The 48,241-nt window shown below is 46.5% G+C and carries 54 protein-coding genes; 12 read left to right on the top strand and 42 right to left on the bottom strand.

Annotated elements, in window-relative coordinates:
* Positions 1 to 379: 379 nt before the first annotated feature.
* From perR to bcp, 3 genes are all read right to left on the bottom strand, one after another.
* Positions 380 to 817, bottom strand: a complete 438-nt coding sequence (perR, locus tag Q0757_RS15815; protein WP_298789138.1) for a peroxide-responsive transcriptional repressor PerR — start codon at positions 815 to 817, stop codon at positions 380 to 382.
* A 95-nt stretch (positions 818 to 912) separates the two neighbouring features.
* Entirely contained in the window at positions 913 to 1,224 is a 312-nt protein-coding gene (locus Q0757_RS15820; RefSeq protein ID WP_298789082.1) for a cyclic-di-AMP receptor, read from the bottom strand.
* Positions 1,225 to 1,239: 15 nt separating this feature from the next.
* Positions 1,240 to 1,776 carry a thioredoxin-dependent thiol peroxidase gene (bcp, locus tag Q0757_RS15825; RefSeq protein WP_298789085.1) on the bottom strand — a complete coding sequence of 179 codons (537 nt, stop codon included), beginning with the start codon at positions 1,774 to 1,776 and terminating at the stop codon, positions 1,240 to 1,242.
* 82 nt (positions 1,777 to 1,858) lie between these two features.
* On the opposite strand from bcp, the gene Q0757_RS15830 reads away from it, so the two are divergent.
* Together Q0757_RS15830 and Q0757_RS15835 are read left to right on the top strand one after the other, a co-directional pair.
* Positions 1,859 to 3,160 (top strand): glutamate-1-semialdehyde 2,1-aminomutase, encoded by a 1,302-nt coding sequence (locus Q0757_RS15830; protein WP_298789086.1) that lies wholly within the window; start codon positions 1,859 to 1,861, stop codon positions 3,158 to 3,160.
* 29 nt (positions 3,161 to 3,189) lie between these two features.
* Positions 3,190 to 4,266 carry an aromatic acid exporter family protein gene (locus Q0757_RS15835; RefSeq protein WP_298789088.1) on the top strand — a complete coding sequence of 359 codons (1,077 nt, stop codon included), beginning with the start codon at positions 3,190 to 3,192 and terminating at the stop codon, positions 4,264 to 4,266.
* 38 nt (positions 4,267 to 4,304) lie between these two features.
* Here the strand turns inward: Q0757_RS15835 and Q0757_RS15840 are convergent, their stop codons facing one another.
* From Q0757_RS15840 to Q0757_RS15850, 3 genes are read right to left on the bottom strand one after another with little or no spacing between them, the layout of a single operon-like run.
* On the bottom strand, positions 4,305 to 5,675 hold the full coding sequence (locus tag Q0757_RS15840; protein WP_298789092.1) for a dipeptidase: 1,371 nt from the start codon (positions 5,673 to 5,675) through the stop codon (positions 4,305 to 4,307).
* A gap of 21 nt (positions 5,676 to 5,696) precedes the next feature.
* On the bottom strand, positions 5,697 to 7,439 hold the full coding sequence (locus Q0757_RS15845) for an ABC transporter ATP-binding protein (RefSeq protein WP_298789094.1): 1,743 nt from the start codon (positions 7,437 to 7,439) through the stop codon (positions 5,697 to 5,699).
* A gap of 12 nt (positions 7,440 to 7,451) precedes the next feature.
* Positions 7,452 to 8,063 carry a DUF402 domain-containing protein gene (locus Q0757_RS15850; RefSeq protein WP_298789096.1) on the bottom strand — a complete coding sequence of 204 codons (612 nt, stop codon included), beginning with the start codon at positions 8,061 to 8,063 and terminating at the stop codon, positions 7,452 to 7,454.
* Positions 8,064 to 8,152: 89 nt separating this feature from the next.
* Between Q0757_RS15850 and Q0757_RS15855 the strand changes: the two genes are divergently transcribed.
* Positions 8,153 to 9,121, top strand: a complete 969-nt coding sequence (locus tag Q0757_RS15855; RefSeq protein WP_298789097.1) for an NADPH:quinone reductase — start codon at positions 8,153 to 8,155, stop codon at positions 9,119 to 9,121.
* Between the two features lie 30 nt (positions 9,122 to 9,151).
* Here the strand turns inward: Q0757_RS15855 and Q0757_RS15860 are convergent, their stop codons facing one another.
* Genes Q0757_RS15860 through Q0757_RS15870 form a run of 3 tightly spaced genes read right to left on the bottom strand, consistent with a single transcriptional unit; the run spans position 9,152 to position 11,340 of the window.
* A complete protein-coding gene (locus Q0757_RS15860; protein WP_298789098.1) occupies positions 9,152 to 9,907 on the bottom strand; it encodes an SDR family NAD(P)-dependent oxidoreductase in 756 nt (251 codons plus the stop codon).
* Positions 9,904 to 10,992, bottom strand: coding sequence for an A/G-specific adenine glycosylase (mutY, locus tag Q0757_RS15865; protein WP_298789099.1), 1,089 nt, complete (start codon positions 10,990 to 10,992; stop codon positions 9,904 to 9,906). Before mutY ends, Q0757_RS15860 begins: the two co-directional genes overlap by 4 nt.
* 24 nt (positions 10,993 to 11,016) lie before the next feature.
* Entirely contained in the window at positions 11,017 to 11,340 is a 324-nt protein-coding gene (locus tag Q0757_RS15870) for an MFS transporter (RefSeq protein WP_298789100.1), read from the bottom strand.
* A gap of 122 nt (positions 11,341 to 11,462) precedes the next feature.
* On the opposite strand from Q0757_RS15870, the gene Q0757_RS15875 reads away from it, so the two are divergent.
* On the top strand, positions 11,463 to 12,461 hold the full coding sequence (locus tag Q0757_RS15875; RefSeq protein ID WP_298789101.1) for a metal-dependent hydrolase: 999 nt from the start codon (positions 11,463 to 11,465) through the stop codon (positions 12,459 to 12,461).
* A 40-nt stretch (positions 12,462 to 12,501) separates the two neighbouring features.
* On the opposite strand, the gene Q0757_RS15880 is transcribed toward Q0757_RS15875, so the two are convergent.
* From Q0757_RS15880 to recX, 3 genes are read right to left on the bottom strand one after another with little or no spacing between them, the layout of a single operon-like run.
* Positions 12,502 to 12,747, bottom strand: coding sequence for a YfhJ family protein (locus Q0757_RS15880; RefSeq protein WP_298789102.1), 246 nt, complete (start codon positions 12,745 to 12,747; stop codon positions 12,502 to 12,504).
* 20 nt (positions 12,748 to 12,767) lie between these two features.
* The gene (locus tag Q0757_RS15885) at positions 12,768 to 13,076 is read right to left on the bottom strand and encodes a YfhH family protein (protein ID WP_027847476.1); all 309 of its coding nucleotides are present in this window, start codon (positions 13,074 to 13,076) and stop codon (positions 12,768 to 12,770) included.
* Positions 13,042 to 13,896, bottom strand: coding sequence for a recombination regulator RecX (gene recX / locus Q0757_RS15890; protein WP_298789103.1), 855 nt, complete (start codon positions 13,894 to 13,896; stop codon positions 13,042 to 13,044). The genes Q0757_RS15885 and recX overlap by 35 nt, the downstream gene beginning before the upstream one ends.
* Before the next feature lie 120 nt (positions 13,897 to 14,016).
* On the opposite strand from recX, the gene Q0757_RS15895 reads away from it, so the two are divergent.
* From Q0757_RS15895 to Q0757_RS15910, 4 genes are all read left to right on the top strand, one after another.
* Positions 14,017 to 14,913, top strand: a complete 897-nt coding sequence (locus Q0757_RS15895; protein ID WP_298789104.1) for a TIGR01777 family oxidoreductase — start codon at positions 14,017 to 14,019, stop codon at positions 14,911 to 14,913.
* A 299-nt stretch (positions 14,914 to 15,212) separates the two neighbouring features.
* The gene (ectA, locus tag Q0757_RS15900; protein ID WP_022795048.1) at positions 15,213 to 15,731 is read left to right on the top strand and encodes a diaminobutyrate acetyltransferase; all 519 of its coding nucleotides are present in this window, start codon (positions 15,213 to 15,215) and stop codon (positions 15,729 to 15,731) included.
* Positions 15,732 to 15,819: 88 nt separating this feature from the next.
* The gene (gene ectB / locus Q0757_RS15905; protein WP_298789105.1) at positions 15,820 to 17,103 is read left to right on the top strand and encodes a diaminobutyrate--2-oxoglutarate transaminase; all 1,284 of its coding nucleotides are present in this window, start codon (positions 15,820 to 15,822) and stop codon (positions 17,101 to 17,103) included.
* Positions 17,104 to 17,209: 106 nt separating this feature from the next.
* A complete protein-coding gene (locus Q0757_RS15910; RefSeq protein ID WP_022795050.1) occupies positions 17,210 to 17,599 on the top strand; it encodes an ectoine synthase in 390 nt (129 codons plus the stop codon).
* Between the two features lie 45 nt (positions 17,600 to 17,644).
* On the opposite strand, the gene Q0757_RS15915 is transcribed toward Q0757_RS15910, so the two are convergent.
* The 6 genes from Q0757_RS15915 to Q0757_RS15940 form a co-directional block, all read right to left on the bottom strand.
* Entirely contained in the window at positions 17,645 to 17,884 is a 240-nt protein-coding gene (locus tag Q0757_RS15915) for a hypothetical protein (RefSeq protein ID WP_298789106.1), read from the bottom strand.
* Positions 17,885 to 17,908: 24 nt separating this feature from the next.
* Positions 17,909 to 18,862, bottom strand: a complete 954-nt coding sequence (corA, locus tag Q0757_RS15920) for a magnesium/cobalt transporter CorA (RefSeq protein ID WP_298789107.1) — start codon at positions 18,860 to 18,862, stop codon at positions 17,909 to 17,911.
* 94 nt (positions 18,863 to 18,956) lie between these two features.
* On the bottom strand, positions 18,957 to 20,078 hold the full coding sequence (ald, locus tag Q0757_RS15925) for an alanine dehydrogenase (protein ID WP_298789108.1): 1,122 nt from the start codon (positions 20,076 to 20,078) through the stop codon (positions 18,957 to 18,959).
* A 103-nt stretch (positions 20,079 to 20,181) separates the two neighbouring features.
* Entirely contained in the window at positions 20,182 to 21,423 is a 1,242-nt protein-coding gene (locus Q0757_RS15930; protein WP_298789109.1) for a CdaR family transcriptional regulator, read from the bottom strand.
* 130 nt (positions 21,424 to 21,553) lie between these two features.
* Positions 21,554 to 22,963 carry a 23S rRNA (uracil(1939)-C(5))-methyltransferase RlmD gene (rlmD, locus tag Q0757_RS15935; protein WP_298789110.1) on the bottom strand — a complete coding sequence of 470 codons (1,410 nt, stop codon included), beginning with the start codon at positions 22,961 to 22,963 and terminating at the stop codon, positions 21,554 to 21,556.
* The gene (locus Q0757_RS15940) at positions 22,950 to 23,849 is read right to left on the bottom strand and encodes a DNA-3-methyladenine glycosylase (protein ID WP_298789111.1); all 900 of its coding nucleotides are present in this window, start codon (positions 23,847 to 23,849) and stop codon (positions 22,950 to 22,952) included. Before Q0757_RS15940 ends, rlmD begins: the two co-directional genes overlap by 14 nt.
* Before the next feature lie 263 nt (positions 23,850 to 24,112).
* Here Q0757_RS15940 and Q0757_RS15945 point away from each other — a divergent pair, with 263 nt between their 5' ends.
* Positions 24,113 to 25,645 carry an AbgT family transporter gene (locus tag Q0757_RS15945; RefSeq protein WP_298789112.1) on the top strand — a complete coding sequence of 511 codons (1,533 nt, stop codon included), beginning with the start codon at positions 24,113 to 24,115 and terminating at the stop codon, positions 25,643 to 25,645.
* 41 nt (positions 25,646 to 25,686) lie between these two features.
* On the opposite strand, the gene Q0757_RS15950 is transcribed toward Q0757_RS15945, so the two are convergent.
* The 6 genes from Q0757_RS15950 to Q0757_RS15975 all read right to left on the bottom strand — a co-directional run bounded on the left by Q0757_RS15950 (position 25,687) and on the right by Q0757_RS15975 (position 29,838).
* Positions 25,687 to 26,292, bottom strand: coding sequence for a histidine phosphatase family protein (locus Q0757_RS15950; RefSeq protein ID WP_298789113.1), 606 nt, complete (start codon positions 26,290 to 26,292; stop codon positions 25,687 to 25,689).
* A complete protein-coding gene (locus Q0757_RS15955; RefSeq protein ID WP_298789114.1) occupies positions 26,292 to 26,483 on the bottom strand; it encodes an SE1561 family protein in 192 nt (63 codons plus the stop codon). Before Q0757_RS15955 ends, Q0757_RS15950 begins: the two co-directional genes overlap by 1 nt.
* Positions 26,483 to 27,853, bottom strand: coding sequence for an MATE family efflux transporter (locus tag Q0757_RS15960; protein ID WP_298789115.1), 1,371 nt, complete (start codon positions 27,851 to 27,853; stop codon positions 26,483 to 26,485). Before Q0757_RS15960 ends, Q0757_RS15955 begins: the two co-directional genes overlap by 1 nt.
* A gap of 39 nt (positions 27,854 to 27,892) precedes the next feature.
* Positions 27,893 to 28,267 (bottom strand): OsmC family protein, encoded by a 375-nt coding sequence (locus Q0757_RS15965; protein ID WP_366139547.1) that lies wholly within the window; start codon positions 28,265 to 28,267, stop codon positions 27,893 to 27,895.
* A 191-nt stretch (positions 28,268 to 28,458) separates the two neighbouring features.
* Entirely contained in the window at positions 28,459 to 29,259 is an 801-nt protein-coding gene (locus tag Q0757_RS15970; RefSeq protein ID WP_298789117.1) for a VLRF1 family aeRF1-type release factor, read from the bottom strand.
* Between the two features lie 150 nt (positions 29,260 to 29,409).
* Complete coding sequence (locus Q0757_RS15975; RefSeq protein ID WP_298789118.1) at positions 29,410 to 29,838, bottom strand: hypothetical protein; 429 nt, start codon at positions 29,836 to 29,838, stop codon at positions 29,410 to 29,412.
* 216 nt (positions 29,839 to 30,054) lie between these two features.
* Between Q0757_RS15975 and Q0757_RS15980 the strand changes: the two genes are divergently transcribed.
* On the top strand, positions 30,055 to 30,216 hold the full coding sequence (locus tag Q0757_RS15980) for an FbpB family small basic protein (protein WP_298789119.1): 162 nt from the start codon (positions 30,055 to 30,057) through the stop codon (positions 30,214 to 30,216).
* A gap of 149 nt (positions 30,217 to 30,365) precedes the next feature.
* On the opposite strand, the gene Q0757_RS15985 is transcribed toward Q0757_RS15980, so the two are convergent.
* From Q0757_RS15985 to Q0757_RS16050, 15 genes are all read right to left on the bottom strand, one after another.
* Positions 30,366 to 30,815: a ferritin-like domain-containing protein gene (locus Q0757_RS15985; RefSeq protein WP_298789120.1), complete on the bottom strand. Its 450-nt coding sequence runs from the start codon at positions 30,813 to 30,815 to the stop codon at positions 30,366 to 30,368.
* 104 nt (positions 30,816 to 30,919) lie between these two features.
* On the bottom strand, positions 30,920 to 31,363 hold the full coding sequence (gene msrB / locus Q0757_RS17035; RefSeq protein WP_027847418.1) for a peptide-methionine (R)-S-oxide reductase MsrB: 444 nt from the start codon (positions 31,361 to 31,363) through the stop codon (positions 30,920 to 30,922).
* Complete coding sequence (msrA, locus tag Q0757_RS17040) at positions 31,350 to 31,901, bottom strand: peptide-methionine (S)-S-oxide reductase MsrA (protein WP_319632173.1); 552 nt, start codon at positions 31,899 to 31,901, stop codon at positions 31,350 to 31,352. The genes msrB and msrA overlap by 14 nt, the downstream gene beginning before the upstream one ends.
* 142 nt (positions 31,902 to 32,043) lie before the next feature.
* Complete coding sequence (locus Q0757_RS15995; RefSeq protein WP_298789121.1) at positions 32,044 to 32,556, bottom strand: type 1 glutamine amidotransferase domain-containing protein; 513 nt, start codon at positions 32,554 to 32,556, stop codon at positions 32,044 to 32,046.
* 64 nt (positions 32,557 to 32,620) lie between these two features.
* Entirely contained in the window at positions 32,621 to 33,637 is a 1,017-nt protein-coding gene (locus Q0757_RS16000; RefSeq protein WP_298789122.1) for an LLM class flavin-dependent oxidoreductase, read from the bottom strand.
* Between the two features lie 16 nt (positions 33,638 to 33,653).
* Positions 33,654 to 34,244 carry a ribonuclease H family protein gene (locus Q0757_RS16005; RefSeq protein ID WP_298789123.1) on the bottom strand — a complete coding sequence of 197 codons (591 nt, stop codon included), beginning with the start codon at positions 34,242 to 34,244 and terminating at the stop codon, positions 33,654 to 33,656.
* 58 nt (positions 34,245 to 34,302) lie between these two features.
* A complete protein-coding gene (locus tag Q0757_RS16010) occupies positions 34,303 to 35,613 on the bottom strand; it encodes a lysine N(6)-hydroxylase/L-ornithine N(5)-oxygenase family protein (protein WP_298789124.1) in 1,311 nt (436 codons plus the stop codon).
* Between the two features lie 174 nt (positions 35,614 to 35,787).
* Complete coding sequence (locus Q0757_RS16015; protein WP_298789125.1) at positions 35,788 to 36,537, bottom strand: TspO/MBR family protein; 750 nt, start codon at positions 36,535 to 36,537, stop codon at positions 35,788 to 35,790.
* 116 nt (positions 36,538 to 36,653) lie between these two features.
* Entirely contained in the window at positions 36,654 to 37,472 is an 819-nt protein-coding gene (locus tag Q0757_RS16020) for an aldo/keto reductase (RefSeq protein WP_298789126.1), read from the bottom strand.
* A gap of 76 nt (positions 37,473 to 37,548) precedes the next feature.
* Positions 37,549 to 38,004, bottom strand: coding sequence for a bifunctional precorrin-2 dehydrogenase/sirohydrochlorin ferrochelatase (locus Q0757_RS16025; protein WP_298789127.1), 456 nt, complete (start codon positions 38,002 to 38,004; stop codon positions 37,549 to 37,551).
* Positions 37,997 to 38,749, bottom strand: a complete 753-nt coding sequence (locus Q0757_RS16030; protein ID WP_298789128.1) for a sirohydrochlorin chelatase — start codon at positions 38,747 to 38,749, stop codon at positions 37,997 to 37,999. Before Q0757_RS16030 ends, Q0757_RS16025 begins: the two co-directional genes overlap by 8 nt.
* Positions 38,750 to 38,761: 12 nt before the next feature.
* Positions 38,762 to 40,219, bottom strand: a complete 1,458-nt coding sequence (cobA, locus tag Q0757_RS16035) for a uroporphyrinogen-III C-methyltransferase (RefSeq protein ID WP_298789129.1) — start codon at positions 40,217 to 40,219, stop codon at positions 38,762 to 38,764.
* A gap of 76 nt (positions 40,220 to 40,295) precedes the next feature.
* A complete protein-coding gene (gene cysC, locus Q0757_RS16040) occupies positions 40,296 to 40,907 on the bottom strand; it encodes an adenylyl-sulfate kinase (RefSeq protein ID WP_298789130.1) in 612 nt (203 codons plus the stop codon).
* A gap of 17 nt (positions 40,908 to 40,924) precedes the next feature.
* Positions 40,925 to 42,073 carry a sulfate adenylyltransferase gene (gene sat / locus Q0757_RS16045; RefSeq protein WP_298789131.1) on the bottom strand — a complete coding sequence of 383 codons (1,149 nt, stop codon included), beginning with the start codon at positions 42,071 to 42,073 and terminating at the stop codon, positions 40,925 to 40,927.
* Between the two features lie 29 nt (positions 42,074 to 42,102).
* Positions 42,103 to 42,810, bottom strand: a complete 708-nt coding sequence (locus tag Q0757_RS16050) for a phosphoadenylyl-sulfate reductase (RefSeq protein ID WP_298789132.1) — start codon at positions 42,808 to 42,810, stop codon at positions 42,103 to 42,105.
* Between the two features lie 305 nt (positions 42,811 to 43,115).
* On the opposite strand from Q0757_RS16050, the gene Q0757_RS16055 reads away from it, so the two are divergent.
* Complete coding sequence (locus Q0757_RS16055) at positions 43,116 to 44,111, top strand: lipoate--protein ligase (protein WP_298789133.1); 996 nt, start codon at positions 43,116 to 43,118, stop codon at positions 44,109 to 44,111.
* Between the two features lie 131 nt (positions 44,112 to 44,242).
* Positions 44,243 to 45,247 carry a rod-share determining protein MreBH gene (gene mreBH / locus Q0757_RS16060; RefSeq protein WP_298789134.1) on the top strand — a complete coding sequence of 335 codons (1,005 nt, stop codon included), beginning with the start codon at positions 44,243 to 44,245 and terminating at the stop codon, positions 45,245 to 45,247.
* Positions 45,248 to 45,542: 295 nt separating this feature from the next.
* Here the strand turns inward: mreBH and Q0757_RS16065 are convergent, their stop codons facing one another.
* The 3 genes from Q0757_RS16065 to Q0757_RS16075 form a co-directional block, all read right to left on the bottom strand.
* On the bottom strand, positions 45,543 to 46,391 hold the full coding sequence (locus Q0757_RS16065) for an NAD(P)-dependent oxidoreductase (RefSeq protein ID WP_298789135.1): 849 nt from the start codon (positions 46,389 to 46,391) through the stop codon (positions 45,543 to 45,545).
* Between the two features lie 168 nt (positions 46,392 to 46,559).
* Positions 46,560 to 46,943 carry a hypothetical protein gene (locus Q0757_RS16070; RefSeq protein ID WP_298789136.1) on the bottom strand — a complete coding sequence of 128 codons (384 nt, stop codon included), beginning with the start codon at positions 46,941 to 46,943 and terminating at the stop codon, positions 46,560 to 46,562.
* 213 nt (positions 46,944 to 47,156) lie between these two features.
* Positions 47,157 to 48,083 carry a S9 family peptidase gene (locus Q0757_RS16075; protein ID WP_298789137.1) on the bottom strand — a complete coding sequence of 309 codons (927 nt, stop codon included), beginning with the start codon at positions 48,081 to 48,083 and terminating at the stop codon, positions 47,157 to 47,159.
* Positions 48,084 to 48,241: the final 158 nt, after the last annotated feature.

A 48,241-nucleotide genomic window follows, 5' to 3' on the forward strand; every position in this document is an offset into this window, starting at 1 on the left:
CCAGCGTTCGTCCTGAGCCAGGATCAAACTCTCCGTAAAAAGTTTGATGCTGTGGCATCAGTGATGCCCTAAATTTGGTTCTTTTCTTTGGGGCTCTGGCTTGTCTTTCCTTTTCAAAGAACGATCTGCCGCTAAACAGCGACTTTTATAATTTATCATTTTTGAATAATGAATGTCAACAACTTTTTGAAGAAGTTTTAATTCGTTATTCTCTTTTTTGTCAGCCGTTTTGGCGACAATTAGTAATATAACATCGGCCTATAGGACCGTCAACCACTTTTGCAAAATAATTTTAAATTAGTTTTTAAGAGAACTCTCTGCGTTTAAAAAGCATACAAAAGCCTCCATCCATTAAAAAGATGAAGGCTTTTAAAACAGCTTACTGTTTGCTCATCTTTGTACATTCCGGACATGTTCCGTAAATCTCCAGCCGGTGATCTTCAATATCAAAGCCTGTCACATGTTCAGCTAACGTTTCTACTTCATCCAGGCCTGGATAGTGAAAGTCTACAATTTTCCCGCAATCATTACATATTACATGATAATGATCTGAAGTAACGCAGTCGAATCTGCTTGAGGAGTCTCCGTAGGTTAATTCTTTCACTATGCCAGCGTCTTTAAAAACCCGAAGATTATTGTAGACTGTGGCTACACTCATGTTCGGAAAACGTTCTTCAAGAGATTTATAGATATCGTCAGCAGTCGGATGGCTCATTGAAGAGTGCAGAAACTCTAAAATAGCATGACGCTGCGGTGTCATCCGAACGTTCGTGCTTTTTAAGACACTTACTGCTTCCTGTAGGCTAGCGCTCGCCATCGTCATGCACCTCTCTTCCTGTAAAACGATTCTTTATTTGTAATTCTTATAATCTATTTTATCGGAATCCCCTGATCCTTGTCAATGAAAGGGGGTCAGTGATTCTCATCTGTTTCGGCTGATTGAAAAAAAGGAAGCATCGATACATCTAAAAGAAAAGAAGTAAACCTATTTGAATGCTCTGGCCGTTTTCCTCTGTGTTTTTCGTAAGCCAGACATATATCCTTTAAATCTGTTTTTAACTTCGATACTTCTTCCTCATTCACACCGAACATAAACGTCGTGTTTCCTTTTTTTAAAAAACCACCGCTGCCCGCAATCTCTGTCATGCGATAGCCTTTGTCTTTCATTTCCATCTCTACCTGATCGGTATAAAAATTATCGATAATACAAAGAAGCAGTTTCATGTTTTCACCCGCCTGCTATTTTTTAGAAGATGACAGGAATTCATCAACATACCGGGATACTTCCCCAATATGATCCTTTACCTTTACTTCGTCCCATACTTTCTGCACGACTCCTTCTGTATCAATAAAAAAGGTGGACCGTACAATGCCAAGGTACTCTTTACCGAAGTTTTTCTTCCATTTCCAAACTCCGTAGGCGTTAGCTGCTTCCTGTTCTTCGTCAGACAGGAGCGGGAAGGAAAGCTCGTGTTTAGCAGTAAAGTTTTCGTGTTTTTTCATTGAATCAGGGCTAACCCCGAGCACTTTGACATTTTTATCATTCAACTCTGGCAGAGCGTCCCTGAAATCGCAGGCTTCAGTTGTACATCCGGGAGTGTTATCTTTCGGATAAAAATACAAAATCACGTTCTGTCCCTGATAATCACTTAAACGAATGTTTTCGCCGGTAGTAGCGGGAAGTTCAAAATCAGGGGCTTGTTTACCTTCCAGATCTCCTGGGTTTACATTGCTTTCTTCTGTACTCACATTGATCACCTCAACACTTGTTTTCATCTTATGATATCATGGTTTTTGCTTTACTTCTCCATGATACAATAGATAAGAAATAGTTGATAGTAAGGAGAGTCAGGAAAATATGTCCTATGAAAAATCTGTCGAGCTTTATAATGAAGCCTGCGAATTGATCGTCGGAGGCGTTAACAGTCCCTCCCGTTCCTTTAAAGGAGTTGGAGGCGGCACACCGGTTTTTATGAAAGAAGGGCGCGGTGCACATTTGTTTGATGAGGATAACAATCGCTACATTGATTACCTCGGGGCCTACGGTCCTATTATTACCGGGCACGGCCATCCGCATATCGCTGAAGCAATCAATGAGGCTGCCCGTACAGGCACTCTGCTTGGCACCCCTACTAAATGGGAAAACGTGTTTGCACGTAAATTAAAAGATGCGGTACCTTCACTTGAGAAAGTCAGGTTTGTCAATTCCGGCACTGAAGCTGTAATGACCACCATCCGCGTAGCCAGAGCCTATACCGGCAAACATAAAATTATCAAATTCGAAGGGTGCTACCATGGCCACTCCGACCTGGTGCTGGTCGCAGCGGGTTCCGGCCCGTCGACACTGGGGTCCCCGGACTCTGCGGGTGTGACTCCCAACATTGCCGCAGAAGTCATTACTGTGCCGTTTAACGACATTGACAGCTTCCGCGAAGCCATTGAACGCTGGGGAGACGAAACGGCTGCAGTCCTTATCGAACCTATTGTAGGTAATTTCGGCCTTGTGGAACCGGAGCCCGGCTACCTTGAAGAGATTAAAAAACTCACACACGAATCGGACTCTCTTCTTATCTTTGATGAAGTCATTACTGCTTTTCGTTTCACCTACGGTGCTGCCCAAAACATGCTCCAGGTGGAACCGGATATGACCGCTATGGGGAAAATTATCGGAGGCGGTCTGCCGATCGGCGCTTACGGCGGCCGGGTGGATGTCATGGAGCAGGTCGCTCCTCTGGGCCCGGCCTACCAGGCAGGAACAATGTCCGGAAACCCGGCTTCCATGCGAGCAGGCATCGCCTGCCTTGAAGTATTGGAAAAAGACGGGGTATACGATACATTAGACCAACTGGGTGAACGCCTTGAAACAGGTCTTCTCGAGCAGGCTGAAAAGTACAGCATACCTGTTACAATCAATCGGTTAAAAGGAATGTTTACCGTTTATTTCACAGACGAAACCGTAAAAGATTACAAAGGGGCCGAGCGTTCAAACTCTAAAAGATTCAGCATCTTTTTTAAAGAAATGCTCGACCGCGGCGTTCACCTTGCTCCTTCAAAATATGAAGCCTGGTTTCTCACCACTGAGCACAGCATTGAGGACATAGAGGAAACGCTGGAAGCTTCGGAACAGGCCTTTGCAGCGTTAAGCAGCTACATTCACTAAGTTCAATACAGAAAGGAATACAATCCGTTATGAAGCTGGGAGCCAGAATTTTCAAGACCGGTCTTGCGATCGTTCTCGCTATATACGCAGCATCGTGGATTGGATTGAACCCTCCTTTTTTCGCAGCTATCGCCGCTACTTTCGCTATTCAACCGTCCATTTCCCGGACTTTCCAGACAATGCTGGATCAGCTCCAGGCTAATATCATCGGGGCTGGCACAGCTATTGTTATGGTACTTGCGTTCGGCCACGATCCGGTAATCATTGGAGTTACGGTGATGATTATTATTGCAGGCATTCTAGGATTAAAACTGGATGCCTCCACCATTCCAATCGCTGTTGTGACGGTCATTATTATCATGGGCAGGCCCGGAGACGGCAATTTTATTTTATTTGCCTCCGAACGGTTTGCTTTAATTATGCTCGGGATTCTTGCTTCCTTTTTAGTCAACATGCTGTTTCTGCCGCCAAAGCATGAAACCAAGCTGTATCAGCAGATTCGGGATGTGACCCAGGATACTATTCAGTGGATCCGGCTGCTTGGAAGGCATGAAACTAACCGTCAGACGCTGCGAAAGGACCTTTCCTCCCTTAAAGATCAAACGGTCTCCATCGAAAACCTGTACCTTCTGTTTAAAGAAGAACGCGTGTACACTAAAAAGGCAAGGCTTACCCGGGACCGGCGTGTTGTTCTTTTTAAACAAATGATCGCTTCGATGAATAAAATCGTGACCATTCTGCGCACGCTTGATAAGTTTGAAAACGATATGCAGCATACGCCTTCAGAAATGCAGGAAGCCATACGCAATCAGCTTGATCATCTTATGGATTACCACGACAGAATTCTTCAACGTTATGTAGGCAAGGTGACCACCCATCTCACAGAGGAAATGGCCGAAGAGGTCGATGAAGGCAGAGTGTCTTTAACCGATCAGCTTATGGAAATGTATGATCACCAGAATATCGACCGCTCGGAATGGCTCCATCTTCTTCCCATTGTCGCACACATCGTCGAGTACAATGAGCAGCTTGAACATCTCGACCGGCTTGTTGAGACCTATTTCCGCTATCACAGCAGCGAAGACTTCTTTGCTATTGAAAACTAAAAGGAGGGCGCCCGCTAATGGGTGCCCTCCTTTTTCGTTTATAAATTTTCACTGATTTCTATCAAATATTCTGCTAAAGCCTCGAGGCCTTTGTCGTAGTTTTCCAGATGGAAATGTTCATTTGGCGCATGAAAGTTTTCGGTTGGAAGACCAAATCCCATTAAAGCTACCGGCACATTTAAAATCTCGGAGAACGTTTCAATAACAGGAACAGACCCTCCCATTCGGGTATATGCTGCCGTCGTGCCGTACGCTGTTTCAAGCGCTCTCCCGGCTGCCTGAATGGCCGGGTGGTCAAATGGAGTCACAAACGGCCTGCCTTTATCAAACGGAATCACGTCCACCTCCACCCCTTTAGGAGTTTTATGCTGGACGTGCGCCGTCAGCTTTTCCACAATCTCATCGGGATCCTGGTCAGGCACGAGCCGGCACGTTATCTTGGCTGAAGCCGCAGAAGGAAGCACCGTTTTGATCCCCTCTCCCTGGAAGCCTCCATGCATCCCGTTAATTTCCAGCGTCGGGCGGGCCCACGTTCTTTCCAAAAACGAAAATCCTTCCTCGCCAAACAGCTCCGGTACGTTTAGTTCTTTTCTTGTATTTTCTTCATCATATGAAAGTTCTGCATATGCCTGGCGTTCCTGGCCGGTCAGCGAAACGACCCGGTCGTAAAAGCCATCAACGGTAATACGGCCGCTGTCATCATGCATGGAAGCAAGTATATCAGCCAAGGCATGAAGCGGATTTGCAACCCCGCCGCCGTACAGGCCGGAGTGCAGGTCTCCTTTAGCTCCATTTACATCAATCTGAATTCCCGCAAGTCCCCGCAGTCCATAGCAGACTGTCGGCCGGCCCTTTTCGAGCATCGGTGTATCGGAAACCAGCAGTACATCCCCCTGCAGCAGATCCCGGTGCTTTTCCACAAACTCATCCAGATTAGGGCTGCCAATCTCTTCTTCTCCTTCAATGCAAAACTTTACATTCACCGGAAGCTCCTGTTTCGTCTGCATAAAGGCTTCAATCGTTTTAAGGTGCATAAACACCTGGCCTTTATCGTCAGTCGCACCGCGGGCATAAATTTTTTCATCCCGTATGTCCGGCTGAAACGGCGGCGTTTCCCACAGTTCAACCGGATCGGCCGGCTGCACGTCATAATGCCCGTAAAACAGGACCGTAGGCTTTCCCGGGGCATGCATCCAATCCCCGTACACGACCGGATGTCCACCGGTTTCCATAACAGCCGTGTTTTCCAGACCTGCTGACTGCATGCTCTCCTCCACCCAGGAGGCAGCTGTTTCCATATCCGGTTTATGCTCCGGGTCTGCACTGATGCTTGGTATTGATAAAAATTCTTTTAGCTGGTTTAAGTGGCTGCTGCGATGATGCTTGAAATAATTTTTGACTTCTTCCATGGTCGCCTCCCAGTTTTTTATTTACACGTGCTGAACGTCAAACAGCCGCTGGTAGGAGCCTTCTGCCATCATTAGCTGCTCGTGGCTGCCTGACTCCACTACACGGCCGTCTTCGATGACAACAATCCGGTCTGCGTGGGTAATCGTTGAAAGCCTGTGCGCTACGATAAAAGTAGTTCTGTCCCGGGCAAGCCGCTCCATCGCTTCCTGGATATAGTGCTCACTTTCCAGGTCCAGTGCCGAGGTGGCTTCATCAAACACAAGTATCGATGGATTTTTCAAAAACACGCGCGCAATGGCAATCCGCTGCTTCTGACCACCGGAAAGCTTCACGCCCCGTTCTCCGACTGGAGTATCGTAGGCGAGCGGCAGTTCGTTGATAAACACCTCGGCGTTCGCCATACGCGCTGCCTGTATGACTTCCTCATCCGTGGCATCCGGTTTTCCCATCCGGATATTTTCTTTCACTGATTCGCTGAATAAAATGTTGTCCTGCAGCACCATGCCGATATGGTCCCGGAGCGTGCGCACTTCGTAATCCCGCACATCTTTTCCATCAAGAAGCAGAGAACCGCCGGTGACATCGTAAAACCGCGGAAGGAGACTGACGATCGTACTCTTACCGCCGCCGCTCATGCCGACAAGCGCGATGGTTTCTCCCGGGCGCACATGCAGATCGACATCCTTTAATACATCGTTAGTGTCCTCTTCATATTTAAACCATACGTGGTCAAACCTGATGTCGCCTTTGACGTGCTGCACCGGCACGGCTGTTTCTTTGTCGGTAATATCGTATTTTTCATCAATAAATTCAAACACCCGGTCCATTGAAGCGATCGACTGCACAAGGGTGGTGGATGAATTCACCAGACGACGCAGCGGGCTGTATAGTCTCTCCATGTAGGAGGTGAATGCCACCATTTCCCCGACGGACAAATTCCCGTACAAAACAGCCATACCGGCTGCCAGGATGACTACCAGTGGTGCCACGTCCGTCACGGTGTTAACGGCTGCGAATGTTTTAGCGTTCCAGCGCGTATGATCCACCGCCCGGTCCAGGAACTGTTTGTTTCTTGTATCAAACTGTCCCTGCTCATGATTTTCAAGAGCGAAGCTCCGGATCACGCTCATTCCCTGCACCCGTTCATGGAGATGTCCCTGCACGTTTGCAAGCGCCTGCGATCTTGCTTTTGTTAAATCCCGCAGCCTCGAATAAAAATATTTGATGAAAAAGGCGTAAATGGGTAAAAACAACATCGCCACCAGCGTCAATTCCACGTCCATTGTAAACATAATAATAAGTGCAATAATAATGGTCGCAAGATCAAGCCATATATTCATCAGACCGGTAATGACAAAGTCTTTTGTCAGTTCAACATCGTTGATTACCCGCGAAATGATTTCGCCGGCTTTGCGGTTGGAATAAAAACGAAGGCTCAATTTTTGAATATGGCTGAACAATTGGTCACGGATATCGTATAAAACCTTATTGCCCGTCCACTGGGCAAAGTACTGCCGGTAATATTCAATTGGCGGACGAACGATAATAAAAAGCACAACCGCTCCGCCTGCCAGCCAGGCGAGCACTCGTGCTTTTTCAGCTGTTGCCATGCCATCGGCCAACAGCACGTGGTCGATAATATAAGCAAGAATGAGCGGCGTTAAAAGCGGCAGACCGAATTTGAAAATACCAATGGTCACTGTTACCGCAATTATTTTATTGTACGGCCGCACAAACTGCATGTAGCGTTTAATACTGCCCATCTTTTTCACCTCTTATCGAAAAAACAAAAAACGCTCATACCACTGTTCGATAAAATGAGAGTTAAATGGGCCTTTTCTCTGGCAGATCCAATTCTGCAGTTCCCGAATACTCGTGTCCATCTTTTCATCTATCTGCGCAGGGTAATTCATTTCTTTTTTATGCTGGGCATACTCGTCCTCATCCAGTAAATTGTAGGTCATGTCCGGAAAAACTTTAATATCCAAATCATAATCGATATATTTAAGAGCTTCACTGTCGTAGACAAACGGCGTGCCCAGGTTACAATAATAGTGCACTCCATCAGACCGGATCATACCAATAACGTTGAACCATTTCTCAGCATGAAAATAACAAATAGCAGGCTCTCTCGTTCTCCAGACCCTTCCGTCCGATTCGTGAACCAGAATACGGTCGTTGCCGCCAATGACTTCTCTGCTTGTACCTTTCAGTATTAATGTTTCTTCCCATACACGGTGGAGCGATCCGTTATGCTTATAACTCTGCACCTGGATAGGCTTACCTGTTTCCGGGAAGCTTGCGGCGATTTCGTTACGCTCGGCCAATGTGTCCCGCCTCCCTTCTTCTGCAATTTTTGCTGCCTTCTTTTTTCTATCACCTTCCATTATACATTTCTTCTGTCGATCTGAAAAACTGTTACGATGAAAGAGAAGGCAAAAAACTATCATATGCAGAATGAAAGGAGACGATTTTCGTGAAAGCAATCATTTATTATGAGCAGGGAACACCGGAAGTTCTGACTACAGAAGAGGTGGAAAAACCTGATATTCAGCTGGATGAAGTCCTTATCCGGGTAAAGGCAGTCGGCCTTAATCCCGTTGACACGTATTTCCGCTCCGGGAAACGTCCCGTATCCATCTTCCCGGCTATTCCACATTTCGATGCTGCCGGAATAGTTGAAGAAGTTGGCAGCAGTGCTGGAAGCTTTCAGCCGGGTGACCGGGTATGGGGCACCAACATTCCAAACGCCGCTGCAGAATGGGCAGCCGCCCCGGCTTCAAACATTTTTCCGCTTCCTGAAGCTATGAGCTTTGCTGAAGGAGCATCTCTTGGTATTCCTGCTCTCACTGCCCATCTCGCTTTGTTTTTCCGGGCCGCACTTCAGCCTGAAGAGACCGTGCTTATTTACGGCGGCGCCGGGGCGGTCGGCCATGCCGCCATACAGCTGGCCAAGCATCATAACGCCTTTGTTATCACTACAGCGAGCAGCACTGAAAAGCACGAAATCGCCCGCCGGGCAGGTGCAGACATGGTTTTGAATCTAAATGATGAAAGCTGGAAGGAGGATTTTGCTGCAGCTTCAGGGCAGCCGGGCGCTGATGTTATCCTTGATATGTCTTTCAGTGAAAATGCCGACACGGACCTGCAGATCCTTTCACCAGGAGGACGAATCGTCGCTGTCGGCTCGCCGGTGAATAATATGCCGAGCTTCCCATGGCAGCTTTTAAACAAAAAATATGCTTCCATTCTCGGCATTCTTCTTTTCACAGCACCTGCCCCGGCCCTGCAGGAAGCAGCTTCCGGGGTGCAACGGGCTTATGACCACGGCGTCTTTTCCCCGCATGTAGCCCGTACCTATCCTATAGATGAAGCTGCCCAGGCCCACACAGATTTGGAAAATAAGCGCTACTCCGGAAACCTCGTGCTCACTATTTCCGACTAAGCATAAAACCGAAGGCCGAGGCCTTCGGTTTTATATATTCATCCGGGACTGCCCGCCGTCAGCGGTGAGCGTTGTGCCAACAAGCCAACGTGCCTCCTGCGAAGCGAGAAACAATGCTGCGTCTGCCACTTCCTCCACATTGCCGAATCTTCCGGCAGGAATATTCTGTTCCACAAACCGTTCCATCGCTTCAGGATTTTCCTCTATCCGTTTCTGCCAGTTGCCAGTAGGGTGCAGAATGGACCCCGGAGCAATCGAATTGACCCGCACACCGTCTCTTATCCATTCATTACCTGCTGCTTTTGTGAAGCTGATCAGCGCCGCTTTGGCGTTATTGTACGTAGCTTTTCCGCCAGCTTCCTTCCCAAAGATCGACGTAATATTAATAACTGCTCCACCGCGTTCCTTCATCTGTTCATACGCCATTTTACTGAAGTGTACAGCCTGAAAGTAATTTGTTTCCATCGCCTGCGTAAATTCTTCCATGGAGGTATCCGCAATTTTTCCCCCGCTGCTTCCGCCGGCATTATTCACCAGTATGTCAATTCCGCCAAACGTTTCGATAAACCGTTGAAAGGTATTTTGCCTTTCACCATCTACAGTAACATCGCAGACATATGTCTCAATGTCCCCAATCTCTTCTTTGGCAGCTTTTAGCCCTTCTTCGGAACGCGCTAAAATACCAACGCGGGCTCCTTCGTTATAAAACGCCTGGGCAATGCCTTTTCCTATTCCTTTGGAACCGCCTGTAACCAGTACTTTCTTTTCCTCGAAAGCCTTGCTCATTTTAACTCCATCCCTTCAACCAGTGTTTTATAGATTTTTTGGTGCGCCACAGGTAACGCGTAGTTCGCTATGTCCTTCAGCGGAACCCATTTCCAGCCCTCAGGCAGAAAGATTTTTTCCGCCTTCCCTTCATATACGTGCACATTCCAGATCAAATGCGAAAATGTTTGTTCCACACGCTGCACGGGACGATCAATTTTGGGGTTTATGAATGCGTTCCCCTCAAGGTAAGCACCCATTTCTTCGGCGCGCTCCGCTTCATTTTCCACTGCCGTGTTGGGAAATTCCCACAGCCTGGCAAGAAGCCCTTTATCCGGCCGTTGATGAATTAATACTTCCCCGTCCTCGTTCCAAATAATCGCCGCTGCCATTTCCTGTTTTCTCGGGGCCTTTTTCTTTTCTTTTACCGGAAGCTCCTCCTGCACCCCCGCTGCTCTTGCTTTACAGTGCTCCTGCACCGGGCACAGCAGACAGCCCGGCGAGGTTGGCGTACAGATAAGAGCACCAAGCTCCATCACTGCCTGATTAAAGTCCGACGGTGAGGTGAGCGGCAGAATCTCGCCAAGCACTGCTTCGAACGTACTTTTTGTGGACTGTTTGCCGATATCTTCATACAAGCATAACAGTCTTGAAAACACGCGCATTACGTTCCCATCCACAGCCGGCTCCGGTTTATCAAAAGCAATACTGAGTACTGCTCCGGCTGTATAGGGACCTACTCCCTTAAGCGACCGAAACTCTTTTTTTCCACTCGGAACTTCTCCCCCATATTCTTCAGCTACTTCTTTGACCGCCTGGTGCAGGTTTCTGGCCCGGGAATAATACCCAAGGCCTTCCCATTGCTTCATCACCTGGTCCTCTTCTGCTTCTGCCAGGGCTTCGATAGTGGGAAAAGCTTCTAAAAACCGGTAGTAATATGGAATGACTGTATCAACCTTTGTCTGTTGAAGCATAATCTCCGAAATCCATATGTGATAAGGATCTGCGCTCCTTCGCCAGGGCAGATCTCTTTTTTGTTGCCGGTACCAGTCGACTAAGTCCTGCTGAAACTGTTCCGGCGAAAAATTCTCCAATAGTGGGTTCATAGCAGTTCACTCTTTCTCTTTATTTTAGTTCCCATACGGTCCCTGTTTTTCAAAACACCAGCAGTGCACTTTTTTCATCCCTCCGGGAACGAATTCATCAAGGCGGGCGTATACGCTGTGCTCTGCCTCTGTTCGTTTAGCTTTAAGGGATTTGTACTGCTCAGGCGTATTAACGGCAAACATCTCTACAAATAATGCGCCCTGATCCACAGACTCAAACCATTCATAATTATTCACCTGCTCATTGAGCATAGCAGAAGAAATTTCTTCCATGGCGCTTAAAAATTCAGTTCTTTTCTCTTCTGATATCCGGTATTCCATAAAAACGACGTATTTCTGCGGATTCATACAATTCTCCTTTTTGAAACAAACTGTTTAGGGTATGATGGAACTACACTGGTACAGTCTGTGCTTGTTTGATGCCACAGGCTTTTTTTGTTTCAGCATGCCATAAATTAAAGGTGGTGCCAATGGATACAGCAACTCACACTGTAATGGGGATAGGTCTCGGCGGCCTTGCCACCATTGATCCTGCTATTTCAACCGAAGGCGGAGCAATGGGTACAATCCTGATCGCGACAATTATAGGCTCTCAGGCCCCTGATTTTGATACCGTATTAAAACTGAAAAATAATGCCGTCTATATCCGCTACCACCGCGGCCCGACACACTCCATACCCGCCGTATTAATCTGGCCGGTGCTGCTGGCCGCTCTTATATATATGTTTTCTCCGGACGTTGCTTTTTCGCATTTATGGCTCTGGTCCTTTATCGCTGTCGCTCTTCACGTTTTTGTTGATATTTTTAATGCCTACGGCACACAGGCATTGTCTCCGTTTACGAGGCGTTGGATAGCGCTTGGCGTGATTAATATTTTTGATTCAGTACTCTTTTTTTCCCACCTGTTTGTATTTATTCTCTGGTGGTTTGATGTACCTAGAGCACCCTCTATGATTGTTCTATACGTTTTTTTGCTTTTTTACTATTTGTGGCGGTTCCAGGCCCGAAACATTGTTTTGCAAAGAGCCCGGCGCCTGCATCCGGATGCCACACACCTGTTTATTTCACCGACGTACAACTGGTACCGGTGGCATTTGGTTATTCGTACGCCGCACAGGTTATTTGTCACCAATTACCGAAACGGCCGGCTTCGCTACTTTGAAACGTATCCGTTTGAACCAATTCCTGATGATCCGGTTATTAATGCAGCCAGATACGATCGGAACCTTGCTTCTTTTCTGTCCTTCTCCCCTACGTACCGTTGGATCGTCCGAAACACAGAAGAGGGATACGAAGTGAAATTCATTGACCTGCGTTACCGCAGCAAGGGCTACTATCCGTTTGTAGCGGTCGTTCAACTGAACGAGGAATTAGAGATTATGACTTCCTACACCGGCTGGATTTTCAGCGATGATACGCTTCACAAAAAACTCGACAAAGGCCGGGCCTTTTCCTATTATACTCAATAATAAAGAGTACGGAGCCGATCTCCGTACTCTTTACTTATATCTAATTAATGCCAAAAAACTTTTCATTCGTTGCTTCGTAGCGGTGCAGGTGCGGACCGTACTGACGGACCCATTTTTCCACGATCTGCCCGGTTACTTCTTCCCCCTTGTACGTGCGGCCTGCTCTCGCCTGCGTGGATTCAAAATCCTCCCATAAAAAATCTACCCATTCCCGGGCTTTTTCGTCTGTTAACTCACTATTGACGGAAAGAAGAGTTTCCAATAAATAATTTTTCTGGTTTTCCATTCCAATCGTGCCTCCATTCTTTATTTTTCAACCAGCAGAGAAAACGGCAGTGCTTCGATCTGGCTTGAATTGTTCCGGTATCCCCAGGCAAACACGCCGTTAATAAATTCTACTTCGAAGGTGGACCCTTCCTGGGCGATGCGGTACGTTTTCCCCGGCTGATAGTCCGCTGGATCAAGCATGTACGTTTTCGCCATTGCGATTTTACGCTCATAAACTGCAAATTCATTTCCTCTTCCCATTTGCTCGGCTTTTTTAGACTTTTCGTTTAAGCTTGCGATTTCCTGTTCAAGCTCATACCTGCTCATCTGGCTGTATCTTTTTTCCATTCCCATGCTCGGTCTCCTCTCTTTTTTCATCTAAAAACCGTTGGATATGCTCCATCGGAAATTGCTTCCGGTATAGGTATTCTTTGATTTTCTGTTCAAGCTGACGGCCTTCAAGTTTGCCTTCCCATTTCCGGTAAGCTTTTTCTCCCTGCACGAGCACCGAGTTCCACTCATCTTCCTCTGAAGGAGAAAAGTCCGCCTCTTTTACAGCGGCTGAAGCTGTTTCATGATCATATCCTTTCCGGAGCAGCATTTGCAACAAACGCTGTTTCACCGCACCGGCCGATTCACCTTTTTTCTGACTCCCCTTCTTTTCTGCAGCGGTCACGGCCCGGTCGAGAGCCAGTTCATCAGTCAGTGTTTTCATCGCCTCGGAAATATAACTCTCCGCAACGCCTTTTTTCCCCAGGTCCATTCTGATGACTTTCGGCCCTTTATCAGTCGTGTTAATTTTTGTTCGCACAAACGCTTTGGCAAATTCGCGGTCATTTAAGAATTTATATTTTTTCGCTTTTTCGACCGCCTTCGATGCAGAGGCCTCTGTAAACTCTTTTTCTATTAGATGGTCATATACTTCTTTTTCTGTCCGCATCACACTCGATAAGTAATGCAGCGCCCGGTTCCATGCCTTACGTTCATGATCGTCTTCAATCAGAAGTTCAAGCTCTTTTTCCGTCAGTTCCTTTCCCTTTTTAAGATCCCACTGGACCAAAACAGCTTCATCCACACCGGTTGTGAATGCTTCCCGGCCGGTCTGATCGGTGAAAATATTGTATCGCTCGGGATTATTTTTCTGCACTTCAATTTTTGTAATTTTCACAAAGGCCCTCTCCTTTTGCATAGTGGAAAATGATTATGACAACCCGCTTTTGGGTAAAGTTGAATAGTTTCAAAAGTGACGTATTTACATCACCTTAAGGACTGAAAGGAGAAATATACATTGAATATTGCTATTGCCGGAGGAAGCGGGTATGTAGGCTCCGCCCTCACAGGCTACCTCGAGCAGATGGGCCACCATATTTATATTTTAACAAGAAACAGTAAAAATAAAAAAAATAGTGAAAATATCACCTTTATTGAATGGATGAACCCCGGCAGCAAACCCGAGTATGAATTGCCGCCGGTGGATGCTTTCATAAATCTGGCCGGCTCATCGATTGCACAACGATGGACGGAACAAAATAAAGCAGATATTTTAAACAGCCGTATCGATTCCACCAGAGAAATCATTCGTATTTTTAAAGCAAGCAGCCATAAACCGGAAGTACTTGTCAGTGCCTCAGCCGTGGCTTATTACGGAATTTCCGATGAAGAGGAATTTACCGAGGAATCCCCTAAAGGAGAGTCAAACTTTTTACAGGACGTTTCCGTACGCTGGGAAAATGAAGCCGAAAAAGCGGAAGAACTCGGAATCCGGGTAGTAAAAGCACGGATGGGTCTCGTTTTGCAGGCATTCATTCCTCCACTTGTCTCTGCCTACAAAATGTTTGGCGGCGGTACTATCGGAAGCGGAAAACAGTGGTTTTCCTGGATTCATTTAAGAGACGCTGTCGAAATGCTTCTTTTCGCAGCTACAAATAAGGAAATTAAAGGTGCTTTGAACATTACTGCGCCCCAGCCGGCGCAGATGGAAACACTCGGACGCGAGATAGCTAAAGTGACCGGACGCCCTCACTGGGTCTCTGTTCCATCATTTGTTATCGAAAAGATGCTCGGTGAAATGAGTGTAATGATCCTTGGAGGCCAGAAGGTCATCCCCCAAAAATCCATGGATCACGGTTTCTCTTTTCATTTCCCGACTCTCCAGCCTGCGCTGATCAATATTTTAAAGGAGTAATCTTCAGCCGTCTGGGCCTTCCAGACGGCTTTTCTTATCAAAGGTGGAGGAATTGTCCATCTGCGCAAGTATTACTTATCGTTTTCGCTGTTCAGGTTACATAACACTCTATAAGTAGTAATAATACTCATAAATGCCCGATAGGCGAGTTTGAACATTTCCACAATTAGCGTTAAGATTTGAAATGTGAGTGTGGCAGATCTTATTACATTTTAAAACAAAGCAATTTTGCGTTTGTTTTTTTTATAAAGAGGTATAGTACATGTAGCCCTCTATTAATTTTAAAAGGTGGTAAGAAAATGGAAACGAAAATGACTGGAACGAACGGTTCCGTCGATTCAATCGTTTTTGACAAACCAACCGTTGAAGACGGGGCAGACATGTGGGAACTTGTCAAAAACTCCACATTGGATTTGAATTCCTCATATAAATATATTATGATGTGTGAATTTTTTGCCGAAACATGTGTTGTCGCTAAAGAAAACGATGAATTAGTGGGCTTCGTAACGGCCTTTATTCCACCTGAAAAACAGGATACCGTGTTTGTCTGGCAGGTGGGCGTGGATACTTCCCAGCGGGGAAAAGGCCTTGCTTCACGTTTGCTGGATGCGCTTCTTGAACGGGATGTATGTGAAGAAGTGCTCTATTTAGAAGCTACCATCACTCCTTCCAATGAAGCCTCTCAGGCTTTGTTTAAAAAGCTTGCCAAGAAACGCGATACTGAAGTGACAGTTTCTGAATGCTTTACGGAGGATCTGTTCCCGGATGATGAACATGAAGAAGAGTTGACATTTCGAGTCGGACCCTTTACAAAATAAGTAGCGAACATGACATGCAAAGCGCATGTCATGTATTATGTAAAAACTGAATTTTTCGATAACATCCCCAAGGAGGATACTTACATTTATGATGAAAAATGACCTTAGCGTTTTTAACGAATACGAATCGGAAGTGCGCAGCTATGTCAGAGGCTTTCCTACGGTGTTCCACCAGGCAAAAGGGTACAAGCTCTGGGATCTGGACGGAAAAGAATATGTTGACTTCTTTTCCGGCGCAGGAGCACTGAACTATGGACATAACGATGACAACATGAAAGAAAAACTGCTCGCCTACATTCAGGAGGACGGGGTTACCCACTCCCTTGATATGGCTACTAAAGCAAAGGGCGAATTTATCGATGCGTTCCAAAATATTATTCTGAAGCCGCGCAACATGGATTATAAAATCATGTTCCCCGGGCCGACCGGTGCGAACAGTGTGGAAAGCGCACTGAAGCTCGCACGTAAGGTAACTGGCCGCACAAATGTTGTCAGCTTTACTAACGGCTTTCACGGCATGACTATCGGTGCTTTGAGCGTTACAGGCAACAAATTCAAGCGTAACGGGGCCGGCATGCCTTTATCAAACACCTCTGTCCTTCCGTATGACAAGTTCTTAAAGGAAAGCGATAATTCCGTTGAATATATTGAGAACTTCCTTGATAACGGAGGCAGCGGCCTTGATAAGCCTGCAGCGTTTATTGTAGAGACCGTTCAGGGTGAAGGCGGCTTAAATGCTGCAAGCAGCGAATGGCTTCGTTCAATTGAAAAAATATGCCGCGAGCGCGACATCAAGCTCATTCTTGACGATGTTCAGGCAGGCGTCGGCCGTACCGGTACTTTCTTCAGCTTTGAACCGGCCGGTATTAAGCCTGACTTTATATGCCTCTCCAAATCCATTGGCGGCAACGGCTCACCGCTTGCCATCACTTTAGTGGCGCCGGAGTATGATAAATTCGCTCCCGGGGAGCATAACGGTACCTTCCGCGGCAATAACTTTGCTTTTGTAACGGGTACTGAGGCCCTGAATTACTGGAAGGATGACCGTTTGGAAAAGAACGTCCAGGAAAAGTCAGAGCGTATTGCTTCGTTTCTGGATGACATGATTAAAAAGCACCCTGAAATGAAAGGGGTCCGTAAAGGACGCGGCTTTATGCAGGGCATAATGAGCCCTATCGAGGATCTGTCCGATAACATCGCCGGCAGATGCTTCGAACACGGGCTGATTATGGAAACAGCCGGCGCAGACGATGAAGTATTTAAACTGTTCCCGCCAATTACTATTGACGATGAAGGACTTGAACGCGGGCTGTCGATTCTTCAGCAGGCAATTGAAGAGGTTACCGCTGAAAGCAACCTCGTTGCCAACTAATTTAACCAATTGACTATCTGGATAAAAAGAAGCCGATCGATCGGCACCCCGACGGTCGGCCTTTTTATGATATAAACCCTTAACTGATAAGATGGAGGAATAGACAATGAAAGTAATTAAGCTTGAAGACTTGCTCGGTACTGAACGTGAAGTGGATGACGGTAACTGGGTCAGCCGCCGTTTCATTATGAAAGACGATAACATGGGCTACTCGGTGAATGATACAATTATCCGCGCCGGCACGGAAACTCACATCTGGTACCAGAACCATCTCGAAACCGTCTACTGCATTGAAGGAGACGGAGAAATTGAAACATTGAGCGATAATAAAGTATATCAGCTTGAGCCAGGTGTGCTGTACGCGCTCGATAAAAACGACGAACATATGCTTCGCGGAGGCAGCAAAGACATGCGCATGGTTTGTGTATTCAACCCACCGCTGAGCGGCCGCGAAGTTCACGACGAAAACGGTGTATATCCGGCAGATCTTGATTAATATTAAAAAATCCCCTGATGCTTTTGGCATCAGGGGATTTGCTTATTAATGCAGGAGATAATGGCGAAACGTCAGCGTCTGGGCGTCAACACCCAGTTTTTCGATGAACAGCTTCACATCGTGCAGAGAATCGGCAGGGTATTGGAACTTACATATCTCCGGGGATTGTTCTTCAATATCTTTTGTCGCAAAACAAAAGGTTGATTCATCCTTATCGTAGTATACGATCAAATCTTCTTCGTGCATTGGATGCTTAAAATGTGCTTTATATAATCGGTAGGACAATCCGAACGCCCCCTTTCTACTCTTCTATCTAAAAATCTTAAACCATCCATTTCGTTTAAACAAGCCCAGCAGCACTACCGCTACCAGAAACATTACCCCAAGTGCTATGAAATACCCGTATCTATACTCGAGCTCCGGCATATAAACAAAGTTCATACCATAAAGCCCTGCAATAAAGGTCAGCGGAATGAAGATGGTTGATACGATCGTGAGCGTCATCATAATCGCATTCATTCTGTTTGATGCCATTGTCTGAAAGTTGTCTCTCATGTCTGAAGTCATTGCCCGGTTGGATTCAATCATTTCTGTAACCTTTAGGAGGTGATCATAAATATCCCGGTAATATTCCCGCTGCTCGGTAATCAGGTGCAGGCGCTCCACAAACAACACCCTGTATACCAGGTCTCTCATAGGAACGATGGTCCGCCGGAGCCTCAGCAAATCAGACCGCAAATCAAATACTTCTTCTATCAGCTTACCATAGGTCAACTCCGCATTGCTTTCCTCGATCTCATTCAGGCGGTCTTCGATTTGATCCAGGACCGGAAAGTATTCGTCCGTCATTTTGTCTATAATGTGATAGCTGATATCATCCGGATTAAGCGCGGCACCTTCAGTCCGCAGCTTTTTCCAGGAATGGTTAACAGCCGAAGACGGGGCTTCATGATATGTAACGACAAAATTGGGGCCAAGAAACATACAGATCTCTTCAGCTCCAAGCGTTTCCTTATCAAGGGCATGGAGAACGAAAAAGCTGTAGCCGTCATAGGAATCGTGCTTTGGACGCTGACGCTCCATGTAGCAGTCCTCAATGGCCAGTGGATGAAAATGAAACACCGAGTCCAGCGTGTTTGTTTCCTCCACGGTGGGAGAGGAATAATCAATCCAGTACCATTTCCATTCGTATTTTTTAAATTCATTCAATGTAATATTGTTTATTGTGTTTCCTTCTGCATCAATACCGGCACAGGAAATCATCAGCAGCCCTCCCTTCCATCAAACAGCAGTTGTCCGCTGCAGTTATTTTCTCACAAGAAAACGGGGCATCCGCGCCGGCGCCCCGTTCCACATTTTACAACATGGGAAGTATTTCGTCTAACGATGCGTAAGGATAACCTAAATCCTCTGCCACTGCCTGATACGTTACTTTCCCCTGCGCTGTATTCAAACCTTTGCCAAGCGTCGGGTTATGGGTCAGAGCTTTTGCCGCGCCCTGATTTGCGATCTGAAGCGCATAGGGGATGGTTACATTGGTTAAAGCAATTGTAGACGTTCTTGGGACCGCCCCCGGCATATTTGCTACAGCGTAGTGCACCACACCGTGTTTTTCATATGTCGGCTGGTCGTGCGTCGTTACCTGGTCAGCCGTTTCAATAATGCCCCCCTGGTCAATCGCCACATCGATCAGAACAGAGCCACGGTCCATACTTTTCACCATTTCTTCTGTCACCAGCTTCGGCGCTTTGGCTCCAGGAATCAGAACAGCCCCGATCACCAGATCCGACCGCTTCACTTCTTCTGCCAGATTCAGAGGGTTGCTGCTCAGTGTCTGAATCTGGCCACCAAAGTCTTCATCAATCTGACGGAGTCTCGCCGGGTTTAAATCAATAATTGTTACGTTGGCCCCGAGCCCGTGGGCGATCCGTGCAGCGTTCGTTCCGACAACCCCTCCGCCGATCACCGTTACGTTGGCCTTTTTCACTCCGGGTACTCCCGAAAGCAGGACGCCTTTGCCCCCATGCACGCTTTCCAGAAACTGCGCTCCAACCTGGGCTGCCATCCTTCCTGCTACTTCACTCATCGGTGTTAAAAGAGGCAATGTATGGTTTTCCTCAACTGTCTCGTAAGCCACTGCAGTGACGCCGCTTTCGGTCAATGCTTTCACCAGTTCAGGCTCAGCAGCAAGATGCAGATAGGTAAACAGAATCAGGTTTTCCCGGAAAAACTGATATTCCGAAGCCAGAGGTTCTTTGACCTTCAGGATCATCTCTGCCTGCTTCCATACGTCTGCAGCCTCCGGAATAATTTTTGCCCCGGCTGATTCATATTCTTCATTCGAAAATCCACTGCCTTCCCCGGCATGATTTTCGACATGTATTTGATGACCCGCTTGTGTTAAATGCACAACTCCGGCTGGCGTAATCGCTACTCGATTTTCATTGTTTTTTATCTCTTTGGGAATCCCTATAATCACGACACATCGCCTCCTCTAATACCTTTTCTATTAGTATAGCGTGTTTCCGGACTATAAGCATTGGCGGATTAAAATAATATTTCCATTATCCATTTGTGATTTTTCACAATGGGTTTGTGTGTTTTTCTTTCAGCAGTTCCAATTCCAGCAGCAGCGTCCATTTTTCATGGGCACTGGAGAGACTCACACCTGCAATGGCCTGCATTCTTTTTAAACGATAGGTCAGCGTATTCGGATGCACATGAAGCAACCTGGCAGCCGCATTGACATTGCAGTCTTCGCTGAGATAAATGTAAAGCGTGCTTAAAAGCTCCGTCTCATTTTCTGCATCGTAATCGGATAAGCTTTTAAGAGAAGGATGTGTAAATGTTTCTTCCTCCCATTTCTGTATAAGCACAGGAAAAAAACGGTAATAGCCTGCTTCATGCAGAAAGTAATAATGGGAGGGAAGCTGACGAACCTGTTTTTTTAAATCAAGCATGGCCAGTGCCTGCCTGTATCCACCCGCCACTTCCATATACTGATGACAGATTTCAGAGGCAGCAATAGCCGTTAGAGTATCATCGTACCGTTCGTGCCATAGCTCATGCATCTGACGCAAAAATGCTGAGATTGTTGCTTCTATATTTCTGCTTTCAAGTCCATACAGCATGAGAATAGCCCGGTGCTGGTCATATGTTTTAAGCATCACCTTTACCCGCTGCGAAATCGTCAGCAGATAAGTGAGCCGCTCCCAGGTATTGTGTTCAAGCTGTGTCGAAAACTCCATGATTACGATGGAATACTGCTGCGGCCTTCCCGGGAAAAAACGAAGCATCTGACGCTCTACTGCCTGCTCATCGGTCTCATCCCCGGTTAACAGACGCCAGAAATATTCCTGATGATCCTGCTGGGCCGGATTTCTCGGATGAAACTTCCGTCGGAAACGCTCACCACAGACCACAGCTGCTGAATGAAGATCCTGCTTTGCCTCTTCTGAAAAAGGCGTTTCACCCTCTACCACCCAAATATAGCCTATTACCGTCTGCTGTTCCTTAACAGCTACCGCCATTCTGGTTCCGAGTCCTATTTCATCAATAGCGGAAATGGAGACCGGCTCGCTCTGCTGGTGAAGGCTTGGAATCACTCCTTCATTCCATAGACGGTGAATCACCTCTTCCGGCACCCGCCGCCCCATAATTGTCGCTGTACGTGCTCCGTCAGTGACCTGGGGATGCCCGCTGTAGGCGAGCAGACGGTGCGTTGAATCCTCAATAGTCACAGGGCCTCCGAGTGCTTCACTGATAAAGTCGGCAAATTCGTTTAATGACTCGGCAGCATGCTGCCAAAGCTGCTTTTCAAACATAGGTGTGTGCTCTCCTTTCCTGGTTTATAAAAAAAGGTAGAGCAGCAGGTTTGCCAGAATGGTAAGAATAATGGAGACAATCAGACTGATACCGAGCCAGTACAAACACATTGCTGTTCACCACGCATATTTATTTTTTTCCTTTTTTCTCCGGTTTATATACAAACGGTACTACAGATTCCACCTGGGATGTCTGCGGGAACATATCCACCGGCTGGGCGTATTCTGGATGGTAGCCTGCTTTTTTCAGGTACGCAGCATCCTTGGCCAGGGTGGACGGATTACAGGAGACATAAACAAAGCGTTTAGGCTTCACTTTCCCAATCGTGTTCAACAGTGCCTCCCCGCAGCCTGTGCGCGGTGGATCCGCCACTACTACATCCGGGCTCCAGTTTTCCTTCTGCCACTGCAGCATCATTTCTTCGGCTTTGCCGTGATAGAACCTGGCGTGGGAAGCTCCTGCCTGTTTAGCGTTTTTGTTAGCGTCCTGAATACTTGCTTTAATCATATCCATGCCGCGTACTTCCTTAGCATCTGAGGACATCCAAAGGCCGATCGTGCCACTGCCACAGTAGGCATCAACCACCTTTTCCCGGCCGGTAAGCTTCGCTGCTTTTTTCGCTTCATCATAAAGCGTGGAGGCCTGCTCCGAGTTCAGCTGGAAAAATGCTTCCGGGGATAAATGAAATGAAAAGTCCTGCATATTGTACTTGATTGTATCCTTGCCCCACAGCCGTTTGGTCGTACCACCAAAAACAGTCGGGCTGCTTTCATTCTGCACATGATGATGGATGGATTTTATTTCTGCGAAAGAAGAACGGAGAAAATCCACCAGCTCTTCCTGCTCCGGCAGATCCACCGAAGAAGTTACGAGTGTCACCTGAACCTCGCTTTTTTGTTCATTTGCCCGCACGACAATGGTTTTAACCCCTTTTTGTTTACTCGTGTGTACAGGCACCTCTTCATCCTTCATAAATACGGTAATTGCTTTTGTAATCTTATTTAAAATCGACTTTTCCACCATACAGCCGACGTTGGTGAGGTCAACCAGCTGATTGGAATCACTCGAATACAGCCCCGCTTCCACTCGTCCTTTCTTTCCTTCGCCTGTCTGCCACTGGCTTTTATTTCTATACCGCCAGGGATTTTCCATACCGATCGTTTCACGAATTTCCGGCACGAAGGGAGCGTACCGTTCAAATGACTGCAGCACCAGATCCTGCTTCATCCACAGCTGTTCGTCGTATTCAGCGTGCTGCAGCTGGCATCCCCCGCAGATTTTATACACCGGACATGGAGCTTTCTGCCGGCTCGGCGAAGCTTCCCGGATATACTTAATACTCGCAATCGCCCGGTTCCGTTTTACTTCTTCGACCTGGCCAACAATCACCTCTCCCGGAAGGGCGCCTTCTACGAATACGGCCTGACGTTTGAAATATCCGATTCCTTCTCCATTAATTCCTATTCGTTTAATAGTCAGTGGAAATTCCTGACCCTCCTGCAGCGGCTGGCGCTGTTCAAACTTTTCATTTTTCGGCACGTGTATCTTCTCCTTTATCTGGTGTTTCTATATGAAGCCATAAATAAATACTTGCATAGCTGTTGTAGGGGCTCCACCGGCCGGACCATTCTGTGATGTCCGCTTTAGATGGTTTAGCCTCAAGCCCCAGCAGTTTCTTTAATCCATTTTGAACACCGATATCAGCCGCCGGCATCAGGTTTTCTCTTCCGAGGCCAAATAATAAAAAGCATTCTGCTGTCCATGGCCCTACCCCACGGTGCTTCGTAAGTTCCCGTGTGACCTCTTCATCGGTTTTTTGCTGAAGAGCATCAATATCAAGCCTGCCCTCTGCGATGCTTTTCGAAATATCCACTACATATTCCGCTTTCCGCTGGCTGAACTGCAGATTTCGAAGCTCGTCGGGATGAATAGATGCCACCGTTGCTGGCGCTGGGTAAAACCACACACCGTCTTTATAAGTACCGTACGTTTGGACAAATCTTGTCGAAAGGGTATAGGCAAAGGCCATGTTCAACTGCTGATGAATAATTGTTTTTATAAGGCAGCCGTACAAGTCAAAGTCGCAGGTGAGCGGCGCGCCGTAAAACCGGTGGAAGAGCGGCTCTAATTCTGTTTTCTGAAAATGTCCGGCTGCCTCTTCAAGCGGCTGACGAAAGCGAAAAACATGCTCTATTTTGTCCAGAGCTTCCTGCTCTCTCTTCTCCGGAGCTTCTATATATACATACCTCTCTGGTGGATGCTCAGCAAACATAAGGGTTACTGTATCAAGCTGCCCCTCACCCGAAAGAGGCAGCTTCACCTGTCTTTGATCGATGTCTACATTATACAGCGGATCGAGTGCCATCCGTTTCAGCATCAGCTGAACATCGTATACGGATGGGATCTGCCATGTTATCTGCTGCACGGTAATTACGTCCTTTCATGAAGCTTTGTTATTTTATCACGTTTGTCCCTGTTCATGCGACCTGCTCCTTCATGTACTTAGAATTCAGCACAGTTTTCATTTTAGGATAAAAGCATTAATTTTAAATAAATTGTTAATCAGTCTTTCCATTCTATTTTCCTATTCTCGATGAAACGGCTTTCTTCCCTTGTTTTCATTCATTACAATAATCTTTGTGTGCCTGTAATACTTTTGTCGTTTTCAAATAAATAAGGAGGTAAACTATGAGCTCTTCTGCACCAAAATCGACTATGCTGCAGCGGTCGCTGAATTGGATTGAACGAGTTGGGAATAAGCTTCCCCATCCAGTTACTCTGTTCGCCATTCTCGCTGCGCTTGTATTGGTATTATCTTCCATTCTTTCTGCTGCCGGGCTGCAGGTGGAATCTCCCGGGGAAGAGGGAGAAACGGTTCAGGTAACCAATCTGCTTTCATCGAGTGGAATTGAATACATATTCACCAGCATGGTGGACAACTTTATTAACTTTGCCCCGCTCGGGGTGGTGCTTGCTACCATGATCGGTATCGGCATTGCGGAGCGCACCGGACTGATAAGCGTGCTGCTTCGCGGTTTTATCCTGTCTATTCCGAAATCTTTAATCACTTTTGGTCTTGTTTTTGCCGGGATTATGTCGAGTGTCGCTTCAGACGCCGGCTACGTGGTGCTTCCGCCGTTGGGCGCTATCCTGTTTGCTGCCCTCGGCAGGCATCCGCTCGCAGGTCTTGCAGCTGCCTTCGCCGGGGTTTCGGCAGGCTTCAGCGCCAACCTTCTGCTTTCCGGTACAGATGTCCTGCTCGGTGAGCTGACGATCCAGGCGGCTTCCACCATCGATCCGGCCTACGCCGAACAGATGAATCTGGCGATGAATTACTACTTTATTTTTGTATCCACATTTTTCTTAGCAGTCATAGGTACACTTGTGAGTCAATTCGTCGTCGAGCCACGGCTTGGAGAATACAAGGGTGACTACCGGGAAAGTCTCACTTCTTTAACGGCAACGGAAAAGAAAGGAATCTTCTGGTCGATGGGGTCAGCGCTTCTGACCATTATTCTGCTTGCGCTGCTCATTGTTCCATCTAATGCCCCGCTCCGCGGCGAAGGAGGAGCCATCGTTCAATCACCGTTTATGGACTCCCTCGTTGTCGTAATTATTATAGCCTTCTTCATTCCCGGACTTGTATACGGGATTGTGACAAAAAATATCAGAAACGATACGGACGTCGCTAATCAGCTTTCTGACACGATGGCGAGCATGGGCATGTTCATTCTGCTTGCATTTACGGCCGGTCAATTTGTGGCCTATTTTGAAGAAACCAACCTGGGTACATTCATGGCTGTATACGGCGCGGACTTCTTGCAGTCTGTTAATCTCACCGGCATTCCTTTAATTTTAGTATTCATATTAATTGTCGGGGTTATCAACCTGTTTATCGGAAGTGCCTCTGCCAAATGGGCCATACTCGCTCCTGTGTTCGTTCCAATTATGATGCAGCTTGGCTATTCACCGGAACTCACGCAGATGGCATACCGGGTGGCCGATTCATCCACCAATATTATTACGCCGCTGATGACTTATTTTGCAATTATTATCGCATTTGCCCAACAGTATGACAAAAACATGCGCATCGGGTCACTGATAGCAGTTATGCTCCCGTATTCCGTCGCATTTCTTTTGTTCTGGTCCCTGCTGCTTGTCGTATGGATGCTCACCGGCTTGCCGCTCGGTCCAAACGGCCCAATTGAATACAACGGCTAAACGTTTAAAAGCAGGAGCTCCAGCTCCTGCTTTTTTTCGTATTACTCCAAATGGGTTATTCGGTTGATGTATTGAATAGAAGCGCGGTTTTTTCGAAAGTGGATCCGGGATACTCCAGTGTTATCAATACGCATGGAACGCTCGAGCGATACCCAGTTGTCTTTGGCCAACAGATACATAAAGAAAATCGTAATAAACCCTCCGTGCGAAACGACCGCTATTTGGTCTTTATCCTTCCATTCCTCGGTCAGCTTATAGTACAGCCAGGCGCACCGCTCCGTCAGATCATTCTTTGTTTCTGCCCCTTCCACTTCAGCGGTTAAAAGGTCCCGTCCGATAAGGTCGGGGAATTCATTTTGAATAACCTCCTTCGCCTTCCCTTCAAGAACACCTAAATGTACTTCGCGAAGCCGCTTGTCGGTGGATATATTTACCTGTTGAAAGCCTGCCAGTGCCTCTGCTGTGGCGGAGGCTCTCATTAAATCACTGGCAATTACAGCGTCAAACTGGACCTCTTGAAAGTAACCGCCCAGCGCTTCTGCCTGCGCATGTCCATGCGGGGTCAATGGATAATCCATCGAGCCCTGAAGCACCTGGGCATAGTTTCCTTCCGATTCCCCGTGACGGATAAAATAAACGTCAGGCATTACTCATCCTTCCAATCCGGCTGAAACTGACGGCATTTAATCCGCAGCTGTTCCACCATTTCCTCGAGCCTCTTCATTTCTGATTCGGAGCCTTCTTCAGGATCAATATTATCCACCATTGTCGAAAGCAGCTGCAGGCGCTGTTTTATATACTGAAGCTGCTGGTTCTTGTCGTTTATGGGCGTGCTCATCAAGCTCCTCCTTTTTTCTTTTCTTCTTTAAAGATATCAATACGGTTCCAGCCGCCAAATATATAATAGCTGACCGCAATTACAGCGCTGATCACAAAGCTCGCTCCTATGCCGAGCGCAATCCCGTTTTCTCCTATTCTTTCGGAAAAGAACCAGGCAAGCGGAAAACGAAGCACCCAGAAAGAAATAATATTCAGGGCCAGCACCTGGATCATCGCCCCGGAGCTGCGCACAATACCATTCAGCACAAAATTTATTCCTAAAAATGGATAAAAGAAAGCGACAATCTGCAGATACGTTTTACCGTATTGAATGGTGGCCTCGTCATTTACAAACAGCCCCATCAAAAATTCTGCCAGTAAAAAGACAGCAGTGCTCATTGTGATCGATACGATGAGAATTAAAATTAGCGCATTTTTGGCAATTGAACTGATACGGTCCCACCGGTTCGCTCCTATGTTCTGTCCGGCCATACTTGTAATGGCAGAACCGAGCGTTGTTGCCGGAAGCATAATCAGACTGTCCAGCCGCTGGGCCGCTCCGTACCCGGAAAGCACCACAGATCCAAACGACGTTACTACCGTCATAATGGCAAGCTGCCCCCCGGAGATAGCCATCATGGAGAGTCCAGCCGGCAGACCGAGCTTCATAATACGCTGAAATTCTGCTTTTTCAGGGATGCTTGGCACGGCAAACGGAAGCCCCTTTACAAGAATCATATATACGACCCCGAATACAAACGCGCTTCCCTGAGAGATAACCGTCGCAATTGCTGCTCCCTGGATGCCCATATTAAAGCCTGAAATAAACAACGGATCCAGAAAGATATTCAGCCCAACGGCTAGCATTATAAAGCGAAGCGGGGTTTTACTGTCGCCGACAGCACGCAGGACAGTACCTATAAAATTATAGCCAAATAAAAAGACAATCCCGATAAAATTAATACGTAAGTATATGACTGCACTTTCCAGGATATCCTGCGGCGTGCCCATCCAAGTTAAGACGGTAGGCGCTGCAAAAAAACCTATCGCCCCAAGTACAATTGCAAGCGTTCCTAAAACAGAGACAAAAGCATTCAGGGAACGCTTCAGGCCCTCATCATCATCAGCCCCCACCCTCTGGGAGAGCACCGTTAACGTTGCGCTGTTGATGCCGATAATAAAAGACAGCACAGAAAACAGAATGGTGGAAGCCAGGGAAACTGCCCCCAGGGCCTCTGCCCCGATTAAATTACCAACCCATAAACTGTCTACAATTTGATAGGAGCTTTGAAGCAGGTTCCCAATAAAAATAGGAAAGGCGAATATCACCATTTTTTTCATGATACTGCCTTCCGTGAAATCTAACTGGTTACGTCCAGCGTTTGCCATACTTTTCTCTCCAATTCTCTTCCAAGACCTCCCGCACTGCTAGCTGGAAAGAAGTTCGAATGTTTCTGTAACCGCAATGCTGTCTTTTACTGACTGAACCATCGAACAGTTTTTCTTTGTCCACTCCATATTCTTTTCCATTTGAGCTTCTGTTACGTTTTCTGCTTTTACGATAAAGTGCAGATGAACAGCCGTTATTTTATTTGCCTGCTTTTCATCCCGCTTTACCTCTGCTTCTATTTGAATATCATGCACTGTCTGGTGCCGTTTGTTCATGATTTTCCGGAGCACTCCCCCGCTGCATACGGCAATCGAAGAAGTCATCAGCTGAAAAGGGCGGAAGCCATACTCCTCCTCCCCCGACACAGACAGCTCTCCGTAGTCTGTTTTTGTTTGGAATCCTCCATCAGTCATCGAAAACTTCATCCTATTCACCTCTTCAATAGTATCCTTCGTGTTGTATCTTATCTAAATATAAGCCTATCTCCAAACAAAAGGTATTATATCAAAAACTCAGGGGTTATGTGCAGATACCCGGAAGCCTGAAGCTGTTTTATTCATGAAAAAAGCAGCTGCTATAATAGCAGCTGCTGCAGTCGTACTGTTTAGCGTACGTTTTCAGGATAAATTTCGTTTAAGATTTCATGTGTTGGCGTAGAGATCAAGTTTTTATTAATAACTTCTTTCACTCTTTCACCCATATTATCTTCGAGATCCTTGGCATACTCTTTATCGCCGATAATATATGCTGTATCCAGACCGCGGTTTTTCATCTGTTTGTTGATGACAGGCGCCAAACTCTTGTACCAACGGTGGCGGTTTTCTTCAAAGCGCTTTTGGACTTTATCCACCTGGGTCGACCCTGCTGCAGTACGGTCAGCCGATGCTGTGCCCTTGTACTCCTGCCAGTCTTCCTTGTCCACATCCCAGTGGAACTGCATTTCTTCGCGGACTACGCCCATGGAAGTATCGATCAGATAAACATCCTGTTTGTTTGTAAGAAGAATTGCCGTTGGCGGGAATGTTTTCTCGAGCTTTTCGAGCTGCTCAGTCTGTGGTGTTGGCTCCCACATAACTTCTGTTTCCACCGGCACCTGGAAAATGTCCGATTCCCAGGTCGAGCCGTCACCGGAAGCGAAAATGATAATGCTTTTCTGCAATTCATCGCGGTGATCTTCAATGTATTTTTCAATGTCATCGGTGATTTTTTTGATCGCGTTTTTTTCATCTTTCGTTTCGCTTTTATCTGCATACTGCTTCAAGCCGTTGACAGCCTTCTTGTACTTAATTTTCCACTCTTCGCTCGGCTGTCCGCCTTCACCAATATCTGTGTTCAGATAAAAGGAGACAAAACCATATTCATCCTCTTTATTTTTCAGCTTTTTCAAATTGTTCGTGATTCCCATTGTCTGTTGCCCCTTTCCGTGACTGTGTTAACTATTCTATTATCATTCTACAGTGTGTATTTCCTTCGAAAAGGAACGATAAACGTCAAATGCAGTAATATTTGCAAACCAATTAAAAAAGCAGGCTCAAATGAATGAACCTGCCATTTTTTATGAAGAGGACTGGGTGTTTTCAACACTCTGCAGCTGGCCTGAACCGCTGTTTGAAGAACTGCCTTCAATAGCCGTGCTTTCTTCCTTTAATTCTTTTAATTCGCCGGTCGTTTCAAGCGTCGTCGTTTTTGCTTTCATCAGTGTTTCTTTCAGGCTGTTCACCCGGTTCACAATCTCCTGGATGTCTGTGCTTGCCGACTGAAGCAGCTCAGAATAATAATTTGAGGTTTCTCTTAATGTGGAAATAATCGATTCCCTGTTCTCTGAAAGAAATTGCGATGTGCTGTTCAATGTAGAAGCTGTTTGTTTCGTTCCTCCTACAATAGGAGAACGGGTTTTACGTGTGCTGAGTAAGACAATAACGGAGACGACGCCTCCAAGAATTAAACCGATTTTGAGTGCTGTGTTTCCATTTTCCTCTGTCATCACTATCCATCCTTTCGACTCTGCATATATTATTACCTATACCACATTTTACATGAATTTATTCTTTTTTACTTTATCTTATCAAAAAAAATCTACCTGCCGGAAAAGTGTCGTGCTTTTTATCACATTTTGATAATTTTATGGTTTGTCAAATGAGTAATATAGGGTAAACTAATTGTCAGCAGCCGTATAATCGAAAGAAAGGAAGATGTCCGCATGAGAAAACCACAGAGACTTTCATTTGAAGACTTAATGGAAGCAAATAAAAATGAGCTTAAAGGCAACAAGCAGGCACTTGACTCAATCGACCGCAGACTTGATGAAAAAAAATCCAAAGAAGTATATGTCCGCCAGGGCACAAAAAAACGAGCCAATTAATATCGCTGCAGGGATGGCAGCTGTCCGGAGATTTCCATGCCATCCTTATATATTCCAGCTTTTATTTTTTGAATTTTTTGTCAAATAGCATTCGCACAATACCTTTCTATAATAAAAAACCGCCTTTCGGCGGCTTTTTTTACTGTATTTTACAGATCGGAACCTTCGAGAATGCGTTCAATTTCTTCTTTATGACCGGTCTCATCAGAAATGAGGTCTTCAAGTTTGTTTTGAAGCTCGATCATGTTCAGCTCTTCTGCCTGCTGGGCGCGTTTAGTGTAGCGCTCAATTGTGTCTGCTTCAGCATCACGGGCAGCTTCAAGCATTTCGCGAACCTGGAACGTCTGTTTAATATCAGCGGGTTTTGTAGTCGGCGTGCCACCGAGCGTACGAATTTTAGAAGCCAGGTATTGAGCGTGACCCTGCTCATCACCGATTTCGTCTTCAAACAATGGTCTGAGCATTGGAGTATGAATGCCGGAAACCACTGCTGCATAGTTTGTATACATGATAGCTGCTGCGTATTCGTGTGCTAAGTCGACGTTGAGGCCGTCGATTAGTTCCTGTACTTTAGGATCGTTTTCTCTTACGCGTTCCATGAATAAATTCCTCCTGTCGTCTGTTTAATGCAATTGATGTTTTCTCATAGCTGTAGCCTTCCAAATTATATTTTACCCTTTTTCAGGCTGAAAAAACCTCTTTTTTATTTGAAGAGATACAGATATTCGCTGTAACCCTGCTCTTCAAGCTCATTAACCGGGATAAATTTGAGGGCGGCTGAATTGATGCAATACCGCAAGCCAGTTGGTTCAGGACCATCCGGAAATACGTGTCCAAGGTGAGAATCTGCTTCGTCGCTGCGTACTTCCGTTCTTCTCATCCCTAACGAGTCATCAAAGTTTTCTTTAACCTCGCTTTCCTTTAAAGGCATAGTAAAGCTTGGCCATCCGCAGTTGGAATCAAATTTATCCTTCGAACTGAACAAAGGCTCTCCAGAGACCACGTCTACATACAGGCCTTCCTCTTTATGATTCCAGTATTCATTTTCAAACGGACGCTCAGTGGCGTCATTTTGAGTTACTTCATACTGCATCGGGGTTAAACGCTGCTTCAGTTCTTCTGTACTGTATTTTTTATTGGTGCTCATTCTGCTCACTCCAGTAATTGTTTATAAATCCTTCGCGGCCGGAGCCCTTCCGGTACATCATATAATGAAAACGATTTTTGTGGTGATAATCCTGATGATATTCCTCAGCGGGATAAAACACTCCGGCTTCCCTGATTCTCGTTACCACAGGTTTTTTAAACGGACCATTTTCATCAAGCTCCTGCTTTGAGGCTTCTGCCAGCCGGTGCTGCTCTTCATCGTGATAAAAAATGTTCGTCGTGTATGATTCCCCGCGGTCATTAAACTGACCACCCGGATCTGTAGGGTCAATCTGGCGCCAAAATATTTCAAGCAGCCGTTCATACGATACCACCGATGGGTCATATTTCATCTGGATAGCTTCTACGTGACCGGTAGTTTCTGAACACACTTCCCGGTACGTAGGGTTTTCTGTATGCCCGCCGGTATATCCCGACATAATGTCGTAGACGCCTTCTTCCTGCTCAAATGGGCCTACCATACACCAGAAACATCCTCCGGCAAAGGTGGCAAGCTTCGTGTTTTGTTCTTCTGCCATGTTATTCACCCCAATCTCTCATGTAATGCCAATTATAACATTTCTTCATGTGATTTCCTGTTTATGTGCTCACCCTGAATCTTCTTCTGGTAATCTCATTCAATAAGAAAAGGCCAGCTTTCCAGCCGGCCTTTCGCTCTTATTATGCTAGTTGTTTCAGAGATTCGCGGTTAAATGCCGGGATATCGTCAGGCTCACGGCTTGTAACCAGGTTGTTGCATACGACTACTTCTTCATCATGAAGATTTGCCTTCGCGTATTCCATGTCTGTCTGGATGGATTTAAATCCTGTCGCGTTACGACCTTCCAGCGCTTTGGCTGTAATAAGCAGCTGTGGACCGTGGCAGATCGCAAATACCGGCTTATCATGATCCATAAAGTACTTGGCAAAATCTACGAAACGCTGATCGCCGCGAAGCTGATCCGGAGAAAATCCTCCTGGAATAAGGAGAGCATCAAAATCTTCCGGCTTCACATCTGCAATAGAAGCGTCAACGGTTACCTTCGCTTCTCCCTGTTTACCGGTGATTGTTTTGCCTTTTTCATTTTCGATTACGGTAAGCTCATGACCTTCTTTTTCGAATGCTTCTTTCGGATCTGTGAATTCCACATCTTCAAAAAGATCTGTAAGGACTACTGCTATTTTACTCATCATATATCACCTTTCCTGGATATAATCTTTGATCACACAGATAAGTTTACCCAAGTCGCGGCTCATTCTAAACCTGGCGGCTGTTTATTTTAAACCGGTCGGCAATCCTTTGCATCGAAGCGGCCTTTTCTTCAAATGAAGGGGTAAAGCCCACAGTCATAATTTCTTCAGCGCCATAAGCTTTTTCAAGCCATTTGAGCTTGTCTTCCACCTGGTCTATCGTTCCAATCGCGTTATGGTACCGGCTCTTTTGAAACATGTCTTTTTCTTCGTCCATATACGTAACGTCCTTGATCATTTCATACGATGGTACACCGAGCAGACCGAGACCCTTAGCGGTTACTGATGAGACGTAATCCCCCACAGCCTTCCATTCCTCTGCCTGCTGTTCGGACTCTGCCGCAATGGCCGAGACCGCCAGCATAAAATAGGGAGCCTGACAGATGCCAGACGGCTGGAAATGCTCATGATAATAATCAGCTGCCTGAAAGCCTTCATCCGGATTAATAAAGTGGGCAAAGCAGAACGGCAGTCCGTTTTCTGCTGCTGTTTTAGCGCTGTCCCGGCTTGAGCCGAGAATCCAGACTTCCGGCTTCACCTGTGCCCGTGGCGTCACCGGAGCGTGATCGTACAGCCCTTCGTATTTATTTCCTTCCGGGGACAAAAAAGTAAGCAGCTCTTTCAGCTGTCCGGGATACCTGGCTGCATTTCTTGATCCACCTTCATGTAAGGCCCGGGTCACGTTCGGCATCGCTCCCGGCGCCCGGCCGAGACCCAGATCAATGCGGCCCTTGTAAAGCGAAGCCAGCACCTCAAATACTTCAGCTACCTTAAACGCGCTGTAATGCGGAAGCAGTACCGCACCGGACCCAACTTTTATACGCGTCGTGCATGCAGCCAGATGGGCAATTAATACTTCCGGGGCACTCCCGGCTATATGCTTTGTGCCGTGATGCTCAGAGACCCAGAATCGGTGGTATCCGAGTTCTTCAGCAATCCGGGCATATTCCCCGGTCCAGGCGAATGTGTTTTCCGGTGTTTCTCCATAGGGCATGATGGATTGATCGAGTATGCTCAGTTTCATGATTCCCCTTCTTTCTTTACTTACGCTGATAATCCGCTTTAATTTCTCCCCAGTTATTTGTATCCCATTTATAAATCGGGTTTTCCCACGTATGCTCCTTCAGCCAGCTTTCTGCCCGACGGATATCTTCCCAGATTTCCCGGCTGTCCGCATCTCTTACTAGCGTCGAATTCGCTTTTTTCCTTTCGACCCAGCCGATGGCTGTCGCTGAATCCGAATACACAGGCATGGCACTTTTTTGTTCCTTCAAATATTGGAGAGCATGTACTATTCCAAGAAATTCAGCCATATTGTTTGTGCCTTTCTTAAATCCGGGATGGGCGAATACCACTTCTTCTGTTTTCGTGTAGACGCCCCGGTATTCTACCGGTCCCGGATTACCGTGGGATCCGGCGTCTACGGAAATACTCTCGGTTATGTAACTGCCGTTTTCAGTTTCAGATTTTGCTGCGAAGTTGTTAAAAGCCGCCTCCGCTTCCTCATACGAAGGAAATGACTTAAATTTCGCTCCCTTGAAGCCCTTTACCTGCTTTTCGCATTCAGCCCAGGTACTGTAAATGCCCGGTTTTTTTCCTTTCCATACTACATACCATTTCTTTTTCGCCATTTGTCTCTCTCCCTGCGGAAAAAAGAACGCCTCCCACTCAGCAGAGACGTCCATTTCCTTATTCTTCTTTTGCTGAAAAACGCTGGAATACCGTATCCTTCTGCACCGGATAGCGCTCAAAGCCGCACAGATTATTGATGATGGTTTGATTTCTTACGACGGATAAAGATAAGTTCGTCGCAGCTGTGCCGTGTGAGTGATCAATATTTGTGAGCATGTATATATGATTGTCACGCCCGTCTTTGAATTGAAGACGGTAATAATCATCAATCATATAATGGTCCGCGTCTTCCTTTTCCACGAGCTCCCCGTATTCCTGAATCCACTCCGGGACGCTCGGCTGAAAACCGGTGGCAAGCACGACTTTATCCGAAAAACAGCGGAACGTTTTATCCTCCTGCCATTGACGGAGCTTCAGCTGATAGCCCCCCTCCACTGACTGAATATCTGACAGCTCAGTGGCAGCCTGGAGAACAACGTTTGGATCTTCACGTTCGATAGAACGATGATAAAGAAGATCGTATATTTTTTCAAGCGTGGGCTGCTCAATGCCCTTTCTCGCATGGTCAAGCTCGGGCAGTGTTTCGAGCCTTGTTTTAATATCAAGTGAACGAAAATATTCGACAAAATCCGTGGAGAAAATTTCGCGGGCGACCTTCGCGTCCTCAGCCTGGAAAAACTGAGGGGAGCGGGTAAACCAATTGAGCTTATAATGAAAATGCTTCTGGTCCTGCAGAAGGTCATGGAAAATCTCTGCCGCACTCTGACCGGAGCCCACAACGGTAACTTCGTCTCCGCTCTTCAGCTCCTCTTTGCGAAAGGAATAATCGGCCGCATGATAAATGTCATCACTCTGCTGCCTTTCAATATTAGGAGGAAGCATCGGTGCTGCTCCTGTTCCTACCGCTACGTTTTTCGTATAAAAATATTCCTTTTCGCCACTGCCCGTATTTTCCGTCGTAATTCTGTAGCAGGAGGCCCCGTCCCAGCTGCTGTCAGCAACTTCAAGTACCTGCTGGCCGAACAGACAGTACGGAAGCTGGGCGGCTACCCATTTTCCATAGGAATCATATTCCCTTCTTGGAACCTTCAGCTGCTTGTTAAAAAAGAACTGAAACATGCGGTTATGCTTGTGCAAATAATTTAACAGCGTGAAACGACTCGTCGGATCGGCAAAAGTCACCAAGTCAGCAAGAAACGAAGAATTCAGCACTGTGCCTTCAAGCAGCATTCCCGGATGCCAGGCAAATTCATCTTTTTCATCTAGAAACACGGCTTCTATATCGTTCACTGGTTCAAGCAGGGCGGCCATGCCAAGATTAAATGGCCCGAGTCCGATTCCCGCTATATCGTAAAGCTTATTTTCCAACCTGATCACCTCAACATTAAGTAATTCCGGATTCAATCAAAAAGTCCAGCAATTCCGCTGGACTTTCATTTCGTATTGAAAGGCTGCCGGAAACCTTTGACTCTATACGAACTTCCAACTTTGTAATCAAGTTCTATTTTCCCTTCCTTTTTTGATGTTAATCACCTAATATGGTTACAAATAAGTGAATTTACGTTTCGGACGGAAAAACAGCTGGACAAACAGAACCAATGCAGCCGCTGCTGCTGTCCAGGCTACCAGATCCACTTCCTGCCAGCGCTGAACAAAAATACCGGCAAACGCCCAAATAAACACTAGCGTATATAAAATGTCACCCGTTTTTCGGTAAAATAAAATCACGGCAGCAGAAGCTGCGGCAATCGCAAGAGCAGTCCACCAGCTGCCGTCGATGATCCATCCGCGCACGCCATTCGCCGTTAGTACAACACCAATGTTTGTAATGGAAGCGACCGTAACCCAGCCAAAATACACACTGATGGGCACCAGCAAAAGCCCGCGGCGGGGACTCGTTTTAATTTTCATATAGATAATCCCCAGACTGAGCCACAGTCCCAGAATACCCGCCATCGTGCCGTAAAATATTTCATAATGAAATAAAAACAGCCATAACACGTTAAATATACAGGACAGAATAAATGTATAGCCGATACCGGCATATATGTGCTCCTCCGTCGGTTTTGCGAAAAAAGCACGCAGCACCCATAAAATCATCAGCAGATAAATAACTCCCCATATCGAAAAGACGTAGCCTGCCGGGGTGAATAATACATTGAGGCTGTCTGATATGCTGCCGGTAGTCTGGCCGTTTAACGGCAGGGCGTTGGCAAGCCCGTTTACAGCAATAACTACCGCCAGGGCAAAAGCATTCAGAAGCTTAAGCTTCATAGAAGGAATGGAAAACATAAACACCCACCTTTGATTAAAAGACCTGGCTGCAGCTTCTTCAGCTGCTTATATACTCTATGCTTATTTTAAAAAATCTTCCGGCCAATTTGACCGGAAGATTTTTGGATTTCTTTTTAGTTGATTTCTGCCGGTTTTGGTCCTTTACGGGCGCCTTTATCCAGACGGTTAATGGTCGCCATATCTTCATCCTCAAGCGTAAAGTCAAATACATCGATGTTGCTTTCAATGCGTTCCGGTGTCACTGATTTTGGAATGATGATCGTATCATTCTGCAGGTGCCAGCGCAGAACGACCTGGGCAGGATTTTTCCCATGCTTTTCTGCAATGCTTTGAATGTGTTCATCATTCAGCACTTCTCCACCCTGCATGATAGGGCTCCATGCTTCCACATAAATGTTTTTCCTTTTGCAGTAATCCTTTAATTCATTCTGAGCCAGGTAAGGGTGGCATTCCACCTGGTTTAATACCGGCTTCACTGTGCATTCGTTTAAAATTCTTTCCAGGTGCTCCACTTCAAAGTTACTTACGCCGATAGCCTTTACCTTGCCATCTTCGTGAAGCTTTTCAAGCGCCTGGTACGTTTCTACATAATCGTCATTTGCCGGCGTTGGCCAGTGAATCAGATATAAATCCACATAATCGAGTCCCAGGCGTTCCAGGCTGGCGTCAAATGCCTTCAGTGTGTTTTCGTAGCCGTGATCAGAGTTCCATACCTTTGTCGTAATAAAGAGCTCTTCTCTTGGAATCCCGCTTGCTTTAATCGCGCGGCCGACTCCTTCTTCATTTTTGTAGATCATTGCCGTATCGATTGAACGATAGCCGGATTTCAGTGCATGAGCGACAGCCCGTTCAGCTTCATCATCACTTACCTGAAAAACACCAAAGCCAAGCTGAGGCATTTGCAGCTGATTGTTTAAAGTTACGTAATCCATTGTTGTATACCTTCTTTCTGTAAATGCTGTGACTATTACTGTATACCCGCTGCTTTTAAAATTACACCTGCAGGATTCACCGTTTTTTTACAAGACGCTGGAGATACTGCTTCCATTCCTTTACGCTTGCCGGCTTATTGCTGCCGCTTGAAATGGAGATCTGCACCCCGTCCTCCATAAACGAAGCCGGAAAAGCTACATTGCCGATTGAAGGATTATCGGCACCGTTTACCAGCTGCCAGGGATGCTTATGCCTCGCAATCATTTGCTGGGCTGCCTTGTCCCCGGAAGCGGAAACAATCAGCCAGGCGTTATCCAGATCCTCCGGTTCGACCGTTTTTTGCTTCCAGCCCACCTTCTTTTCTTCCCACAGCTTTTTCAGCCCGGAAGAAAGCTCCGGGGCCACAATTGTAACGAGAGCTTCCGCCTTTAACAGCTTCCCGGCTTTGCGTTCTGCCACGCTACCGCCACCGATGATTACGGCTTTTGTTTTGTGCATACTCACAGCTAACGGAAGAAGAAAGTCAGACATGAATGCCTGCGTCTTTCTCAAGCGTTTCAGCGACACGGGATTCAAGCACCGGGAGCAGCCGCTCGTCAAAGCCTAAAAAGTCGCACCTCGTAAAATGTCCGGGTTTAGCCTGATTATAATGGGCTGCTGCTTCGTCCATTTCTTTTATGAGCAGGCCGACAAACATTAAATAGGGGAGAATGTACACGGGGCGTGTGCCTTCAGCCAGCTCTTTCATTTTCTCCTGAAAACCCGGCTCGGCGGCGGCAAGGAAAGCTGTTTCCACCCTTGAGCGGCCGGTATGCTTCTCAAGCTCCCCGGCAATACGGTAAAAGTCTTCGATGGCTCCGGGATCCTTCGCCCCTCTGCCTACAAACAGGACGACTGCTTCTTCCTCCGGAACCCAGCCCTTTACACGGAGACGGTCCAGAAGAAGATCGTTAATACGGTCATGAACACCAAAAGGGTCACCATACTGAATAGTTACTTCAGGGTGCATTTGCTGTACCTTTTCGAGCTCTTCCGGGATATCCTTTTTAATATGACCAGCCGAAAGCAAAAGCACAGGCACAACTGCCAGGGTATCGGCGCCATTTTCAATGCACTCCACAGCACTTGTTACGATATCCGGCTCTGCCAATTCCAGAAAGCAGGTCTTCTGCTCGTATTCCGGGAAAGCGGCTCCCGCTTTTTTTGTAAAAGCTTTTACCTGTTCATTACCTTCAGGGACTCTCGTTCCGTGTCCAACAAACAAAATAGCCTTCATCATGGTTCCTCCTTAAAGAATAGGGCTGAAGCATTTTTGAATAGAGGCGGTGACCGCCTGCGCTGAAGCCCCTGCTGTCATATCCACATGGATTCCGTGTTTTTCAGCTTGTTCCTTCGTGCGTTCACCAATGCATACCACCGTTTTTTGTGACCACCATCGTCCAGCGTCTCCATTATACAGGTGGTTTATTTTTTCCACCGCAGTCGTGACAGCTTTTCTACATGGGAAAATCACTGTGTTGATGGAGTCATCCACCAACAGCCGCTCAAGTGTATGATCTGAAGAAGCGGCACTCTTTAACACATGCCCAATATCACTGCTGCCCTGAGGAGCGATCTCTTCTATCCATGCCTCACTTCCAATGACGTGAACATTCCCAGCAGATTTCCATTCCTCTTTTGGACGAAATTCGGGAAGGATACCGTAATCCTTCCATTTTTCTTCCGCCCGGCGGGTTGCAGCTGTAAGAAGGCAGTTCACCTGTCTCAGATCCAGACGCCATTTCTTCAGCTGAGCTATAAACGCTTCAACGTCACTGGCTGTTTCAAATATAATTTCATCATAGGGAAGATCCTTTTGCAGGTTGGTAAACTCCGGCAGTGTTTCTTCCCATACAGGCCCTTCATACACCTCTGCGCCCTGACTTTTCCATTCGCTGCTCCATTTGCCTGCCCCCGGTGTTGTACGCACGTGCCACATGTATCGGCCAAACAACGGGAGCTCTTCAAACCAGGTCGAGACCGGCCCTGCCTTAACAACATTGCCGACCAGCGTAATCGAAGGATTTTCAATCGCATGCTTTTGCACAATATCATTGATATCTGCAAGGGTGCCCTTCACCGTCCGCTGCTTTGAATAAGTGCCCCACTCAACTACCATCACAGCCGTATCCTCAGGCTTCCCCGCTTCTATGAGGCGTTTCGTAATAAAGGGAAGGTTTTTGACTCCCATGTAAAAGGCGACCGTATCAATGCTTTTGGCAAGCGGCTCCCAATCCAGATCCGGCTCTCCTGTTTCCTTCTTCGTATGGGCCGTGATCGCTGCGAAGCTTCCCGAATAATCCCGGTGAGTCACAGGTACGCCGGCATAAAGCGGGGCAGCTATACCGGATGTGATTCCGGGGACGATTTCGTAGTCAATATCGTTTTCCTCCATCACGGCTGCTTCTTCCCCTACTCTTCCAAATACGCCGGGGTCACCGCCCTTAAGGCGCACTACTTTTTTTCCTTCCCGGCTTTTTTCCACCATCATTTTCTGGATCACTTCCTGCCGCAGAATATGCTTTTGCGGCAGCTTTCCACAGTATATACGTTCCGCTTCAATCGGAGCCTGTTCCAGAAGAAGCGGGTTGACCAGCCTGTCATAAAAGATGACATCCGCCTGGCGGATGCATTCTGCTCCGCGCACGGTCAGAAGGCCTTCATTTCCGGGCCCTGCTCCTACTAAATAAACTTTCCCATCTGCCACCCAACTCCTCCTTTCCCTCTATCAAATGGTAAAAAAGGACACGGCTTAACAGCCCGCGTCCTCTACGTATCTTGCTTTATTGTTCTTCGATATAATTCCAGTTCACTAAAGCGTCCACTACTTCCTGGGCGGATTCTTCAATGGATTTTTGTTCGGTATTTACCGTAAGCTCCGGGTTTTCCGGTTCTTCATAGGGCGCGTTGATCCCGGTAAAGGAAGGGATTTCTCCGGAGCGCGCTTTTTTATACAAGCCCTTTGGGTCCCGTTCTTCACAGGCTTCGAGGCTCGCCTCTACATATACTTCGATAAATTCTCCATCCGGGAGCAGTTCACGCACCTGGTGGCGGTCCTCCCGGTACGGGGAAATAAAAGCGGTGCTGACAATCTGTCCGCTGTCAACGAACAGCTTTGCCACTTCTCCGATGCGGCGGATGTTTTCTGTCCGGTCCTCCGGGGAAAAGCCAAGATCCTTATTCAGACCGTGACGTACATTGTCTCCATCGAGCACATAAGTATGGCTCCCGCGTTCAAAAAGCTTCCGGGAGACGGCGTTTGCAAGCGTGGATTTACCGGACCCGGAAAGACCGGTAAACCAGAGCACAAAGCTTTGATGCTTATTTTTTTCCTGACGTTCTTCTTTGGATACCGAGGCGTCGTGCCAGACGATATCTGTGGATTTAGACCCCATCGTTTTCCTCCTGTCGTTTATGAATTGGAAGTCTGGCGCTGCATGCCGCGGATCAATACTTCCACGACCTCCGGACGGCTGAACTCTTTTGGAGGCATTTCGCCGTTGGTCAGCATGGCACGCACTTTCGTACCGGAAAGAATGACATGGTCAGCTTTGTCGTGTGGGCACGTTTTCGCTGTCGCCATGTTTTCACATTTCAGGCAGTAAAAGGAATGCTCAAAGAAGCGCAGCTGAATGCCAAGTTCCTCAAACGTAAACTCGGAGAAAATTTCCTGGGCATCATACGTTCCGTAATAGTCACCGACACCCGCATGGTCACGGCCGACAATAAAGTGGGTGCAGCCGTAATTTTTACGTACCATGGCATGAAATATTGCTTCCCGGGGCCCGGCGTAACGCATAGCAGCAGGAAATACCGCTAAAAATGTCCGGTTTTCAGGATAGTATTCGTCGAGGATGGTCTCATAGCTTTCCATGCGCACATCGGCAGGAATATCATCTGATTTTGTTGCCCCGACAAGCGGGTTTAAAAACAGGCCGTCCACGGTTTCAAGTGCTGCCTTCTGAATATATTCGTGTGCCCGGTGGACAGGATTTCTCGTTTGAAAGCCTACCACCGTATTCCAGCCACGGCTTTCAAAGGCACTGCGTGTTTCTTCCGGATCCAGATAATAGTTTTCAAACTGCTCATGGCTGATTTCTTTTACCAGCGTAATTTTGCCGGAAGCATACGTATCCGGACGATCATACATTTTCTTTACGCCGGGGTGGGCTTCTTCTTCGGTGCGGTATACTTCTCTTGCTTCCCGCTTCTTATCCGGAGCATAGAATCCTTCAAGTTCAATCGTACCGTACGTTTCTCCGTCAAAAACCAGGCGGGCTTCCTCTCCTGCTTTCAATTCCTCTGCTTTTTCCTTTGTGACCGGCAGGGTAATCGGAATGCTCCAGACCGTTCCATTCGAAAGGCGCATCGAAGAAACCACTGAGTTGTAGTCCTCTTCGCTCATGAAGCCTTCAAGCGGGCTGAACGCGCCGTTGGAGAGCAGCTCGAGGTCGGATAAAGCTACCTCATCAAGCTCAATTTGTTTTTGAATGGATGAAACGTCTTTGGTTAAATCCTTACGATTTACTAATTTTCCACCGTGTGGAGTACTTAAAGCCATGATCATCGTCCCTTCTTCATCTTAATTCATCAGCGGTGCAGGCCGCATTCTGTTTTTCCGCTTCCTGTCCACCGGCCACTGCGGAGATCGTCGCCTTCGAGCACTTTCGCCGTGCACTGTACACAGCCGATACTTGGATAGTTCTGCTCATGCAGCTCATTGTAAGGAAGGCTGTTGTCTTCGATATAGGCCCAGATATCATCCCACGTCCAGTGGATCAAAGGACAGATTTTAATCGATTCAAACCGTTTATCCTCGTTTACAAACTGCGTGTTGCGGCGGGTCAGCGACTGCGATCTGCGCAGGCCGGACATCCAGGCGCCGTATTGGCTTAATTCATTTTCGAGTGGCTGCAGCTTCCGAATACCGCAGCAGCGGTCCGGATCTGTTTCCCAGAGTCTTTCGCCTTCCTGGGCTGCCTGCTGTTTAGGAGACAGTTCCGGCTTCAGCATTTTAATGTTTAACTCCGGATACTTTTCACGAACTGCATCAATTACATCATACGTTTCTTTAAAATGAAACTGGGTGTCAAGAAAAGCAATGGTTGCATCTGGTTTCACCTGGCTGATTAAATCAATCAATACAATTCCTTCAGCTCCAAAACTGCATGCATACACTAAATCATCGCCGTATTCGCCGTAGGCCCAGCGGATAACTTCAAGCGCGCTTTGTCCTTCCAGCACTTCGTTATTCACTTGCTCCAGTTCATTTGTCTGCAGGGAATCGTATACTATCATGCGCTTCCATCCCTTTCCCTTTAATATTGTACCTGTTTCCATAAAAAATGAAAATCTTATTTTAAAGGCCTTGAAATCCTTAGTAAGTTTATCAGGTTTATTAGCTTATAGTATATTTTAGTGGGTACATTTTGCAAAGTCAACAATACAAATCGTTTAACTAGGGATTATTTCCGCGGGAATACTTTCCGATTTTCTTTTTCCTGTCAGCATTAGCTTTCACATCAGTATTTATGGCATAATATAAAAGGAACTTTCTTTCAAAATCAACATTGGTTCAACGCACAATTTTTAGGAGGCTACAAATGAAATTTATCGATAACGAAGGTATAAATGACCCGAGAATCAATTTAGCCATCGAAGAATTTGCTTTAAAAAACATGGATCTCGAGAAGGATGAAATGTATTTGCTTTTTTATGTAAATAATCCTTCTATTATAATCGGGAAAAATCAAAACACCATTGAAGAAATCAACACTGATTATGTGGAAAAGCACAACATCCAGGTGGTACGGCGCCTTTCCGGCGGCGGTGCAGTGTATCATGATTTAGGCAATTTAAATTTCAGTTTTTTAACAAAGGATGACGGCAACAGCTTTCAAAATTTCCAAAAATTCACACAGCCAATCGTCAACGCTCTAAATAACATCGGGGTTCCCGCCGAAATGTCCGGGCGCAATGATTTACAGGCTAACGGAAAAAAAATTTCCGGCAACGCCCAGTTCGCCACAAAAGGAAGAATGTTCAGCCACGGCACCCTGATGCTTGATTCGGAAATTGAAAATGTCGTAGCTGCGCTGAATGTAAAAGACGAGAAAATCCGCTCGAAAGGAATTAAGTCCATTCGGAGCCGTGTCGGAAATATCAATGAATTTTTGGATGAACCATTGTCTGTAGAAGCCTTCAAACAGCTCATTCTTCGGTATATTTTCGGGAGCGACGAGGAGATCGAGCAGTACCGCCTTACCGATGAAGACTGGAAGGAAATTCATAAAATATCTAATGATCGTTACAGCAACTGGGACTGGAACTACGGCAAATCCCCAGCTTTTGATATTCACCGCAGCAAAAAATTCGATGCCGGCATGCTCGACATCCGCTTCAACGTCAAAAAAGGCGTGATTCAGGAAACGAAAATATACGGGGACTTTTTTGGTACCGGAAACGTAGAGGATCTCCAGGAAGCACTTCAGGGTACGAAGTATGAACGCGATGCCATTTATAAAACATTATCCCAGTTTGATCTGTATACGTATTTTGGAGCTATTTCCATTGATGAAGTAGTGGACTTAATTTATTAATCCAGCTGCATTTTTTGTAAAAATGGGTAATTACTCATATTTTACGTGACCTTAGGCCCTTATTTAAGTACCCCCACTCCTCTACAATTAAATACTAGAGACTAATAACCCGGAAAAGGTGAGTAAATAAAATGGCATTAACAGAAATAGGTATTGATTTAGGAACTGCGAATATTCTCGTTTACACGAAAGAAAAAGGCATTATTCTTAACGAGCCTTCCGTTGTAGCCCTTCATATCGATACAAAAGAAGTCTACGCTGTAGGTACAGAAGCAAAGGAAATGGTTGGAAAAACTCCGGCCAATATCATCGCCACCCGTCCAATGAAAGAAGGCGTTATTGCAGATTATGACATCACTTCTGCCATGCTTTCCCACATAATGAAGAAAATTCAAAAAGAATCAGGCTTCACTCTCCGCAAGCCAAAGGTTGTCGTATGTACGCCGTGCGATTCCACTTCCGTAGAACGCCGGGCCATCCGTGATGCAGTACTTGGCTGCGGAGCTAAATCTGTCTCCTTAATCGAAGAACCAATTGCAGCAGCGCTCGGCGCAGAGCTGCCTGTAGACGAGCCTAAGGCGAACGTCATCGTCGATATTGGCGGAGGCACGACAGAGGTTGGCATTATTTCCTACGGCGGCATTGTTTCCTCCCGGGCGATCCGCCGAGGCGGAGACCATATGGATGAGAGCATTACCCAGCACGTCCGCAAGGAATATAATATGCTGATCGGCGAACGTACCGCTGAAAATATCAAAATGGAGATCGGCTCCGCTATCCCCGACGGTGAAGTCCGTACGATGGAAATCCGGGGCAGAGATCTTGTAAACGGGCTGCCGAAAACCATCACCCTGGAGTCACCGGAAATTCACCGGGCTATCACAGAAACTCTCGATCAGATTCTGGAAACTATTCGCGTTACTCTCGAGCAGTGTCCCCCTGAACTGAGCGGCGACATCGTCGATCAGGGAATTGTTCTCACCGGCGGGGGCGCGCTTTTGAACGACCTTCAGGACTGGCTGAGCCGCCAGATTGTAGTACCGGTTCACCTTGCATCGTCCCCTCTTGAAGCTGTCGCGATCGGTACCGGTAAATCGTTGGCAATGATCAACAGTCTGCAGAAAGCCTCCATGTAATAAACAAAAATCGTCCTCAGGTTTTTATGCCTGTGGGCGATTTTTTCAGAGTGTTGATTAACTATTATCACCAGAAGCATCTCCAACATAGGCTTCTGGTTCTTTTTATGTAAAATCTGGAGATTTTTTCTTATCTTCGGTATTTATGCATGCAAAGAGTCTTATGCTGCTTCAGTTTTTGCCCGGTGGTGTGCAATTTTCTTCAAAGATTTCGGAAGAAATCAAGAAAAAAAGCCGCCTAATGGCGATTTTATCAACAGCCTGATTTGTAATTATACAGCGTGATATGTGTGTTTCACTTAATTTTCACGTTGTCGCGCCAAAAATGAACCGGCTTCCAGCCCAGCAGTTCTTTTGCTTTATCGCTGTTCAGTAAACTTTCAAATTCACCGAGATTTTCTTTGATCGGCACGTTTGGAAATTCTGCTTTCATTAAATCACGGCTGGGAATATCCATACTTGTGTCGTCACCGGCAAGATTCAGCTCAACTGCACCAAGTCCCTGCTTCTCTACCGCCAGGCGGCATGCTGCAGCAGCATCTCTTGTATCAATGTAACTCCAAAGAATACGGTCCCGCTGGGAAGCATCATGGATAAAGGAAGGGAAATTCTGATACATAGGAGGAGCAATCACGTTTCCGAGACGGAAACTCACTACCTGCATGCCAGTGCGGCGGTGCATCATTTTAGCTGTTTCTTCATTCACTATCTTAGAAAGACCATAAGAATCCTCCGGAAGCTGCGGATGCGCCTCGTCAATAGGCACATATTGCGGATCGAATCGTTCTTTCGCAAAGCATATGCCGTAAGAAGATTCACTGGAAGCCAGAACCGCATTTTTTATCCCGAGCCCTGCTGCTGCTTCCAGCACGTTATAGGTGGCCAAGGTATTGTTGCGGAACGTTACTTCATTTGGATGCGAATAGGCGACTGGAATTGCTGCAAGATGCACCACTGCGTCAGCACCTTGAAGCGCCCCGTATACTTCCCCGAGATCGGTCAGATCTACGATTACCGTATCACAGATATTTTCCTCCGGCTTTTTCACGTCCGCATTCAGTACTTGATAGCCATGAGATACAAATTCTTTTAACACCCATGTGCCGAGCAGGCCGTTTCCACCTGTTACTACAACTTTTTTCATCACTATTCCTCATTCCCTTAAAAAATTAAAGCGTTTACACAAGCAGTGCTATTATAACAGATAAATGAATCAGCTACTTCATGGAATCAATTTCATGCTTATAAGAATTCAGAGTGTTGATTAAGTAAATAAGCATATTTATTCTATTCCTTGTATTTTCTCCTTCGTTTACCGGCGGAAGCTTGCATGCTCGTCTTCAGCTGTTTCCCATGCCTGCTGTATAGGTACAGCAGGCATGGGCCTGGGTTTCCTCATGCTCTCAGGGCCTGTCCAGAAAGTCATTGGACTGGCCCTGAGATACTGCGCTTCGATCCCACCGGCGTCACTGCCGGACACTGCAGAAAAAATAAACTTTTTTATTGGAAAACCTTTCGTGCTCTTATGTTTCGTAAATAAGCGTTTCCCTATGTTATAAGATGCCGGAGCTGTAGAAGGGGCGACTCCGGGAGGAGATAGAACGATTCCTACTGCTTCCCAAACGATCTTATTGGGAAGCATGAGCGGAGCCAGCCAGGGTGTTACAATTCTTGAAAAGCGTTCTTTGCTTTCCAAGAATATGGCTGCGCGAAGTCATGCTTTCCTTGTAAGAAGGGCAGTTTAGCAAAGAGAGTTCCCTCCGGAAAGCGACCCTTCGAAGGTGGAAGCAACTAACTGCATACTTCTTCAGAAATAATCACTTTATAAACAGCCTGGAAAAATCGTCCCCAGGTCTAAAAACCTGGGGACGATTTTTTTATATCCGCTTGTTGATTTTTCCAGCGTTTACTACTGTATCTGCTTTTGCAGCCAGGGATGCAGGTGGTCCAGCAGTTCATGGGACAGGTTGTCATTCTGCTGCTTTAAGTACCTGCGCTTCGTTTTCATGATCGAGAACTCTTCGGGCTGATGCCTGAGAATGTGGTTCATCTCTTCGACTACATAAGCCTCAACCGGCCCGCTCGTATGCTGGGCAATTGCACTGACATCCTCTGCCTTCACCTGGGCATCTTTGCCTCCATTTACGGCGATCAGAGGAATGCGCATGCGGTGAAAGGCTTCCCTCGGGTCATAGTCAGCGTGCTCCTGAAACCATTTTACATTCACATTTTTGTATTTTTTTGATGCTTCTTCATCAAGCAGCTCCTTAAGCACTTTATGCTGCTTTTTGATCATCCGTTTGTTCACTTTTCCCGTTTTCAGTGCACGGTAAAAGATTCCTTTGCCCTCGCTTATTTCCCTTTCCACCGATTCTCCCTGTTCAAGTAAAATATCAAACAGCGGTTTAGGCGACGACGCGAGTGCCATCAGCCCATGCACCTTTTCTTTTTCCGCCACCTTAGGAGCAATCGCCCCGCCTTCGCTGTGACCGAGAATGAAAATTTTCTCTTCGTCAATTTCCGGGACCATTTTTAAAAGACGTACGGCAGCAGAAGCATCCTCAATTAAATCCTGCAGCCCAGTTTCAAGAAAATCCCCTTCACTGCTCCCTGTACCTCTCTTATCATAACGCAGTGACGCTATGCCTTGTTTTTCAAGCCAGGAGGCCAGCTGGTTATAAATGTTTAATTTCATTCCAGGGGCGTTCCCGTCGCGGTCTACAGGCCCGCTTCCCCCAATTATCAGCACGCCAGGAGCCTTTTCGTGTTTGTTCTCAGGCACGGTGAGCGTTCCATACAATGTCTCTGCTTGATCAATTGTTATCAGTTGTTCCATGCTTTCACGCTCCATTAAAGGATTTTGTATTAGTATTCCTATTTTTCGTTTAATAAAAACCTTTTTCGCCATTGATAATTAGAGAGCGTAAAATATTTTGTGTAAACGAGCGAACACGAAAAAAGGAAGTCCTTTTCTAGTAGAATGAAGTTAGCCGA

It is taken from the genome of uncultured Marinococcus sp., assembly GCF_947493875.1.
GTDB lineage: Bacteria > Bacillota > Bacilli > Bacillales > Marinococcaceae > Marinococcus.

What these genes read in the sequence shown, in the direction of transcription:
- perR (WP_298789138.1), bottom strand. Translation starts at nt 817, where the DNA reads ATGGCGAGCGCTAGCCTACAGGAAGCAGTAAGTGTCTTAAAAAGCACG.
- Q0757_RS15820 (WP_298789082.1), bottom strand. Translation starts at nt 1,224, where the DNA reads ATGAAACTGCTTCTTTGTATTATCGATAATTTTTATACCGATCAGGTA.
- bcp (WP_298789085.1), bottom strand. Translation starts at nt 1,776, where the DNA reads ATGAAAACAAGTGTTGAGGTGATCAATGTGAGTACAGAAGAAAGCAAT.
- Q0757_RS15830 (WP_298789086.1), top strand. Translation starts at nt 1,859, where the DNA reads ATGTCCTATGAAAAATCTGTCGAGCTTTATAATGAAGCCTGCGAATTG.
- Q0757_RS15835 (WP_298789088.1), top strand. Translation starts at nt 3,190, where the DNA reads ATGAAGCTGGGAGCCAGAATTTTCAAGACCGGTCTTGCGATCGTTCTC.
- Q0757_RS15840 (WP_298789092.1), bottom strand. Translation starts at nt 5,675, where the DNA reads ATGGAAGAAGTCAAAAATTATTTCAAGCATCATCGCAGCAGCCACTTA.
- Q0757_RS15845 (WP_298789094.1), bottom strand. Translation starts at nt 7,439, where the DNA reads ATGGGCAGTATTAAACGCTACATGCAGTTTGTGCGGCCGTACAATAAA.
- Q0757_RS15850 (WP_298789096.1), bottom strand. Translation starts at nt 8,063, where the DNA reads ATGGAAGGTGATAGAAAAAAGAAGGCAGCAAAAATTGCAGAAGAAGGG.
- Q0757_RS15860 (WP_298789098.1), bottom strand. Translation starts at nt 9,907, where the DNA reads ATGAGCAAGGCTTTCGAGGAAAAGAAAGTACTGGTTACAGGCGGTTCC.
- mutY (WP_298789099.1), bottom strand. Translation starts at nt 10,992, where the DNA reads ATGAACCCACTATTGGAGAATTTTTCGCCGGAACAGTTTCAGCAGGAC.
- Q0757_RS15870 (WP_298789100.1), bottom strand. Translation starts at nt 11,340, where the DNA reads ATGAATCCGCAGAAATACGTCGTTTTTATGGAATACCGGATATCAGAA.
- Q0757_RS15875 (WP_298789101.1), top strand. Translation starts at nt 11,463, where the DNA reads ATGGATACAGCAACTCACACTGTAATGGGGATAGGTCTCGGCGGCCTT.
- Q0757_RS15880 (WP_298789102.1), bottom strand. Translation starts at nt 12,747, where the DNA reads ATGGAAAACCAGAAAAATTATTTATTGGAAACTCTTCTTTCCGTCAAT.
- Q0757_RS15885 (WP_027847476.1), bottom strand. Translation starts at nt 13,076, where the DNA reads ATGGAAAAAAGATACAGCCAGATGAGCAGGTATGAGCTTGAACAGGAA.
- ectA (WP_022795048.1), top strand. Translation starts at nt 15,213, where the DNA reads ATGGAAACGAAAATGACTGGAACGAACGGTTCCGTCGATTCAATCGTT.
- ectB (WP_298789105.1), top strand. Translation starts at nt 15,820, where the DNA reads ATGATGAAAAATGACCTTAGCGTTTTTAACGAATACGAATCGGAAGTG.
- Q0757_RS15910 (WP_022795050.1), top strand. Translation starts at nt 17,210, where the DNA reads ATGAAAGTAATTAAGCTTGAAGACTTGCTCGGTACTGAACGTGAAGTG.
- corA (WP_298789107.1), bottom strand. Translation starts at nt 18,862, where the DNA reads ATGATTTCCTGTGCCGGTATTGATGCAGAAGGAAACACAATAAACAAT.
- Q0757_RS15930 (WP_298789109.1), bottom strand. Translation starts at nt 21,423, where the DNA reads ATGTTTGAAAAGCAGCTTTGGCAGCATGCTGCCGAGTCATTAAACGAA.
- Q0757_RS15945 (WP_298789112.1), top strand. Translation starts at nt 24,113, where the DNA reads ATGAGCTCTTCTGCACCAAAATCGACTATGCTGCAGCGGTCGCTGAAT.
- Q0757_RS15950 (WP_298789113.1), bottom strand. Translation starts at nt 26,292, where the DNA reads ATGCCTGACGTTTATTTTATCCGTCACGGGGAATCGGAAGGAAACTAT.
- Q0757_RS15955 (WP_298789114.1), bottom strand. Translation starts at nt 26,483, where the DNA reads ATGAGCACGCCCATAAACGACAAGAACCAGCAGCTTCAGTATATAAAA.
- Q0757_RS15960 (WP_298789115.1), bottom strand. Translation starts at nt 27,853, where the DNA reads ATGGCAAACGCTGGACGTAACCAGTTAGATTTCACGGAAGGCAGTATC.
- Q0757_RS15965 (WP_366139547.1), bottom strand. Translation starts at nt 28,267, where the DNA reads ATGACTGATGGAGGATTCCAAACAAAAACAGACTACGGAGAGCTGTCT.
- Q0757_RS15970 (WP_298789117.1), bottom strand. Translation starts at nt 29,259, where the DNA reads ATGGGAATCACGAACAATTTGAAAAAGCTGAAAAATAAAGAGGATGAA.
- Q0757_RS15975 (WP_298789118.1), bottom strand. Translation starts at nt 29,838, where the DNA reads ATGACAGAGGAAAATGGAAACACAGCACTCAAAATCGGTTTAATTCTT.
- Q0757_RS15980 (WP_298789119.1), top strand. Translation starts at nt 30,055, where the DNA reads ATGAGAAAACCACAGAGACTTTCATTTGAAGACTTAATGGAAGCAAAT.
- Q0757_RS15985 (WP_298789120.1), bottom strand. Translation starts at nt 30,815, where the DNA reads ATGGAACGCGTAAGAGAAAACGATCCTAAAGTACAGGAACTAATCGAC.
- msrB (WP_027847418.1), bottom strand. Translation starts at nt 31,363, where the DNA reads ATGAGCACCAATAAAAAATACAGTACAGAAGAACTGAAGCAGCGTTTA.
- msrA (WP_319632173.1), bottom strand. Translation starts at nt 31,901, where the DNA reads ATGGCAGAAGAACAAAACACGAAGCTTGCCACCTTTGCCGGAGGATGT.
- Q0757_RS15995 (WP_298789121.1), bottom strand. Translation starts at nt 32,556, where the DNA reads ATGATGAGTAAAATAGCAGTAGTCCTTACAGATCTTTTTGAAGATGTG.
- Q0757_RS16000 (WP_298789122.1), bottom strand. Translation starts at nt 33,637, where the DNA reads ATGAAACTGAGCATACTCGATCAATCCATCATGCCCTATGGAGAAACA.
- Q0757_RS16005 (WP_298789123.1), bottom strand. Translation starts at nt 34,244, where the DNA reads ATGGCGAAAAAGAAATGGTATGTAGTATGGAAAGGAAAAAAACCGGGC.
- Q0757_RS16015 (WP_298789125.1), bottom strand. Translation starts at nt 36,537, where the DNA reads ATGTTTTCCATTCCTTCTATGAAGCTTAAGCTTCTGAATGCTTTTGCC.
- Q0757_RS16020 (WP_298789126.1), bottom strand. Translation starts at nt 37,472, where the DNA reads ATGGATTACGTAACTTTAAACAATCAGCTGCAAATGCCTCAGCTTGGC.
- Q0757_RS16025 (WP_298789127.1), bottom strand. Translation starts at nt 38,004, where the DNA reads ATGTCTGACTTTCTTCTTCCGTTAGCTGTGAGTATGCACAAAACAAAA.
- Q0757_RS16030 (WP_298789128.1), bottom strand. Translation starts at nt 38,749, where the DNA reads ATGAAGGCTATTTTGTTTGTTGGACACGGAACGAGAGTCCCTGAAGGT.
- cysC (WP_298789130.1), bottom strand. Translation starts at nt 40,907, where the DNA reads ATGGGGTCTAAATCCACAGATATCGTCTGGCACGACGCCTCGGTATCC.
- sat (WP_298789131.1), bottom strand. Translation starts at nt 42,073, where the DNA reads ATGGCTTTAAGTACTCCACACGGTGGAAAATTAGTAAATCGTAAGGAT.
- Q0757_RS16050 (WP_298789132.1), bottom strand. Translation starts at nt 42,810, where the DNA reads ATGATAGTATACGATTCCCTGCAGACAAATGAACTGGAGCAAGTGAAT.
- Q0757_RS16055 (WP_298789133.1), top strand. Translation starts at nt 43,116, where the DNA reads ATGAAATTTATCGATAACGAAGGTATAAATGACCCGAGAATCAATTTA.
- mreBH (WP_298789134.1), top strand. Translation starts at nt 44,243, where the DNA reads ATGGCATTAACAGAAATAGGTATTGATTTAGGAACTGCGAATATTCTC.
- Q0757_RS16065 (WP_298789135.1), bottom strand. Translation starts at nt 46,391, where the DNA reads ATGAAAAAAGTTGTAGTAACAGGTGGAAACGGCCTGCTCGGCACATGG.
- Q0757_RS16075 (WP_298789137.1), bottom strand. Translation starts at nt 48,083, where the DNA reads ATGGAACAACTGATAACAATTGATCAAGCAGAGACATTGTATGGAACG.